Here is a 57,671-nt window from a genome sequence, read left to right as displayed (position 1 = left end):
TCCCGGTAGGGGGTGTCGAGGACGGCCCGCATTCAGCCGCTGCCCGGGTAGATGGTCATCGTGCCGGCCGGCACCCGCTCGCCGAGCCCGGCCTCCCACTGGCCGCCGCCGTACTGCTCGAACGACAGGTAGCGCCCGCCCGGCCCCTCGTAGTCGACGTACTCGACGCGGCCCTGGACGCCGACGCCGGTCGTCCCCTCGCTGGTGTAGTCGGCGGTGCCGTGCTCGTCGCGGCGGTACTCCACGCCCTCGACGGTGATGGTCCGCTCGCCGGGACGCAGCTCGCCCATGTCGTACTCGGTCCAGTAGACGACCTCGAGGTCCGGGTCCTCCTCCACCGAGATCCACACCTTCTGGCCCTCGATGGTGTCGGCGTCCAGGAGGTGCTCGCTCCAGGTGAAGCCGCCCTCGCGCAGCCGCAGCGAGCCGCGTACGAAGTACCGGGTGCCGAGGTACTCGACCATGTCCCCGGCCTTGAGCGTGCGGGGGTCGCCGGCGACGCTCTGCTCGGGGGCGAACGGGTCGCGGGGCGCCGCTGGCGCGGGCGGCGCCGGCCTGCGCCGCGACAGCACCACGATGAGCACCACCACCAGCGCGACCACGAGGACGATCAGCGCCAGCACGAGCGCCAGCACGGTCCCACTCACGGACATACCTCCATTGATTCGGCGATCCCGGAGGGCGGAGACCAGCGGATCCTACCGACTGTGGCCGCTTACGCCCATATCGCGATCAGACGTAACGAAGGAACATCCGGTTTCATACGGAAAACCCGGACCCGCGATGGCGGGCCCGGGATCCGGAAGTACGGGTATTCACTGGTCGCCGACGGTTTCGCCGCGACCGGCTCGCGCCCGGGTCAGAGGCGGACGGCCGCGGCGGCGACGCGCTCGTCCGTGGCGGTGAACGCGATCCGCACGTGCCGGGCGCCGGCCGTCCCGTAGAACTCGCCGGGGCCGACGAGGATGCCGAGCGAGGCCAGATGCCCCACGGTCTCCCAGCAGGGCTCGTCCCGGGTCGCCCACAGGTACAGCGACGCCTCGGAGTGGTCGATGCGGAAGCCGTGCCGCTCGAACGCGGCGCGCAGCTCGGCGCGGCGCCGCGCGTACCGGGCGCGCTGCTCGTCGGCGTGCCCGTCATCGTCGAACGCCGCGACCATCGCCGCCTGCACCGGCGCCGGGACGATCATGCCCGCGTGCTTGCGGACCTCCAGCAGCCGCTTGACGACCGCCGGGTCGCCGGTGACGAACCCGGCGCGGTAGCCCGCCATGTTGGAGCGCTTGGACAGCGAGTTCACCGCGAGCAGCCCCTCGTGGGAGCCGCCGCACACGTCCGGGTGCAGGATCGACACCGGCGGGTTGGCCTCGTCCCAGCCGAACTCCAGGTAGCACTCGTCGCTGACCACGATCGCGCCGCGCGCCCGTGCCCATTCGACGACCTTGCGCAGGTGCTCGGCGGGCAGCACCTTGCCGGTCGGGTTGGACGGCGAGTTCACCCACACGATCTTCGGCCGGACCGGGCCGAGCGTCAGCAGGCCGTCGGTCGCGACCGACTCCGCGCCCGCCAGCCGCGCGCCCACGTCGTAGGTCGGGTACGCCAGCTCGGGGAAGACGACCTTGTCGCCGGGGCCGGCGCCGAGCAGCGTCGGCAGCCAGGCCACGAGCTCCTTCGTGCCGATGACGGGCAGCACCGCGGCCGGGTCGGCGCCGGTCACGCCCGCGCGGCGGCGCAGCCAGCCCGCCACCGACTCGCGCAGCTCGGGCGTGCCGTAGGTGGCGGGGTAGCCGGGCGCGTCGGACGCTTCGGCGAGCGCCTTGCGGACGGCGTCGGGCGTCGGGTCCACGGGCGTGCCGACCGACAGGTCGACGATGCCGTCCGGATGCGCGGCGGCCCGCTTCTTGTACGGCTCCAGCCGGTCCCACGGAAAGTCCGGCAGCGTGAACAAGGCCCAGCCCTCCTCGGCGGGACGCGCGGGCGCCCCGAATCGGCAGGGCCGTGGCCTCCCGCGGAGTGCGCGGGAGGCCACGGCCCGGATGCGTTGAACCGCGATGACCGTCCGGCCGGGACGCTCCCGAAAGGTCGCGACCCGCCGGACCGGCCGGTTGAGCCCGTTCTCAGTCTTCCTGGCTCTGCGGGGGCAGCGCCGCGACGATCGGGTGGTCCTTGTCGATCTTGCCCACCTTGGAGGCGCCGCCGGGCGAGCCGAGGTCGTCGAAGAACTCCACGTTCACCTTGTAGAAGTCCTTCCACTGGTCGGGGACGTCGTCCTCGTAGTAGATGGCCTCAACCGGGCAAACCGGCTCGCACGCACCGCAGTCGACGCACTCGTCCGGGTGGATGTAGAGCTGACGCTTCCCTTCGTAGATGCAGTCGACCGGGCACTCCTCGATGCATGCCTTGTCGAGCAGGTCCACGCAGGGCTGCGCAATGACGTAGGTCACGTCAGTGACTCCTCTCGGGTTTCCGGCCCCGCCGCACGTCACGGCTCACCGCAAGCTCGCTGTGAATAGTATGGCCACCACCGCGCAGTCGATTCGACATGGGGGTGCTCACATGTCTGGCCGCTTTGCCGCGCGCCTGGTGGTGTCCATCAGTAGCGCGGACGTGGGTCAGCGGGTCTCGCTGCGCCGTCGTCTGCCAACGGGAGAGTACAGCGACGTGGTGGGCGTACTCGAATCCTGGTCCAACAAGACCCTTCAGGTGCGCCGCCGCAACGGCGAACTCGTCGAGGTGCCCGAGGACATCGTGGTCGCGGGCAAGGTCGTCCCGCCGATGCCGCCGCCGAAGCGCCGCGGAGTCTGACGGCGTCCGGGCGGCGCGGACGGCCCCGCGGTCAGTGGCCTTCGGCCTGCTGCGGGCGGGACTTCGACGGCGACGGCGCGGGCCCGGCGGGCGAGCCGCTCGGCGGCGGGCTCGCGGTGACGGGCGCCGGCGAGGCGGGCTTGGGCGCCATCCGCTCGGAGTAGGTCTGGCCGGGCTTCAGCTGCCGGCCCTCGAACAGCTCCGACACCGTGACGAAGGTGAACCCGCGCTTCTTCAGCCCCTCGATGACCGCCGGGATCGCCTTCACGCTCGGCTTGTGGATGTCGTGGAACAGGATGACGCCGCCGGGCTTCGGCTCCTTGATCCCCACGCGGGTGTCGCGGGCGGTGTTCAGGTAGCGCCAGTCCTCGGTGTCGACGCTCCACAGGATCAGCGGCATCCCGATGGTCTGCCCGACGCGCCTGTTCGTCGCGCCGTACGGCGGCCGCATGATCGTCGGCTTCACCCCGCCGGACGCCCTGGTGATCGCGTCCTGGGTGCGCTGGATCTGCGACTTGACGGCCGCGGCCGACAACCCGGTGAGCTGCGGATGGTCCCAGCTGTGGTCGCCGACCTCGTGCCCCTCCATCACCTCGCGGCGGACCATGGCCGGGAAGCTGCGGGCGTTCTGCCCGAGGACGAAGAAGGTGGCGCGCACGCCGTCCTTCTTCAGGACGTCGAGCAGCCCGTTCGTGTACGGGCCGGGACCGTCGTCGAAGGTCAGCGCGACGCACTTGAGCCGGTCGCAGTCGATCCTGCGCTGCGCGGGCGGGCGCTGCGGCGGGGCCGGGGCGGTCCGCGCCCTCGCGCCGGCCTTCGCGCCGGCCTTGGTGCCGGCCGCGAGCCGGTGGCCGGCCGTCCGCGCCTGCTTCTTCTCCGTGTGGCCGCATCCCGAGACGAGCAGGAGAGCGGCCGCGATAAGGGCGAAATTCCTGGTCCGCACCACGCACCCCCGTAACGTGTTGCCTCGGGCCGCTTCTTACCCTGCGCCTCACTCGCAACACACGTCACCAAGGTCCGAATTGCCAAGATCGTCCTTGGGGCGCGCCGGGGGGACGCTCCCCCATCATGCAGCCGCCCCCGGGGCCCGCCGCCACCCGAGGTGAGGGAAGTGTCGCCCCCCGGATGCCCCGCCGGCGCGGGCTCGCGCGGCCGTCCGTGAACTCCCGGCGGCGCTGCGGGTGATGACGGGTGACCGTGCGGCATCCCGCACGGGCGAACCGCAGAGGACGGAGCCGTATGACGGTCAGCCCACGCGCGCCGGCACCGCCGGGCGCCACCACCGAACCGCCGGAGGACGACGCACGCCTCATCGAGCGCTCCCGGCACCGCCCCGAGGACTTCGCGGCCCTCTACGACCGGCACGCGCCGTCCATCCACCGGTACGTCGCGCGCCGGCTCGGCGAGCAGGCCGCCGACGACGTGGTCGCCGAGACGTTCCTGGCCGCGTTCCGGCAGCGCGACCGCTACGACCTGGCGCGCCGCGACGCGCGGCCATGGCTCTACGGGATCGCGGCGAACCTCGTCGGCAAGCACCGCAGGTCCGAGACGCGGATGCTGCGGGCGCTGGCCCGCACCGGCGCCGACCCGGTGACCGATGCCATGGACCGGGTGGACGCGCGGGTGAGCGCGGCGGCGGCGTCCCGGCCGCTCGCCGGTGCGCTGGCGGGGCTGTCACGGGGCGACCGGGACGTCCTGCTGCTGGTCGCGTGGGCGGACCTGTCCTACGAGCAGGTCGCCGAGGCGCTGTCGATCCCGGTCGGGACGGTGCGGTCCCGGTTGCACCGGGCGCGCCGCAAGGTCCGGGAGGCGCTCGGCGGCACCGATCCGACGGACGTCCAGGAAGGGGCAGGGGAATGAACGAGCTCAAGGAAGTCGGGGCGTTCCGCGCGCAGGTGCCCGAGCCGGGCCGCGAGCGGCTGGCGCCGGGGAGGGAGCGGCTGGTGCGGGCGGCCGCGGGCCGGTCCCGGTCCCGGTTCCGGTTCCGGGTTCCGGCGTGGCGGGCCGGTCTGGCCGTCGGAGTCGCGGTGGCCGGGGCGGCCGCCGTCACGGTGGTCGTGGTGGATCGCAACGACCCGGCGCCAGCGCCGATCGCCGCGCGTCCGGTGAGCGCGACGGGGGTGCTGGAACGCGCCGCGAAGACCGTCGCGGGGCGGCCCGACCACCGCCCGGCGCCGAACGAGTGGGTCTACACCAGGACCTACCAGGCAGGGCAGCAGGACGCCCCCTCCTTCATGCAGCACATGGAGGGCTGGGTGCGTTTCGACGGCCGCAAGACCGCCAGGTACGACGGGATCCCGGGCAAGAAGCCCCGTCTTGAGGTCACGGATGTGAAGCGGGACGGCGACAGCGAGGAGCGTTCGCCCGCGCAGTGGTACGACTACCTGCGCGCTCTGCCGGACGACGCGTCCGCGCTGCTGGCAGGTATCGACCGGCGCGCGAAGTCCTACAACGCCGAGAGCCACGGGCGGCTCTTCAACTCCGAGGACGGCCGCGACCAGTGGGTGTTCGGCCGGCTCGTGGACTTCCTCGGCCAGGGGCCGTCCACGCCGCAGTCACGGCGCGCGACCATCTTCCGGGCGCTGGCCCGGATCCCGGGCGTGCAGGTGAAGGAGGGCACGAAGGACGCGCTCGGACGTCCCGGCACCACGGTCTCCCGCACGGGCCCCGACGGGCTGCGCGAGGAGTTCGTGCTGGCCAGGGGCACCTACGACTACCTCGGCCTGCGGTTCGTCGTGGTCAAGGACCAGCGGCTGCCGAAGGCCCGCGCGCGGCGCGGCGGCCCCGCGGTCATCCCCGCCGGAACCGTCACCAACGAGCAGGCCCTGGAGAAGACCGCGCTCGTCGACCGTCCGGGGCAGCGGCCCTGACGCCGGTGCGCCGCCCTCGCTGCCGAGGGCGGCGCACCGGAGGGCGGGTCAGCGGGTGGGCCAGTCGGGGACGTTCGGGGGGAGGTCCTTGCTGACGCGCATCGGGAACGCGGCGGGACGCTTCTCCAGGAACGAGCTGACGCCCTCGATGGCGTCGGCGCCGCCGCCGAGGTCGGCCATCAGGTGCGAGTCGGCGACGTGCGCGTCCCACGGGGACGCGGCCGACAGGCCCGACCACATCAGGCGGCGGATCGTCGCGACCGACACCGCCGAGGTGTTGTCGGCGATCTCGCGGGCGAGCGCGTACGCGGCGGGGAGCAGCTCGTCCTGGGCGTACACGCGGGAGACGAGGCGGCCGGCGAGGGCCTCCTGCGCGTCGAACACGCGGCCGGTCGCGGCCCACTCCATCGCCTGCGCGATGCCGACCAGGCGCGGCAGGAACCAGCTCGACGCCGCCTCGGTGACGATGCCGCGGCGCGCGAACACGAATCCGAACTTGGCCTTCTCGCTGGCCAGGCGGACGTCCATCGGCAGCGTCATCGTGACGCCGACGCCGACCGCCGCGCCGTTGAACGCCCCGATGACGGGCTTGAGGCAGCGGGCGATGCGCAGGGCGACCGTGCCGCCGCCGTCGCGCGGGGTGCCGTCCTCCAGGACGTCGTCCTCGCCGGCGAACATGTCCTTCGACTTCTCCTTGTCGAAGGTGTCGCCGCCCCCGCTGAGGTCGGCGCCCGCGCAGAACGCGCGGCCCGCGCCGGTGACCACGACGGCCCGGACGTCGTCGTCGGCGTCGATGCGGTCGAAGACGTCGAGCATCTCGTTGCGCATCGTGAACGTGTAGGCGTTCATCTTGTCCGGGCGGTTCAGGGTGACCGTGGCGATCCCGTCCTGAACCTCGTACTCGATCTCGGCGTAGGCCACGTGCGGTCCCCTTCTCGCGCCCGACTTGAGGTGGAATTCGATTCTAGGAAGTCGGGCGGGGCGGCTCAGCTCCGGGCCGCCGGGAACATCCGCAGCACCACGTCGCGGCGCCACTCGTCCAGGCCGCCCTCGTGGTCGGCGGGCGGCAGCAGCATGATCCCGCCGTGCTGGTCGGGCCACAGGCGGACCGGCACGTCCGGGGGCAGCGTCAGCTCCATCGGGTAGTCGCGGGACGCGGCGAACACGCGCGCCGCCTCGCCGAGGACGCGCGCCCAGCCCTGGCCGAGGTAGGGCGGCAGGCCCTCCGCGCTCAGCTCCGGCAGGCCGTGCTCGACCAGGCCGGCGGTGCGCAGGGCCAGGCCGTCCGGCCGCTCGGTGCCGACGATCCGCACGACATCGGGCTTCTTCATGGCCCGGACGATACGGGACCCGCCCCCGTGACGCGGGTCACCCGGCGGCCCCGGCGGGGGGAACCCCGCACCCGGCCCGGCCATGTCCGATAAATTACGACAGTGAATTGGGCCGTGACGTACGACTCCGCCTTCGGGTACGTCTCCGCGCACGGCGCGCCCCTGGTCGACCTGCTCGACCCGCAGCCCGGCGAACGGATCATCGACCTCGGCTGCGGCACCGGGGCGTTCAGCGCGGAGATCGCCGCCCGGGGCGCCGAGGTGCTGGGCATCGACGGCAACCCGGACATGGTCGCGCAGGCGAGCGCGCTGAACCCGGGCATCTCCTTCATGCTCGGCGACGCGCACACCTTCACCATCTCCGAGACCTGCGACGCCGTCGCCTCCAACGCCGCGCTGCACTGGATGACCCGCGACCCGGACGCGGTCATCGCGCAGGTGCACGCGGCGCTGCGGCCCGGCGGCCGCTTCGTCGGCGAGCTCGGCGGCGAGGGCAACTGCGCCGAGCTGGTCGCGGCGATGCAGACCGCCTGGCGCGTCTTCGGCCTCGGCGAGCCGGAGCTGCCCTGGTACTTCCCGAGCCCGGCCGAGTACGCGACGAAGCTGGAGGAGGCCGGGTTCACGCTGCGGCTGCTGGAGCACGCCGAGCGGCCCAGCCAGATGACCGAGGGGCCGAACGGCGCCGCCGACTGGGTCCGCGCCTACGCCGCGCGCGCCCTCGCCGACGTCCCGCCGGAGCTGGTCGAGCCGCTGCTCGCCCGGGTGAACGACCTCGCCGCGCCGGCGCTGCGCCGCGAGTCCGGCTGGGTGGCCGACTACGTGCGGCTGCGGTTCGCCGCCGTCCGCAAGCCGGACGCGCCGCCCATGCCCGAGGCCCCGCCGGCGGCGTCCGACGTCCCGCCCCACGGCGCCTCCGCCGGCGCTCCCATGCCGGACCCGGCCGCACCGGCGGCTCCGGGCGCACCGGCGGCTCCGGCCGGGACCGCCATGCCGGGCGGGACCGTTCCAGGCGGCGTCTGAGATCCGGAGGCCGCGACACGCGCCGGGGGTCGGCGCTGGGGTGGTTCGCGCGGGTTGCTTAGGGTTGGAGGCATGCGGCTCTACGACCAGCGGACCGGGCAGGCCAAGGAGCTCCCGCCGGGGCGGGTCCTGCGGGTCCAGCTCCTGGAGGGGGCCGGGCACCGCGCGCTGGTGGTCGCCGACCTCGTGCGGCGGACGGGCGAGCGGGCCGGCCGCGAGGTCACGGTGGCCTGCTCACCGGACCTGGCGGTCGACGACCGCGACCTGACCGACTACAACGTCCAGCCGTTCGAGGTCCTGGACTGGGACGCGCCGCCGCCGCGCGCCGACCTCTACATCGCGTCCTCGACGGACGTCGACGTCGACGGGCACTGGCTGCTCGTCCCGCCGGAGAGCGGCGGCTGGCGCACGGCCATGGCGGACGCCGGGATGGACGCGCTCGCGGCGCGGCTGGCCCTGCTGGAGGTCTCCTACCGGGACCCGCTGGAGCTGACGGCGGCCCGGTACATGACGGCGGCCGGACGCCTGGACGCGTGGCGGAGCCTGGTCGCGGGATGGGCGCGGAGCCCGGGACGGCCGATGAACCGCGAGTACGCGCGGAAGGCGGAGCGCGCCCTGCTCGACGACCTCGACAGCCCGTCCGCGCTGGCCGTGCTGGACGAGATCGCCGCCGACCCCGACGTCCCGCCGGGCGCGAAGCTGGAGACCTTCATCCACCTCGACCTGACGCTGGCGCTGGGCCTGGTCGCCGCCATCGGCACCGCCTGACCTTCCGCTCCCAGCGGCCTCAGTCGAGGACCTCCATGAGCGTGCCGTCGGCGAGCAGGTAGGCGAACGAGCGCTCGAACACGTACGCCGTGCCGCCGCCGGGCTGCTCGAACCACGGGACCGCTGTGCCGGTGAGGGCCTGCACAGGGCGCAATAGCCGATACACGTGGTACTCGCGTTCCTGCCAGTCGGCGGGCAGCGAACGCTGCGGGAACGGTGTGCGCGCGGCGTAGGCGTGGTTCCCGCCGTGTCCTCCGTAGCGATCCACTTCGGTTCCTGCGGGAAGCTCGGTGATCTGGCGGTCGCGCAGGAGCGACAGTGGCGGCTCCCCCTTCAGCGGCTGGATCTTCGGGATCTGGACGGTCTGCTGCGGCACGACCATCAGCAGGCTGCCGAGGAGATAGGCGGCGGCGGCGTTCTCTCCGTTGTCGAAGCTGACCTGCCTGGTCCGTTCACCGTTGTCGAGGTGGAAGACCGTCCAGCCCGTCCTCTCCTGGAGAAGGCACCATGTTCCTTCCTCCTCGCCGCGGAGCCGGTAGCGGGCGCGGTCGACCTGGAGGGCGTCCAGGCGGTTCTGCAGGAGCGCGAGCCACTGCTCCGGCTCCGGTTCCGTCCTGATACCACGCGGCACGGTGCGTCCCATGGCCGCGGCGCTCGCGGCGTCCATCGCGTCGTCGTCCACCACGGGGATCCGGAACCCGTGCGCGCGCATGTGCGCGACCAGGTCGGGCTCCGGCGGGATGCCGTGCTCGCGCAGGTAGTAGCCGACCGCGCCCGACCACACCCACGCGCCGTCGGTGTGGAAGGTCAGCGGGACGCACTCGCCGCGCGACGGGTCGAGCAGGTCGGGGGCGCTGGAACGGGCCGCCATCACGGTCGGCGCGTTCTCCAGGTACCGGGTCACGGGCTCGACCTCGTCCGGCGGGACGGGCGGGCGCGACACCACGGGCGGGCCGCCGTCCGCACCCGCGCGGTCGAACACCCGCGCCTTCCGCACCGGGCTCTCGAACCGGGTGGGCGGGGGCGGCGAGACCGGCACCGGACCGAGGCGGCGCGCCATCCACTCGGGGACGTCGCGGCGCGGCAGCCGTTCCAGCTCCCGCCGGACGTCCTCCGCCGACGGCTCGGCCTCCCAGCGGGGCTCCTCGTCGCGGACGAAGCCCGCCCGGCACCGCACGGCACCGTCCCCGTACACGATCTCGACGTCGATCCGCGACCAGGTGGAGCCCTGGGACGCGTGCGTCCCGGCGCGCAGCCGGTCGAGCAGCCCGGCGGCTGCGCGGGGCGGAGTCCAGGCCGCGGTGGTGCCGTCCGCCCTCCGCACCGCCATCGGCGGGAACTCCACGTGCCCGCCGACCGCCTGGTAGTGCCCGGAGATCCGCTCCCAGAACGGCGGGGCGTGGTCGGCGACCAGCACCGTGAACGGCCCGCTCAGCAGCTCCGCCTGCTCCACCGGGTCCAGCGGCGCCGGCGCGGGCCACTCGGCGGGCTCGGACGGCTCGCGGCCCTCCAACCGGTCCCGCAGCCAGCCCGGCACGTTCGCGCCGTCGCGCGGCATCACGATCTGGTCGCGCCGCCACGCCTCCAGCGGCGCCGGCGGGTCCCACCCCGGGTCGAACTCGTCGTTGTAGAGGAACAGCTCCGCGGCGGGCTCGACGATCGCCAGCATCGAGAACCAGGTGCCCTGCTCCGGCAGGTAGTGCGCGCGGCGCAGCTCGGTCAGCATGGCGGACAGCTCATCCGGCACGACCTCGGCGGGCACCACCGCGTTCTCGCCGGTCAGCATCGTCAGCGTCACGTCGTTCGCCGCGACGGTCGCCGCGCAGCGCAGGTCGATGCGGCGCCAGCGCGGCGGCGCGGTCTGCCTCGCGAACCGCACGATCCGCTGCTCGATCTCCGCGATCCGCTCGCTCTGCCCCGTCACGCGCGTCCCCTCATGTGATCCCGATGGAACCTGAGCGGCAGGTTAACCGCACGGATCGGCCCATTGCGGCGGGACCCGGCGTTCGCGGACGCTCGGGGACATGGCCGTCGACGGGCCCGGAGCCCACCGGGACGTGGGCTAACGTCCTATGTCGTGTCCACCGATGCCCCCGAATCACCGGTTCCCGCGACGACGTCCGGGCGTCCGGCCCGCACGCGGCGGCGCCGCGTTCGCACGCTGATGGCGGTGCTCGCCGCGGTCGCCGTGCTGCTGTGCGCGACGGTCGGCGGCATCGGCTGGTACTTCGCCGGCGTCGCCTCCGAGGTCGACCACACCGCCGAGTACCCGCTCACCATCGTGGACGTCTCCGACGGCACCGTCACGCTCCCCCGCGAGCCCGAGACGCAGCGCATCGGCACCTGGGCGCTGGTCTGGGAGCACGGCGGCCGGGCCCTGCTCGGCCCCGTCGTCAGCGGCGACGAGGACCACGTCGTCCGCAAGGTCGTCTCCGTCTCCCACGGGAGGCTCGAGAAGGGCGCCGCAGCCGCCATCGACCACTGGGTGTACTCCGGCGACCCGAAATCGGCGCTGGGGCTCGACTTCAAGGACGTCACGTATCCGTCCAGGCTCGGCCCCATGCCCGCGTGGCTGCTGCCCGGGTCGTCCCCCAAGAGCACCTGGGTCATCGGCGTCCACGGACGCAACGCCGACAAGGCCGAGACGTTCCGCGCCATGCGCACCGTCCACGGCCTTGGGCTGCCCATGCTGTCGATCGCGTACCGCAATGACGTCGGCGCCCCCAAGTCCCCCGACCACCAGAACCACCTGGGCGACACCGAATGGAACGAGGTCGCCTCGGCCGTCTCGTACGCGCGCGCGAACGGCGCCACCGGAGTCGTCCTGTACGGGTGGTCGATGGGCGGCGCGATGGTGATGACAGCGCTGCGGCACGACCCGTCGTTCGTCCGCGGCGTCGTCCTGGACTCCCCCGTCATGGACTGGAACGCCACGCTCGACAAGCAAGGCGACGCCCGCCATCTGCCGCCGTTCGTCACGAGCCTCGCCAAGACCGTCCTGGAACGGCGGATCGGCATCGACCTGAAGGACTTCGACCAGCGCCGCTACGCCCCCAAGCTGCGGACGCCGACCCTGCTGTTCACCACCGCCGACGACGAGATCGTCGCCAACGGCCCCGCCTTCACCTTCGCGCGGACGGCACCGCCCGGCATGGTCACCCACATCGCCACCCAGGGCGACCACACCGAGGCGTGGAACGTCGACCCGTCCGCCTACGAGGCCGCGCTCCGGACCTTCCTCTCTAGAGTCCGCTGATCTCGAGCAGCGTCTTCCCCGTGGTCGCGCGGGACTGGATGGCGGCATGCGCGTCGGCGGCGTTCTGCAACGGGAACCGCTGGCCGATCACCGGACGCAGCCGTCCGGCGGCCGCCTCCCGCAGCGCGCTCAGCGTCGCGTCCCTCATCTCCTGCGGTGCCGGTTTCGACTGGAGAAGCGTGACATGACGCGCTTGTGCCGCCTCCTCGGGGATCCCCGCCCACTCCCCGCTCGCCAGGCCGAAGCTGACCATCCGGCCGCCCTCGCGGACCAGCGTGAACGCCTCCCGCCCCACATCACCGCCGACCCCGTCGAACACCACGTCCACCGGCCCGGTCTTCTCGCTCCAGCCCGGCTCCCGGTAGTCGACCGCCTCGTCCGCGCCCAGCCGCAGCGCGACGTCCGTCTTGTGCGATCCCCCAGCCGCCGCGACCACCGTCGCCCCCGCCGCCTTCGCGAGCTGGACGAGCAGCGTCCCGACCCCGCCCGCAGCCGCCTCCACCAGCACCCGCTCCCCCTGCCGCGGACGCGTCGCCCACATCATCAACGTCGCCGTCCGCCCGTCGGCCAGCAGCGCCACCGCCTCGTCCAGCGGCAGGCCGTCCGGCACCTCGAACAGGCCCCCGGCGTCGACCGCGGCCAGCTCCGCGTACCCGCCGGAACCGCCCGTGCCGCTCACGACCCGCCGCCCGACCAGCCCCGGATCGACCCCCGGCCCCGCCGCCGCCACCGTCCCGCCGACACCGTTGCCCGGGATCATCGGAAGCCGCGGCGCGAACGGCTGCGGCCCCCTCCCCGCCCGCACCTGCGTCTCCACGAAGGTGACATTCGCGTACTCCACCCGGACGAGCACCTGCCCGTCCCCCGGCACCGGATCAGGCGCCTCCCCCGGCACCAGCACCTCCGGACCACCGAACTCGCTCAGCCACACCGCACGCACAGCGCCCCTCCGTTCCCGAACCGTCCCACCAGCCTGCAACCTCAACCGGGATCGAGGTCAACCGTCCGCAACGAATCCCTTTTCTCGCCACACCCATCTCTGTAAGCTTTCGCGCGTATTCCGCCCCGTTGTCGGCCAGCGCTCAGGGATGGCGATGCGCGCCCGGTTGGTACGTTCCTCCCCGCCACGGCTCCGCCGCGCAGCGATCGCCCTCGCCGCCCTTCCCCTCCTGGCGGGCTGCGGCAGCTCCCACCCGTCGTCCGGCGCCCTCAAGCCCGAAGGCTCCTTCGACACCGGTGGCGCCGTCCCCGCGACCTCCGCGCCCGCCCCGTCCGCCGTGCCGACCGCGCAGCTCTACAAGACGGTCCTCCAGCGCTACCGCGACTACCAGGCCGCCTACAAACAGGCGTACGCCACCAACGACCCCGGCGGCCTCCCCGCCGTCGCCATGGACCCCCTCCTCGCCCAACTCACCAAGGACATCGAGTCCACCAAGGCCAAGGGCGAGATCTGGCGGTTCACGAACACGTTCAACCCGCACGTGTACGCCACGTCGAAGGACGGGTCCAAGGTCTACGTCATCGACTGCGTGAACACCCTCGCCGGGTACCGCTACTCCGCCAGGACGGGCAAACGGATCGGCGGCGGCCCAGGCGGCGCGTACATCTACCGGACGACCGTCCAGTACGACTCGGGTACCTGGAAGGTCGCCGCGACCACCCGGGACCGCTCATGCTGACCTCCCGCAGCAAAGGACACAGGATGTCCGTCCACACCCCCGCCGGCCGCCGCGCCCTCTACGGCGCCATCGCGGCCACCACCCTGCTGACCCCGCTCCTCGCCGCCCCACCTGCTCAGGCCGGCGGCTGCGACGATCCCGGCCAGCTCAGCTGCAACATCACGGTCCACGAGCCTGGTTCTCCAGGAGGAGGAGGCGGCGGAACGGGCGGCGGTTCCGGCGGCGGTGACAGCGGCCCCGTCATCGCGCCCGATCCGGTGGGGCTGAATCCGAACGAAGGCGCGGGATTCGTCCAGGTGCCCGGGAACCAGCCCCCGCCGCAGGCCGCGGTGCCGGCCACCGCCGATCTCGTGGCCTCGGCGATGGACACCGCGGCCTTCCCCGTCCCCACCGTCCACACTGCTCCCAAGGGCAAGACGTACGTACGGTTGAACACGTCCCTCTGGGTGGACGGCTTCCACGTGGTGAAGACCGACCCGATCACCAAGGGAAACCAGACGGTGCAGGCGACCGCCACACCGGCGTCGGTCACCTGGAATCTCGGAGAGACCACGAAGACCTGCGACAACGCCGGGAGCGAGAACGGCAAGGCCTGCACCTACATCTACAAGCGGTCGTCCGCCGCCGCACCCGGCGGGTCTTACAAGATCACGGCGACCATCGTCTGGCATGTCGCCTGGACGTGCGTGGGCGCCGACTGCGACGGGCCGGGCGGCGACCTGGCTCCGCACCCGGCGACCTCGCCGCCCACGCCGCTCGTCGTCGGCGAGATCCAGACCACCACGGGCCAGTGACGAGCGTTTCACGCGGCTGGGAGGTGCCCGGCTACGTCCAGATCGAGGAACTGGGCTCGGGAGCACAGGGGACGGTCGTCCTCGCGCGCCACCAGTCGGGCGGCCCCGCAGTGGCGATCAAGTACCTCGCTCCGGACCTGCTGCGGAACACCACCGCGCGGGACGCCTTCCGGGGCGAGGCGGAACTCCTGCGGCGGGTCGTCGATCCTCATGTGGCGAGGCTCTTCTATTACGTCGAGTCGCCGCAGGGAGCCGCGATCATCCTGGAAGCCGTCCCAGGGCGGTCGCTGCGGCGCGTGCTGGACGATCACGAGGAGCCGCTCGCGCCGGAAGCCGCGCTGACGATGTTGAAAGGCTCGCTGCTCGGACTGGCGGCCGCACATGCGGTCGGCATCGTCCACCGCGACTACAAACCGGCGAACGTGCTCGTCCAGGACGACGGGCAGAGCAAGCTGATCGACTTCGGCATCGCCGTCCTGACCGGGCAGGGCGACCATGCGGGGACGCCCGCCTACATGGCGCCCGAGCAGTGGGAGGGCCAGCCCGCCACACCGGCGACCGACCTCTACGCGGCCACCTGCGTGTTCGTGGAGTGCGTCACCGGCAGGAAGCCCTTTCAGGCAACAACGGTCGAGGAGTACCGGACGCAGCACGCGACCGCCCCCGTGCCGCTCGACCAGGTGCCGGAACCGCTGCAGCCACTCGTCCAACGCGGCCTGGCGAAGAGCCCGGCCGAGCGGACATGGAACGCACATGAGTTCGTAGGTGAGCTGGAAGAGATCGCCGTTCGCGAGTACGGACCGGACTGGGAGCAGCGCGGGATCATCGCGCTCGGCGCGGTGGCGGCGACGGTGGGGGCGGCCGTCCCCCTCGCTGCGCTCGGCGGCTCGCTGCTCGCCCACGGCGCGTCGTCCACAGGTATGGGCGCTATGGCCTCAGGTGCCACCGGTCATGCGGCCGGGCTCGTGCACGGCGCAGCGTCGGCGGACTTCGCGGCCAAAGCGGGGGCCTCCACGTCCAAAGGCGTGCTGAGCAAGTTAGGCGGCACCAAGGGAGCGGCGGCCATCGCGGGCGTAGGGGTCGGCGGGGCCATCGCGGCCTGGGTGCTCTGGCCCTCGGGCCCAGGGGTCGGAGGTGCGAGCCACGGCGGGATCCACGCCTACTGGACGCACCCCGGGGTTCTGACGGGGCAGCCGTACATGCCGGCATCCGACACCCCGTACATGGACCTGACCCTCACGGTGAGGCCGGCGCGGATGAAACCGGGCACCACGCTCCGGCTGGTCGAGCAGTTCCGCGCGCGTACGCCGTCCGGCGGCAAATACCTCCCCGGCGGCCGGCGCCAATGCTTCGGAGAGAAGACCAAGCGGACGGACGTCACAGGAAATTACAGCTTCGGATGGAACAGTGACGATCCGGTCAAGGACTACGTCCTGTACTTCTACAAGGTTCCGCCGGCCAAAAGGCATGAGCTTCCCACTGGAACCGGCGCCATCCCGGTGCGGGCCAAGAGCATCATGACCGGAAGGGCGGAGCCGTACGTACCGTCCGAGTGCGCGTTTCTGAGCAGGTGGACGCAGACCTTCACGCTTCGGGTGCCGGGGAGCGATGTCCTGGCACCCGGAAAGTACCTGGTGACACCGATCGGCCCGATGCGGATCACGGGCAAGAGAGCCGGGGTCTCGCAGGAGGCGATGGGCACGGTCAACGAGGGGGCCGCGCCGGTGGTGCGGGTGTTGGGTGGGTGAGGGGACGGGGGCGTGTGGGGGCCGCTGGTAGGATCGCGGCCGATGCGCGGGTGGATGCTGTGACGCACTCAGGGTTCTCGCCAGGCGGACGGGCGACTCGCACACTTCCCCCGCTCCCCCGCGCGGTCGTTCAGACGACAACCGCATAGGAAGCCGCTCGCCCCGGTGCACGCGCGCCGGTGCCGGCCGCCGTCGCCCATCGTCCGCCGCACGTCCACAGTTAGGTTCCCGGTGTTGCTCTCCCCTCAGATCAGCCGCCTGAAGTTCGGGTCGGTGCGTGCCGCGGTGGCGGGCAACCGGTCGTTCTCGGCCTTGCTGGTCGCCGGGGTGGTGCTGCGGGTCTTGGTGGTGCTGGGGTTCCCGCCGACGCTGTGGTTCAACGACAGTTACGACTTCCTGCGGATCGCGGACGGACCGTTCCCGCACCCGCTGCGGCCGTCCGGTTACGGGTTGTTCCTGTGGGCGTTGAAGCCGTTCCACAGCCTGGCGCTGGTGACGGCGTTGCAGCACGCGGCGATCGTGGGGATCGCGGTCGTCGGCTATGTGGCGCTGGTCCGGAACTTCGAGGTGCGGCGGTGGGTGGCGGCGCTGGCGGTGGCGCCGCTGTTGCTGGACGCCTACCAGGCGGAGCTGGAGCATCTGGTCCTGTCGGACACGGTGTTCACCGTGCTGATCCTTGCGGCGATGCTGCTGCTGGCGCGGCCGGGCGCGGCGGGGTGGCGGCGGGCCGCGCTGGTGGGGGCGCTGCTGGGCGTGGCGGCGGTCACCCGGACGGTGGGGGTGCCGCTGTTCCTGATCGCGCTGGTCTACCTGCTGCTGCGGCGGACGCGGTGGACGGCGTTCGCGGCGCTGGCGGCGGCGTTCGTGCTGCCGCTCGGCGGCTACGCGGTGTGGTTCCACTCCGACTACGGCCGGTTCGGGATGACCGGGGTGGACGGGATCTTCCTGTGGGGGCGGACGTCGACGTTCGCGGACTGCGACCGGCACACGCCGCCGCCGGAGCTGGCGCATCTGTGCCCGTACGGGTCGCCGGACGCCCGGCCAGCGGCGTCGCACCAGATCTGGGTGGAGAACTCGCCGACCGGGTGGGTGGACGGGAAGCCGTTCGACGAGAAGACCAACGAGCAGGCGCAGGAATTCGCACTGTGGGCGATCCGTACGCAGCCGCTCGGCTATGTGAAGGCCGTTTCCTACGATTTCTTCGTCCGGACGTTCGCGTGGAAGCGGCACCATTATCCGACGCCCGGGACGGAGGCGCGGTACCACTTCCCGGTGCGCGCGCAGGAGCAGAAGCCGCTGCCGCTGATCGGCGGCGGTGACCGGGTCTCGGTCGTCCGGGAGTACGAGCACGGTTCCGGGAAGACGCATATCGTCGATCCGTTCGCGGGCTGGTTGCGCGCGTATCAGGAGCACGTCTACGTGCGGGGGTCGATGCTCGGCGCGGTGCTGCTGGCCGGGCTCGCGGGGCTGCTGCGGCGGCGTCGGGCGCGCAAGGAGACCGCGCTGCTGTGGGCGACGGCGGTGACGCTGCTGGCGATCCCGCCGGTCACGGTGGACTTCGACTACCGGTACATGCTGCCCGCGATGCCGTTCGCGTGCTTCGCGGCGGCGCTGGCGTGGGGACGGCGGCGCGCGGTGGAGGCGGAGCCGGACGGTGCGAAGGCGTCGCCCGCCGAGCCGGAGGAGGCGGAGGTCCAGCCGGCCGGGGCGTGACCGGGCCCGGCCAGCGGCGAAGATCGGCGGGGGGTATTGCGCCCGCGCCGGGCTATACGTGAGACTCCTTCACATTCTGGCTGAGGGAGGGCCCCATGGCGCGCATCCGGCTCGACGTGCTGCTCGGCGTCCTGGTCCTGGCCGACGTGCTGCGCGTCTTCCTGCCGTCGCTGATCACCCTGGTCGGCAGCGCGGGGTCGACGCCGGCCGAGGTGATGGGCGCGTACGCGGTGTCGTGGTTCGTGGCCGCGTTCCTCACCGTCCCGCTGACCCGGCTGGTCCCGGCGCGGCGGGTGGCGCTCGCCGCCGGCGGGGCGCTGATCGTCGCGCGGATCGTGCTGCAGGCCACCGACGGCGGCGACCCGCAGCTCTACTCCGCGAGCATCGGGCTCCTCGCCGGGCTCGTCTGGCTGGTCGCCACCGCGATGACCGGCGGCGAAGCGGCGCCCGTGAAGACCGGTTTCGTGGCGGGTCTGGCCGCGGCGACGGCGCTCCATGCGGTGATCGAGGGCATCGACCTCGTGTGGCGGACCGGAGTCGCGCCGTGGGTTCCGCTGCTGGTCTACCTCGCCCTGTTCGCCGTCACCCTGGCCCGCACGCCGCAGGCGGAGGGGGAGAACGCCGCGCCCCGGGTGTGGCTGGCCGCCGGGCCGTCCGTCCTGCTCTGGGGCATCTACACCGGCAACCCGGCGCACGCGCAGGCGAGCGCGGGCTGGTCCGGCGGGGTCGCGGCGGCGCTGATCGCCGCGGTGGCGGTGCTGTCGGTGGCGGTGGCGGCGCGTCCCCGGTTCTGGACGCGGCACCCGCTCGTCCCGGCGGCCGGGCTCGTCCTGTCGGCGCTCGGGTTCGCGGCCGGGCGCGCGACGGTCGATGGCGTGCACGGCGTCTCGCCCGGCTGGACGGTCGGCGCGCAGGTCATCGGGCAGTTCGCGCTGGCGGGCTGCCTCGGCTGGGCGGCGCGCACCCCCGGCCCGGACCGTCCCGGACGGCGCGGGACGGCGATGGCGGGCGGCTGGCTGCTGTTCGTCGTGCTGATGTTCGCCTACTACTCCGCCTACGACCTGGGGACGCCGAACCGCTGGGTGCCGGTCGTCACCGCGCTCGGGGTGGCCGCGCTGACCGTCCGGGCGCCTCGCGTAACGGAACCGGGCGGGATCGGCATGCAGGCGGCGGGCGCGGCGGTGGTCGCCGTCGTGGCGGTCGCGGCCGTCCCGTTGTGGCGGGACACCGGGCCGGAGTGGCGGCCGGTGGACGACGGCGGGCTGCGGCTCGCCGCGTACAACGTGCGCATGGGCTACGGCGTGAACGGCACGATGTCCGTGACCGAGCAGGCGGACGCGATCCGCGCGCAGCGCCCGCACGTCGTGGTGCTCAGCGAGGTCGACCGGGCGTGGATGCTGAACGGCGGCCGGGACATGCTGCGGCTGATCTCCGAGCGGCTGGGGCTCCGCGCGTACTGGGCGCCCGCAGGGGACGAGGTGTGGGGCGACGCGGTGCTCACCGACCTGCCGGTCACGTCCGTCCGGAACACGCCGCTGGTGAAGGGCGGCCCGATCGGCGCGCAGGCGCTCCAGGTGGGGGTGCGTTGGAAGGGCCGCGACCTCACGGTGATCTCCACGCACACGCAGCCGCCGGACGGCTGGAAGGACCTCGGCCAGGCCGAGCAGCTCGCCCGCATCGCCCGCGGCGCGGCGCGCGACGGCCGGCAGGTCGTGCTGGCCGGCGACCTGAACCTGGAGCCGGGCAGCGCGCCGTGGCGGGTGCTGCTGGGCGCCGGGCTGACCGACGCGCTCGCGGCCGCCCGCCCGTTCCCGACGGTCCCGGCCGGGCCCCGGTCCGACCAGCAGATCGACCACGTGCTCGTCACTCCGGGGCTGACCGGGCGGGACCAGGCCAGCGAGGCGGTCACCTTCTCCGACCATCGTCCGATCGCGGTCACTCTGGACGTGAAATGAGTACATGAGCGGATATCGCGGGGTCACCCGTGCCCGCGATCATGAGCGCATGCGCCGAATGCCGATCATCCTCGCCGCCGCCGCGCTGGCCCTGGCCGGGTGCGGCGAGACACCGTTCCCGGCGTCCGGCACGACCGCCGAGGACAGGGCCGCCGAGGAGGCGCGGAAGGCCGCGGACAAGGCGGGCGACAGGCTCTACACCTCCCGCGTCCGCCCGGCGCAGGACGTCGCGCACCGCGCCGCCGACCTCGACGGCGTCGAGGTCATGCGGGTGACCGGCAGCTCGACCGCCGGGCCGGGCATGCGGCTCGTGCTCCGCACGTCCGGGACCGGCTCCGAGCCCTGGTCGGCCGACCCGCCGGTCACCGTGACGCGCTGCTTCGCCCTGTCCTTCTCCACGACGACCGAATGGCACCACTACGGGACGCGCGAGGTGGCCTGCCCGCTGGGCGCGCCGCTGACGTTCAAACCGTGGCCGAAGACGCCCGAGATCCCGGACGCGCGGTTGCGGAAGGCGCTTCCGCGCGTCCCGGCCGGCGGCACGGCCGACGAGGCGAAGGTCCGGGCGGCGGTCGCGTCCCTGCGCCTCGATCCGAAGATCGCCGTCGAGATCCGCAAGGAGGGCGACGTGGTGGGTGTTGCGCTGACCGCCAGGCCCGACCCGTCCGTGGACGACGCGCTGGAGTGCACGCTCGCCCGCGTCGCGCCCGGCGGCACCAGCGTGTGGAGCCCGTCCCGGATCCAGCGGATGCCGGGCGAGGGCGGCTGCGGCGCCGGCAACGCGATCGACCCGGCGCCTCCGCCGCACTAGAGGTCGAGGTCGCCGGGGTGCTCGGCGAGGTGCTCCCAGAAGTCCACGTACGCCTGCTCGTGCATGATGCCGAGTTTCAGGACGCGGGCGCGTGAGGTCAGCCGCGCCTCGTCGGACGGGTCGAGCGCGGCACGGCGCTCGCGGTAGGACTCCAGCCAGCGGCGATGCAGCGCGGCCTGCTCGCGGGCCAGCGCGACGACGTCGCCGGGATCGCCGAGGTCGGCGAAGAACAGTTTCAGCTGCGCCGGGTCGCGGGTCTCGATCTGCGGGCCGCCGGGGTCGGCGAGCCAGCGGCGGAGGGCGGCGTGCCCGGCGTCGGTGAGGTGGAACACGCGGCGGCGGCGCCCGCCCTCCTCGGCCTCCTCGCGGAGCAGGCCGTCCTCGGCGAGCCGGGCGGGGATCCGGTAGAGCTGCGCGTGCGGGATCGGCCAGAAATGCTCGACGCTCTCCTCGACGCGCGCCTTGAGCTCGTAGGGCGTCATCGGCCCGTGCCGGGCGATCAGCCCGAGCACCACGCACGCCTGTACGCCGGGTTCCTCCACGCACCCTCCCTCATGCTCGGCCTTGACACCGTCTCAGTGAGACCATATCTTCCATACCATTGAGACGGTATCACTGAGACGATGGGAGCGTGCATGAACGTCCATCCCGAGCTCGCCGGCGTCCTCGCCTCGATGGCGCCCAGGCCGGACGACCCGACCGCCGACATCGAGGCGACGCGCACCGCGTTCAAGGCGCTGATGGCGCCGCTGATGCGTCCCGACGACGGCACCGTGCTCATCGAGGAGACGACCGCCCCCGGCCCGGACGGCAACGAGATCCCGGTGCAGATCCTGCGTCCCGCCGGCGCCGCGCCCGGTCCACTGCCCGCCGTCCTGTACATCCACGGCGGCGGGTTCAGCTACGGCGAACTGGACGGGCCCAGCCCGATGGCGCGGGACGTCTGCACCGAGACCGGCTCGCTCGTCGTGAACGTCCACTACCGGCTGGTGCCCGAGCACCCGTTCCCCGCCGGTTTCGAGGACTGCTACACCGTGCTGTGCTGGCTCGCCGCGAACGCCGCCGAGCTGGGCGCCGACGCGGCGCGGATCGCGGTGGCGGGCGCGTCGGCGGGCGGCTGCCTTTCCGCCGCGCTGTGCCTCGCCGCGCGCGACCGGGGCGGCCCCGCCATCGCGTTCCAGACCCTGCTGATCCCGTGCCTGGACGACCGGCTTGACACCCCGTCCGCCCACCGGATCACCGACCCGCGCCTGACCAACCGAGCCAAGGTCCGCGCGATGTGGGACGCCTACCTCCCGTCCGGTGGCGACGTCTCCCCCTACGCGGCCCCGGCCCGGGCGGACGACCTGTCCGGCCTGCCGGCCGCCTACATCCTGACCTGCGGTCTCGACCCGCTGCGCGACGAGGGCCTGGACTACGCGCGGCGCCTCATGGAGGCCGGCGTCCCGGTCGAGTCGAAGGACGTGCCGGGCGCATGGCACCTGTTCGAGGCGTCCGCGCCGGGCACCACCCTGGCCCGGCGCACCACCCGGCACTGGCTCGCGGCGCTGCGCACCGCGCTCGCCCCGGTGCTCACCTCATGAGCCGAGACGGGCGGCGGCGACCTTCTTCGGGACGACCATCCGCCACGCGTCCATGACCAGCTCGTGCATCTCGGGCTCGTCCAGCGCCCCCGTCCACGCTTCGACCCAGTTGAACCGCAGGTCCGACTCCCCGGGCAGCCGGAACTTGTCCGGCTCCGACGCGACCAGCGCCGCCCGCTCCTCCTTCGGGAACGCGAACCCCATCACCGTCTCGTCCCGCGAGAACGCCACGTAGACGATCGACCCGACGCGGAACTTCACCCGGTCCCTGATGAGGTGCTCCGACGTCCGGGGCAGCGTCACCGCCAACGCCCGCACCTGCTCGACAGTGATCACCGTGTCCTCCTATGGCCAGCGCTCCGCCCCGGAAAGTATGGCCGTCTCCCGGCCCGCACTTGATGATCTTGTTAGATTGGCGGGACGCCGAGGGCCGAGGGGGACGCGGACGTGAACGAGCTGGTGCGCTGGCGGACCGAGCACGGCAGCATCGTCGTCGAGACCGACTCCGCCGAACCGGGCATGCGCTCGGTGGCGCGCGGCGACGGGCTGATCCACGAGGCCGGCGCCAAGTTCGAGGACGCGTTCCAGCACGTCCGGGACGCCGCCGAGGCCGCGCTCGCCGCGCTGCGCGGCGGCGACCTCAACCCCGACGCGGTCGAGCTGGAGTTCGGGGTGAAACTGAACGCCGCCGCGGGCGCCGTCATCGCCAAGACGTCCGTGGAGGGGCACCTGAAGGTCAAGCTGACCTGGGGTGAGCAGAAGGCCGGCGCCGGGGAGGAGTAGGTGGACGACTGGCAGTGGCGCGCGTGGGTCGGGACGCCCGCCCGCGGCAAGCTCGGCGCCGCGTTCCTCGTCACCCCGACCCGGCTGCTGACCTGCGCGCACACCGTCCTGGGCCAGGACGAGGCACGGGTCGGATTCCCCGGCCTGCGCGAGGACCTGCCCGCCAAGGTCGTCGCGCGCGGCGGGTGGCGGCGGACCGGCGACGACGGCGACGTGGCGGTGCTGGAGCTGGCCGAGCCCGTCCCGTACGAACCGGCGCGGCTCGCCGATCCCGAGGACGTCCCCGAGTTGGTGGGCGGCGGACGCCCGCTCGGCGTGTACGGGTTCCCCGCCCGCAGCGACGACAACGAGCGGTACGCCACCGTCACCACCGACCCGCACTGGCTGGTGAAGCGGGAATGGTGGCAGCTGCGGACGGCGCCCGGCTATGCGCTGGAGGAGGGCTACAGCGGCTCCGCCGTGTACGACGCGGCCACCGGAACCGTCGTCGGTATGGTCACCGACGCCGAACTCGGCGACCGCGACCGCGCCGACCTCGGCTGGATGCTGCCGCTCTCCCGGATCCGCACGCACTGGGAGGAACTGGACGACGTCCTGCCGCTGCGCTGGCTCACCCCCGACACCCGCCGCGACCTGCGCCGCCTCCTCGATGGGATCCCGTACACCGGCCCGCTCGCCGCCGACCTCGACCGCGCCGTCGGCCGCCCGCCCCTCGAGGCCTTCCGCTCCGCGTGGGCGTCGGTCCGGTACGTCGCCGAAGGCTGGCCGCTCGACCCCGACCGCCTCGCCCGCCACCTCGCCGCGCTCGGCCGCCACCTGCCCGAACACCGCCGCCGCGAGCTCGCCGCCTGGACCGCGCGGCACCTGCGCCCCGCCCCCGGCGCGGCGGAGGGGGAACCCGCGTCCATCATCGTCCGGCTGGAACGGCTCACCTTCGACCGCTCCTACGACCTCACCGTGCACACCTGGATCGACGGCGCCGAGGGGCCCTCACAGCCCACCGTCCGCGTCCCCGAGAGCGAGGTCCGCGGCGCCGTGCAGGACGCCGTCGCCCGCACCCGCCAGGCCGTGATCGGACGCCGCTGGATGATCGAGTTCGCGGTGCCGGAGAGCTGGCTCGGCAAGCCGTTCGAGCAGTGGTACGTCGACGCCCGCAACAGGATCCCGATGCGGATGTACCCGGTGGTCGTCCGGGACGTCGACCGGCTGCGGCCCGACTCCATCCGCCGCGACCAGGCGCACCAGCGGTGGCGGGTGCTCACCGGGCGCGGCCGCAGCGAACCCCGCCGCGTCGGCTGCGACGCGCCCCGCAAGGGCAGCGCCTTCCACGACTGGCTGGAGGCCAACACCGACTACTGCGTCCTCGTCTACGGCGCCCGCCCGCTGCGGAGCTGGCTCACCGCCGCCCTCAACAACGGCGTCCCCGTCATGCTGTGGCCCCGCACCTCCTGCACCGACGCCGCGCACCACGACTGCCGCGGCCACCGCGCCGCCGCCGCGCTCGCCGCCGCCGTCCGCGGCGCGCCGCCCGCCGACCTGCCCCGCATCGCTCTCGACCTGCGCAAGGAGGCCCTGCAGGCGCCGAAGGACGAGCCGCACTGCGGCCGCGACCTCACCCTGCTGTGGGACGACCCGTCCCGCCTCCCCGACCCGCCGCTCGCCATGGAGGTATAGGTGCCCGACTGGCTGCTCTACACCGGGAACCGTCGCCCCCACGACGGCATCGACCGGCTCCCGCCGCCCCCGCCGTGGCGCGACTTCGACGGCGGCCCCGTCCTGCCCCCGCCCGGCGGCGAATCGGGCAACCGGCACCAGGCCACCACCTACCTGCCGTCGGACGACGCCGTCCAGCAGGTCAACGCCGCCCTGTACCTGCGTCGCCCGCTGCTCGTCACCGGACCGCCCGGCACCGGCAAGTCCACCCTCGCCTACGCCGCCGCCCACGAACTGCGGCTCGGTCCCGTCCTGCACTGGCCCATCACCTCCCGGACCGCCCTCCGCGACGGCCTCTACCAGTACGACCCCCTCACCCGCCTCTACGCCGCCCGCGACGGCGCCGACCCCGTCTCCGACGAGGACATCGGCCGCTACATCCGGCTCGGCCCCCTCGGCACCGCCCTGCTCCCCTACGCCCGGCCCCGCGTCCTGCTCGTCGACGAGATCGACAAGAGCGACATCGACCTGCCCAACGACCTGCTCACCGTGTTCGAGAAGGGCGAGTACGAGATCCCCGAGCTGACCCGGCGCGCCGACCCGTCCGCCGAGGTCATGACCGCCGACGGCCCCGGTGCCCGCGTCACCGTCACCGCCGGGACCGTCCGCTGCCGCGCGTTCCCGCTGGTCGTGATGACCAGCAACGGCGAGCGCGAGTTCCCGCCCGCGTTCCTGCGCCGGTGCGTCACCGTCGAGCTGCGCCAGCCCGCCGGGGAGGCCGAGCTGACCGCGATCGTCCGCGAGCACCTCGGCGACCTCGCCGACCAGAGCGACGACCTCGTCCGCCGCTTCTTCGAACGGTCGACGTCCGGCACCCTCGCCACCGACCAGCTCCTCAACGCCGTCTACCTGTGCCGCCACGCCGGCGCCGCCGACCGCCACACCCTCGCCGACCGCATCATGCGCCGGCTGGCGGGCCCGATCGATGACGATTGACCGGCTGCGCGAGACGCTCGGCGCCGTCTCCGGGGACCCGCCGGACGCGCTGGAACTGAGCGAGATGCTGTGGCTCGCCTGCCACGTCGCGTCGTCCTCGTCCGGGTCGGCGGCCGCCGCTCCGGCTTCGCCGGTCTCGGACGAGGTCGTCCCGCCCGCGGTTCCCCAGCCGGTGGAACCGCCGCCCGCGCGTGCGCCCGAACCGCGCACCGCGTTGCATCCGCATCCCGCCCCTGCCGCGGGCCCCGCGCCGGACGCGGGTTCCGCCTCCGAAGTGCTCGTCCCCACCGCGCCGATGCTGCCCGACCCGCTCGGCGTGCAGCGCGCCCTCCGCCCGCTCAAGCGGCGCGTCCCGTCCCGGCACCGCCGCGAACTCGACGAGGAGGCCACCGCGGCCCGCATCGCCGACACCCGCCTGTGGACGCCCGTCCTCGTCCCCGCCCCCGAACGCTGGCTCACCCTCACCCTCGTCGTCGACACCGGCCCCACCATGCGGCTCTGGCGGCCCCTCGCCCGCGAACTCGCCGAGGTCCTCGTCCGGCAGGGCGCGTTCCACAACGTCACCGTCGCCCACCTGGACACCGCCGGACGCATCACCGCCGGCGGCGGCGCACCGCCCCGCGCCCCCGGCACCCTCCAGGACGCCTCCGGACGCCACGCCGTCCTCGTCCTGAGCGACTGCTCCGGCCCCCACTGGTGGGACGGGCGCGCCGCCCGCGCCGTCCGCCGCTGGGCGCTGAACGGCCCCACGGCCATCCTCCAGCCCCTCGCCGAACGCCTCTGGCGCCGCACCGCCGCCCCCACCGCACCCGGCCTCGCCGTCCTGCCCCGCCCCGGCGGGCCCGACACCGGCCTGCGCTTTGCCCCGTTCGACGGCGGCCTGGCGTCCGGCGTGCCCGTGCCCGTCCTGGAGGTGTCGCCCCGGTGGTTCGGTGCGTGGGCGCGGCTCGTGTCCGGCTCCGGGCCGCAGCCCACCGCGGTCACGTTCCTTCCGTCCCGGCCCTCGCCGTCGGCGCCCGTCCGGCGGGAACGCGAACTGCCCGTCGCCGAACGCGTCCGCCGCTTCCTCGCCACCGCCTCCCCCGACGCCGCCGAACTCGCCGCGCACGTCGCCGTCTCCGTCCCGTCGCTGCCGGTGATGCGGCTCATCCAGCACGGCGTCCTCGGCGGCTCCGACCCCGGCCGGCTCGCCGAGGTCCTGCTCAGCGGGCTGCTCCGCCCGCTGGACGACGTCCGCTACGAGTTCGTCCCCGGCGCCCGCGAGGCCCTCCTCGACACCCTCCCGCGCCCCGAGGCCCAGCACACCCGCCGCGTGCTGGAGGCCGTCTCCGCCGAGATCGAACGCCGCGCCGGCGGCACCGCCGAGACCTTCCGCGCCCTGCTGCCCGCCGACGGCGGCCCCGTCACCCTCACCGCCGACACCGACCACTTTGCCCTGGTCCGCACCGGCCTCCCCACACCCGTCCGGGCACCCGCCCCCGCCGCCCCGAACCTCCTCGACCTCCTCGACACCCCCGTCGACGACCTGATCGGCGAGGGCTGGAACGGCCCTCCACGCCCTACGCCCATCGGCGTGGACACCAACGGCGAAACGGTCCGGCTCGACGTCCTGCGCGGCGCCCCCGATTGGCCACACGGTCTGATCGTCGGCCCGCGCGCCGATCGCGACCGCGTCCTCCGAACGATCGTGTTCAGCCTGGCGCTCGTCAGTTCCCCGCACATGGTCACCTTCGCGTTCGCCGACTTCTCCCAGGACATGTCGTTCGTCGGCCTCGGTGGGCTCCCCCACGTCGCGTCCGCGGTCCACGGCACCGCAGCGCGGCTGCTGGACCTGTTCCTCACCGCCCTCGAGGACGAGCGGATTCGCCGCGAGGCCGCCATGGCCGAAGAGCCCGCCGGGGAAGCCTTCGCCGCCCTCGTCGTGTTCATCGACAGTGCGGAGGCCTTGCTAGACGAGCGGCCCGAACTGCGCGAATCCCTGGTCCGCTTGTGTGAGGAAGGTCCGGCCCAAGGAATCCGGTTCGTCTTCTGCTCGTCTGCGGATGCCGATCCCCTCATCACCCCGCGATGGCGGATCACGGTCCCCGGCCCAGACGGGGATGGCACCGCGAGCCTCCTGACCAGCACGGATAGCACACCGACGATCTTCCGTCACGCTATCGTCACCGCCGCCGAGGGGATGAGGCTCACGGAGCGCATGCAGGACCGCGGCATCCGCGCGACCAGACTCCCCTGGCCCGACGAGCCGAACCCGGACCCGCAGGCGCCGACCGACACCCTCGTCTCCTCCGAAGACGACGCGATGGCCGATGTGCTGGCCTTGAACGGAGCCGGATCTCCCGAATCGTTCCTCAACACATGGGGAATGCCCCGGTCCACTTCGCGGCAGCCTGCCATCGGATACGACGTCTACGATGGCAGCGAAGTCACACTGACCGCACTCGACCTATCGATGGACATATCCCATGGACTGGTCTTGGGCGATATGTCAGAACGCCGACACATCCTGCGCACCCTTGCCCTCGCGCTCGCCGCACGGTACTCGCCTCGCGACGTGAACTTCATCTTCTCAGGACTCGCAGAGCACCCACTGGGCGAGCCACTCGACCTGCCGCACGTTCAGTTCTCCGTTGGAGGTCTGCTCGCCAGAACAGAACAGGCGTACGAGTTCATCGACCTCCTGTCGAGGGAACTGGACCGCCGATCGCGACACGGAGAGGCCGGGCGCCTGCCACGTCTCGTCGTGATGGCGGACGTGACGCCGATCGCGGCCGGCAGGCCGGAACTGAGCGAGATGATCCTCAGCCTCATGCTGGAGGTCGCCCAGCTAAGCAGGACTCACGGCATACAAATGATCATCGCGTCAAGGCTGGAGAACACTGCCGCCTGGGCGAGCTTCCTCCCGCTGCTCACCTGGCGCATTGCCGCGAACCGACTTCCATCCGACGAGTCCCGGCTGGTCCTCGGCCGGGCGAACCTCCCGTTACCCGGGGCGGGCCAAGCGGCCTACATCGCCGCGGGCAGCGACGCCCCGCGCCCGTTCATGCCGGCACCGCTTCCCCGAGAGACCGCGGTCGACGACTTCATCGACGACGCGACCCACGCAGCGCAGTCCATCCCGTACGACCTGCCATTGGAGAAAAAGGTTCTCCGATTGCGCAACTGCGTGCGCGAGTTCGAGGAACTGGCCGACCCCTCTCTGCGAACGACCATGCTGAGCTTGGCCGCCATGGAGGAAGCCGCACTGCCGGTCGACCTGGATCCCCGCCACACTGTGTTCGAAGGAACCTATCATCCGAGGATGACAGAGGCGGCACGGCTGTACGGGCGAATGCTCGCCAAAATCGGAATGCTGCGGCATGGCAATGTGTCACAGGCATTCTGGCGAGACCTGCACACGAGCTGGCCATCGATATCCCGAGAGGCCGCCGGCGGGATATTGCTCATCCAGGACGCCGATGAATTCTCGGACGCGACCGCCAGAGCCGTGGTCACCAATCTGGTCTTGCGGCTCTCGTCCACGGAGCAAAGCGAGCCCGTGGTGGCCGTCCTCTGCGGCACGAGCCCCCGGCTGCGGTCGCTGCTCGCCATGGAACCCGGCCTGGGCGAGCTCTTTCAACGGTTCGTCCCCTTCCCCGAACCGACCGAAGAGCCCGCGCCCGGGCGACCCGGGTCGATCGCGCGGGACGAACTCGCTACGGTCGCGGACGACCGCGTCCGGATCGGTGTCCACGTCAGGACGGACGAACCGGTGATGCTGGACTTCCGGCGGCGACCGCATCTCGCCGTCTACGGGAGGGCCGGAACCGGCAAGACGACCGTGCTCCGCATCGTCGTCGATGCTCTCCTGCGGAGGTCGGGGACGCCGCTCTTCGTGATAGATCCGTTCGGCGGGCTCCGCGAGCCGGCGTTGTTCGGGCTTGACGCGCACCTGTCCCAGCCGAAGACGTACGCGGCGACGTCCTCCCAGATCAGGTACCTGATCCGCGGGCTGGCCGCGACGCTCGGCGAGTCGACACGAGACGTGTTCCTCGTGATCGATGACCAGCACGTCGTGGAACCTGCCTTGTTCGCGCCGCTCCACCCCCATATCGGACGGGCGGGACGGCTGCACCTCGTCATCGCCCGCGCGGGCGTGCGCACCGGGGACGAGCCGGATCCGCTGCTCGCGCTGGGGCAGCCCGGGTTCGCGAGCCTGCGGATGGGGGTGACCGGACCCGACGGGCAGGCGGTCCCTGGGAGCGGGGTCCTGGGGCAGGGCGCGGACCACGTGATCGTCCAGGTCGACCGGCCGGACTGAGGGATATTGGATCGGGCTGTCCATAACGTGTTAGGGTCGGGGCATGGCGAGGCCGCGGAAGTTCGAGGAGGAGCGGGCGGTGGAGGCCGCCATGCGGGCCTTCTGGGAGTCGGGGTACGAGGCGACGTCGACGCAGGAGCTGTGCGCGGCGACCGGGCTCGGGCGCAGCAGCATCTACAACACCTTCACCAGCAAGCACGACCTGTTCACGCGGGCGCTGGCCCGGTACATGGAGATCAAGACGGCGAACGTCGTCGGGGCGCTGGAGGACGTGGAGCGGCCGGTCCGGGAGCGGCTGCGGACGGTCCTCGGGTGGGCCGTGCGGAACGAGGGCGACGACGATCCGGCCGGGTGCCTGGTGGTGAACACGACGATCGAGCTGGCGCCGCGCGATCCGGACGTCGCCGGACGGCTCGCGAAGGACCAGGAGAAGCGGCTGGCGGCGCTGCGGGCGGCGATCGAGGCCGGGCAGCGGTCCGGCGAGATCGACGCGGGCCGGGACGCGGAGGCGCTGGCGCACTTCGTCATCGCGGCCATCAGCGGCCTGCGGGTCGCGGCGCGCGGCGGCGCGGACGAGCGGACGCTGGAGGCGATCGCCGAGACGGCCCTGGCGGCGATCTGAGGCGGGCGGCCGCACGGCCGCCCTTTTTCACGGGCAAGTTTTGAACTGTTCGATCCAATATGGAGGTGACCGATGCCGCTGGCCGTCTATGTCCTGGGACTGGCGATCTTCGCCCAGGGCACTTCGGAGATGATGCTGGCCGGGCTGCTGCCGCAGATGTCGGCGGACCTCGGCGTGTCCGTGCCGGACGCGGGCCTGCTGATCTCGGCGTTCGCGGTCGGGATGCTGGTGGGCGCGCCGGTGCTGGCCGTCCTCACGCTGCGCTGGCCCCACCGCCGGTCGCTGCTGGCGTTCCTGGCGCTGTTCGCGCTCATGCACGCGGCGGGCGCGCTGACGCCCGGGTACGGGGTGCTGTTCGCGACGCGGGTGGCCGCGGCGTTCGTGTACGCGGGGTTCTGGGCGGTCGCCGCGGCGGCGGCGATCGGGCTGGTGCCGGCGAACGCGCGGGGCCGCGCGATGGGGATCGTGGCGGGCGGGCTCACCCTCGCCACCGTCCTCGGGCTGCCCGCCGGGACCGTCCTCGGGCAGCACCTCGGCTGGCGGGCGGTGTTCTGGGCGGTCGCGCTGATGTCGCTCGCGGCGATGGCCGGGGTCGCGGCGACGGTCAAGGGCGGGCGCCCGGACGAGGCCGCGCCGCGCCTGCGGGCGGAACTGCGGGCGATGGCCAGGCGGCGGCTGTGGCTGTCCTACGCGACGACGTCGCTGGCCATGGCCGCGCTGATGGTCATCTTCAGCTATCTCGGCGCGATGCTGGAGGACGCGACGGGCATCCCGGAGCGGTGGGTCCCGGCCGTGCTCGCGCTGTACGGGGCGGGCTCGCTGATCGGGATCGCGTTCGGCGGCCGGATCGCCGACACCCGGCCCATGGCGACGCTCTACGGCGGGATCGCCGGACTCGTGGTGGTCTCTGTCGCGCTGGCGCTGACGCTCGGCTCGCCCGTGCCGGCCGCGGTGCTGGTGTTCCTGCTGGGCCTGTTCGGGTTCGGGATCAATCCGGCGCTCAACTCGCGGGTGTTCGCGCTGTCGGACGCGTCCCGGACGCTGGTCGCGGCGACGAGCACCTCGGCGTTCAACGTGGGCATCACCGTCGGGCCGTGGCTGGGCGGGCTGGCGCTGGGCGCGGGCGCCGGGTACTCCGCCACCGCGTGGATCGGCGCCGGGCTGGGCGTCGCCGCCCTCGCCGTGGTGGCGGTCGGGCACGAACGGCGGCCCGTCCCGCGCGAGAGCGAGGCGCGGGTCACCGCCGAAGCGGCCGTCGACGCGTGAACGAGCGGGCCGGCGCGGGACGTCCGCGCCGGCCCGCCAGGCGGAACTACCAGCGGCACTGCGGGGCGTGGAGGCCCCAGAGCGCGCGCTTGCGCGGGTACTCGGCCAGCGTCCAGACGAGGTGCTGGGCGCGGTCGCAGCTCAGGTCCTCGGGACCGTAGGAGATGGTCCGCTTGGACAGGTGCCGCCAGCCGTGTCCGCGCTGGTCGGCCTGCAGCATCGTGCCGCGCTTGGACCCGTGGCTCTGCGTGAACCACCAGTGTCCGTGCGACCGGACGCCGCCCTGCATGCGGTCGCCGGGCAGGCTCGCGACCCAGTCCGGGTAGGCGACGCCGTCGTGCCCCGCGACGATCCCGGTGCCGTTGCGCAGCGGCCACGTCGCGACGCGTCCGCGCGGCTCCTTCTCCTTGCAGTACTCGCCGGCGATCAGCGACGGGTTCCGCGTGGTGCGGTCGACGGACATCCACGACACGCGGGGCGCGCCGTGGGCGGCGCACTTGGCGCCGGCCCAGCCGTGGGAGTACTGCCAGCTGCCCGTCTGCGGCATGACGTACCGGTAGCCGTGCCCGTAGTACTTGCCGCCGTCCAGGCCGACCCGCTCGGCGTGCTGCGTCGATCCGTTCCGGCTGCGGCCGAGGTCGTAGATCTGCCGCATGTCGAAGACGCGCAGCCCCGCGCGGGTGTCGGCGACGTAGAGCTTGTCGCCGAACCAGGCGATGCCGCCGGCGTGCAGGGCGATGTCGCTGTAGGAGACCTTCCCGCTCCTGATGACCGGGTAGACGAGCAGGACGTGCCGGTAGGTGCGCCGGTCGGGGTTCACGAACGTGAGCCGGACGGCGCCGTGGTTGTGCCAGGAGACGAGGATCGGGCGGCCCGCGCCCCACCGTCCGTCGACCGCCGCGTCCGAGACCGTCGTGACGCCCTGCGGATACCACTTTCCGGTCGCCGAGTCCTGCTCGTCGAAGCAGTGGACGCGCGAGCCGGCGGGCACCTTGGCCGCGCCGCCGCAGCCGCTCGCGAGGTGCCGCTGCCCCGAGCCGTTGATGAGCGCCTGGACGCCGCTCGTGGCGAGCCTCTCGCCGAGGGCGCGCAGCGGACGGTCGAGGTTCGCGCCGCGCCGCAGACCGAAGTCCGCCTTGCGGGGCGCGCCGGCCCGGTCGGCCGACGCCCCCGCGGCGGACGCCGCCGCGGGTACCGGTTGGACGGCGGCGGGGACGGCCGCCACCAGCGCGGCCAGCGGGACGCCGGCCGCGAGGGCGGTGACGGCCGCCCGCCGCCCGCTCACACTCCGTTTCATGATCATCACGCCCGACGATCTTTCCGGCGCCGTCTCGCGGAAAACCCCGGGAGCCGTCGACGGAAGGGCAAATGACCATTACATCGGCCGCGTGAACCCGCTCGCCCGCCCGGACGTCCGGGCGTCCGGGCGGGCGAGGGCCGTTCTGCGGCGAAATGGGGATTACGGGAGGCGGCAGGTGCCGTAGTCGGACTTCGCGGGGTCGCTCTCGGAGGTGCCCGTCAGCGTGAGCTTGGCCTTGTGCTCGGCGCCCGGGCCGGCCTTCGCCCACACCACGACGTCCGTGCCCTGGCCGTTCTTCGCGGTGGCCAGCTCGTTCGGCAACCAGGTCGTCCAGCCCTCGCCGTTCACCGCCGCCTTGAGGCGGAAGACGTCGGAGCCGTAGACGCCGGTGCCGCCCTTGCCGTGGTTGCCCACGCGCATCGTGCACTTCGCCCAGCCACCGCCGGCCGGCTCGGCGTTACCCGAATCGACCTTGACGCCGCGGCGCTGCGACCCGGCGCCGTCCAGCGAGCGGATCGCGACCGTGTACGACAGGACGCCGTTCTTGTCGCGCTTGAGGTCGAGCACGTAGAAGTGCAGCCGGTTCGCCTTGTCGACGTACTCGAACTCGCTGCCGGAGTTCGTCCCGGCGTGGAACAGCGCGTCCGACAGCTGGCGGTAGTCGCCGATCGTCATCTTCTGCGGCGTGCCGTCCGGCAGGACGAAGTCGGTCTTGTCGATGTCCTGCGGGTTGGCGTCCTCGACCCAGATGAAAGGCGCCCGGTCCTGGTCCTTGGTCTTCGCCAGCAGGACACCGGAGTCGGGCGTGAAGGAGTCCATGCCCATCCGGTCGACGACCTCGAGGGTGTAGTTGTCGAACTTGCCGCCGTCGCACAGCGGGTCGGTGCCGGTGTCGCAGGCCGGTTCCTTGTCGCCGCCCGTGCCCAACTGGAGGTTGACGCCCGCGAGCCCGCCCTCGCTCGGTTCGGCCGACCGCGCGGTGATCCGTGCGACGACCGTGCCGTCCTGCGCCAGGGTGTCCCGGTTCAGTTGCAGCACCTTGCTCGCGTCGACGATGCCGAGCTTGAGCTTGTTGCGCAGCATGTGCTCCGAGCCCATGGACGCGCCGCTGACCGCCGGGATCGTCCACCGGCTGTGCGGGCCGCCCGGCCCGTTGAAGCTGCCGCGACTCAGCATGTCCCACGGCCCGCTGTACGCGCGGCGCGGCGGCACCCCGTACGGGTTGTTGTAGTTGTCGCCGATGCCGAGGATGTGGCTGAACTCGTGCGCGAACACGGCCATCCCGGAGCTCTCCGCCTGCGTGGAGCTGCCGGTGACCGCGTTCGGCCAGATCGTCGCGCCGGCCTGCCAGGACGTCCAGTCCACGTACCGGGTCTTCACCCAGTTCGGCAGGGCCGGGTCGCCCGGCCCCCACTCGGCCGGGACGTCCTCCTTCGTCTGGAACTTCATCTGCCCGAACTCCTGCCAGGTGGAGCTCTCGTCCTGCCCGGCGCTGAGGAAGAAGACGAAGTCGAACTTCTTGGCGGTCTCCTCGCCGACGTCGGCGATCCACGCGGCGCGCGCGTCCTTGCGCAGGTCGCGGTTGCAGGTGTCGCCGGCGGGGCAGCCGGTGCCGCCCTGCATGCCGTCGACGCCGTACTCGTGGTCCTTGGCGGGCATCTGGTAGGCGCCGAACGCGGTGAGGTCCACGCCGTAGCGCCCGCCGGAGTCCTCCATCCAGTACTCGTGCAGGGTGTGGCCGTGGTTGAGGTCCTCGGGCTTGTTGAGGAAGTTCTGGTAGAACTTCGCGACCTGGTCGCGCGGGACGTCGCCGACCATGTTCGGGTTGCCGAAGATGGTGGAGTTCTTCGGCTGCGTGACCACGAACGGCTGGTTCGGGTAGTCGACGAGGACGACGGCGCCCTTGAAGTTCTTGATCGACCCCTCGTGGGCCGGGTCCGCCCACGAGGTGCCGGGGACCGAGGCGTAGTCGTCCCACGTCATGGTGTCGGGGAGCTCGTAGTTCTGCGGGTCGATGGGGCGCGGGCCGCCGGCCGCGTAACCGCGGGCGCCCGGCTGGGCCTGCTGCCAGGGCTGCGTCCGCGGCCAGTGCCGCATCTGCCAGGGGTTGGCGGTGGGCTTCGGGATCGGAGGTTTCGCCTGCGCGGCGGCCGGGACGGCCGCGAGGCCCGCGAGCAGCACCGCCGCCGTCACGGGCACCAGGAGCGTCTTCTTCGCGCGCATGTCTCCCCTGTCTCAGGTGGTTGCTGAGAACGTAAGGAGCGGCGTTCCGGCGCGCTACGGCCTACTTAGCCGATCCTGCGGGGTTCGTCCTGTCATGTCGCGCCGTGGCCGGTTCCGCGCGGGGCACTTCCAGGCTCGTCCACCAGCGACGGTGCTTACAGCAGCGAGCGCGCCGCGACGACGATGCCGTCCTCGTCGGAGTAGAGCCAGTCGCCCGGACGGAACTCCGCGCCGCCGAACGTCACCGGCACGTCCACCTCGCCGGCGCCGTCCTTGGCGCTCTTGCGCGGGTTGGAGCCGAGCGCCTTGACGCCGAGGTCGAGGTCGCGCAGCGCCGGCACGTCCCGGACGGCCCCGTTGATCACCACGCCGGCCCACCGGTTCGCCACCGCGGCCGCCGCGATCATGTCGCCCATCAGCGCCGACGCCAGCGAGCCGGCGCCGTCCACGACCAGCACCCGGCCCTCGCCGGGGCTGTTCAGCAGCTTCTTCACCAGGCCGTTGTCGCGGTGGCAGCGCACCGTCGAGACCGGGCCGGCGAACGCCGCGCGCGCCCCGTACTGCCGGAACTGCGTCTCGCAGCTGCGCAGCTCGTCCCCGAAGTCGTCGATGAGGTCAGCGGTCGCGAAGTCCATGCCCGGCAGCCTACTGGGCGGTAACCCCGTCGGCGGACGGGGCGTCGGTCGGCCGGCCGATCAGCCGGGACAGCACGATCGCGGTCTTGGTCGCGGTGATGTTGTCCTCGCGGCGCAGCCGCTCGAGGGCCTGCTCCAGGTGCTGGATGTCGCGCGCCCGCACGTGCACCAGCGCGCTCGCGTCGCCGCTGATCGTGTACGCGGCGACCACCTCGGGATGGCCGCGGACGCTGGAGTAGATCTCCTCCGGGGACGTCGCGCCGGTGCAGAAGATCTCGATGAACGCCTCGGTCGTCCAGCCGAGCGCGGCCGGGTCGACCACGGCCGCGAACCCGGTGATGACGCCGTCGGCGCGGAGCCGGTCGACCCGCCGCTTCACCGCCGGCGCCGACAGGCCGACCTTGTCGCCGATCTGCGCGTAGGAGGCGCGGCCGTCCTCGAGGAGCCGCGCAACGATTCGGCGGTCCAGCTCGTCAAGACGCAACAAATAACACCCCCGAAGTCGGTTTTCGTCATTGGTCGCTGATCTCCCCCGAACATACGCTGGATATGGACCGGCGGCCACCCGCCGCGTCCGGTCCCCTCCCCCTCGGCACCGGGCCCCCGCCCGGTGTCCCAGCGATGCCCCGGCCCGACCGGCCGGGCCCGACCGCGAGAAGGAGCGTCGTGACGCCGACCGAACAGCTGCGGGCGATGTCCGAGGAGCACAGCGCGCACAACTACCACCCGCTGCCGATCGTCGTGGCCGACGCCGAGGGCGCCTGGCTGACCGACGTCGAGGGCCGCCGCTACCTGGACATGCTGGCCGCCTACTCCGCGGTCAACTTCGGGCACCGCAACCCGCGCCTCACCGCGGCCGCCCGCCGCCAGCTCGACCGGGTCACCCTCGTCAGCCGCGCCTTCGACCACGACCAGTTCGGTCCGTTCGCCACCGAGCTGGCCGAGCTGTGCGGCAAGGACATGGTGCTGCCGATGAACAGCGGCGCCGAGGCCGTCGAGACCGCGCTGAAGACGGCCCGCAAGTGGGGCTACGAGGTGAAGGGCGTCCCCGCCGGGGAGGCGAACATCATCACCTTCGAGGGCAACTTCCACGGCCGCACCACCACGATCGTCAGCTTCTCCACCGACCCCGACGCCAAGGACTCCTACGGCCCCTACACGCCCGGCTTCCAGACCGTCCCGTACGGGGACGTCGACGCGCTGAAGGCCGCGATGGACAGCTCGACCGTCGGCGTGCTGATCGAGCCGATCCAGGGCGAGGCCGGGGTCAACGTCCCGCCGAGCGGGTTCCTGCGCGCGGTCCGCGAGCTGTGCTCCGCGAACGGCACGCTGATGATCGCCGACGAGATCCAGTCGGGGCTCGGCCGCACCGGCACGACCTTCGCCGTCGAGCACGAGGACGTCGTCCCCGATGTCTACATCCTGGGCAAGGCGCTCGGCGGCGGCATCATGCCGGTGTCGGCCGTCGTCGCCGACCGCGACGTGCTCGGGGTCTTCCGGCCCGGCCAGCACGGCTCGACGTTCGGCGGCAACCCGCTCGCCTGCGCGATCGGCCGCGAGGTGATCGCGATGCTGCGGACCGGCGAGTACCAGGAGCGCTCCCGCACGCTCGGCGCGCACATGCACGAGCGCCTCGGCCGGCTCCCCGGCGACCTGGTTCGCGAGGTGCGCGGGCGCGGCCTGTGGGCGGGCGTCGAGCTGCACGGCAAGGCGCGGCCGGTCAGCGAGCGGCTGATGGAGCTCGGCGTGCTCGCCAAGGAGACGCACGACACCACGCTGCGCCTCGCCCCGCCCCTGGTCATCGAGCGGGACGACCTGGACTGGGCCCTCGACCAGCTGGAGACCGCCCTCAAGGGCTGAGCCCCGCCCGGTAAAGAGTTCCCCGCGCCCCGCCTGTCACCGGCGGCCGGGCCGCCTGCGGGGGCATCGTGTGCGCATGCAGGCGAAGCGGTCCGCGCAGGACGCCCCCGAACACCGCAAGCCGGCCGGACGCAGGCGGCGGCGCGTGCTCGTCGGCTGCGGCGGGCTCGCGGTGACCGCGCTGCTGCTGCTCGGCGGCGGCGCGTACCTGCTGCAGAACGCCTACGACGACGGCGTGAAGCGGATCGCGGGGGCGATGCCCGAGCGCAGCGGCCGGCCCGCCTCGACCGGGCGCGGCGAGAACTGGCTGCTGATCGGGTCGGACCGGCGCGCGGACCTGCCGTCGATGGGCGCCCGGTCCGACACGGTCATGCTGGTGCACCTGTCCGGGCGGGACGGCCGGGTGTCGGTGATCGCGATCCCGCGCGACAGCTGGGTGCCGATCCCCGGGCACGGCAGCGGGAAGATCAACGCGGCGTTCTCCTACGGCGGCCCGAAGCTGCTGATCCGGACGGTCGAGCGGCTGAGCGGCGTGCGCGTCGACCACTACGCGGCACTGGACTTCGGCGGGTTCGTGAAGATGACCGACGCGCTCGGCGGCGTCGACGTCACCGTCGCCAAGCGCACCTACGACCCGATGCACAACCGGACGTGGCCCGCCGGGCACCAGCACCTGGACGGAGTGCAGGCGCTCGACTTCGTCCGGCAGCGCTGGAACCTGCCCGGCGGCGACCTCGACCGGATCAAGCGGCAGCAGGCGTTCCTGCACGCGCTGGCCGACAAGGCGCTCGACACCCGCAACCCGCTCAAGATCGACCGGTTCATCCGGGCGGCGGCGCACTCGGTGACCGTGGACGACTCGGTGACGTCGGGCACGCTGCGCGGGCTGGCGGCGCGGCTGCTGAAGACGCCGCTGCTGGAGTACCTGACCGTGCCGGTCGACCGGTTCGCCTCGCGGGGCGGGCAGAGCGTGGTGCTGCTGGACAGGGCGGCGGACGACGAGCTGTTCGCCGACGTCCGCGGCGACCGGGTCGGCGACTTCGTGGCCCGCAACGGCGCGGCGAACACGGTGGGCACCGTCCGCTGAGGTCCGGCCCGTCCCCGGTGTGACCTGTACGGATAAGTCGGGCATCAAAAGAATATGACGACCGAGGTCTGGATGGATTAGTCTAAGCGGACTAATCGGCTTCGACCAAGAAGGTCGCTCCATGTCCCGACCCCTCACACCGCTCGCGCTGACCGTGCTGCGCATGCTGTGCGACGGGCCCATGCACCCGTACGAGATGCAGCAGCGCATCCGCGACCACGCCTACGACCAGGCCGTCAAGATCACGCATGGTTCGCTGTACCACTCGGTGGAGCGGCTGGCGTCCGCCGGGCTGATCGAGCCGCTGGAGACCAGCCGCGAGGGCCGCCGGCCCGAGCGCACCGTCTACGCGGTCACCAGCGCCGGGCGCGACGCCGCGCACATCCGGCTCGCCGAGCTGCTGGCCAAGCCCGTCGAGGAGTTCCCGCTGTTCGGCACCGGGCTGGCGTTCGTCAACCTGCTGCCCGAGGCCGAGGTCGCCCGGCAGCTGCGGACCCGGGCCATCGCGCTGGAGGCGCTGCTCGTCGGGAACCAGGCGGCCAACGTCTCGCTCCGCAAGCGGGGGCTGGAGCGCTACAAGCTGCTCGACCAGGAATGGTCGATCGCCCGGTTCCGCGGCGAGCTGGAGTTCGTCCAGAGCCTGGCCGACGACCTGGAGTCCGGGCGGCTCACCTGGTCCGGCGAGGCGGGCGTGACCTCCTGCCACTCGCCCGACCAGCACGAACACTGCACCGACTATCACACCCGCATCGACAAGGGGGCACCATGAGCAAATGGCGCGGGAACCCGTGGGCGATCCTGCTAACGCTCTCCCTGGGTTTCTTCATGACGCTGCTCGACCTGACGATCGTGAACATCGCGATCCCGAGCATGATCGACAAGCTGGACGCCTCGCTGGACGAGGTGCTGTGGGTGGTCAACGCCTACATCCTGGTGCTGGCCGTGCTGCTCATCACCGCCGGCCGGCTCGGCGACCTGTGGGGCAAGAAGAACCTGTTCATCGCCGGCGTCGCGCTGTTCACCCTGTCCAGCCTGGCGTGCGGGATCTCCCAGGACCCGGCCCAGCTGATCGCGGCCCGCGCCGTGCAGGGTCTCGGCGCCGCGCTGCTGATGCCGCAGACCATGTCGATGATCATCAGCGTGTTCCCGGCGGAGCGGCGCGGCACCGCGCTCGGCGTCTGGGGCGCCGTCGCGGGCGTGTCCACCATCGCCGGCCCGACCATCGGCGGCCTGCTGGTGACCACCCTCGACTGGCGGTGGATCTTCTTCGTGAACCTGCCGATCGGCGTCCTCGTGCTGGCGATGGCCGTGCCGATCCTGCCCGCCCACATCCCCACCGTGAAGCACCGCTTCGACATCGCCGGAGTCGCGCTCGCCTCCGCCGGGCTGTTCTGCCTGACGTTCGCGCTGACCGAGGGCCAGAAGTACGAGTGGAACGAGGGCATCTGGGGCCTCATCGCGGCCGGCCTCGGGCTCTTCGTGATCTTCTACCTCTACCAGCGGACGCAGCAGGACCGCGAGCCGCTGGTGCCGTTCTCGCTGTTCCGCGACCGCAACTTCACGATCCTCAACTTCGTCGGCGCCGCCGTGTCGATTGGCATGATCGGCATGTTCCTGCCGATGACGATCTACATGCAGTCCGTGCTGGGCTTCAGCGCCCTCAAGGCCGGCCTCGTGATGGCGCCGTCCTCGGTCGTGTCGATGTTCCTCGCGCCGGTCGCCGGCAAGCTGTCGGACCGCATCGGCGGCAAGTTCATCCTGATGGGCGGCCTCACCCTCTACGCGATCGGCATGCTGTGGCTGGTGCTGGTCGCCGAGGTCGGGACGGGCTGGACCGCGTTCATCCCCGCGCTCGTCGTCGCCGGGTTCGGCATCGGCGGGGTGTTCGCGCCGATGGCCACCGAGGCGACCCGGCACGTGCCGCCCCGGCTGGCCGGCGCCGCGTCCGGGGTGAACAACACCGTCCGGCAGATCGGCTCGGTGCTGGGCAGCGCCGCCGTCGGCGCCGTCCTGCAGAACCAGCTCGCCTCCTCCCTCAAGGACGAGGCCGCGACCCGCGCGGCGGCGCTCCCGCCGGACGTGCGGCCCGGCTTCGTCAAGGGCTTCGCCGGCGCCGCCAAGGGCGGCCTGGAGGTCGGCGCGGGCCAGACCGGCACCCAGCAGAAGCTGCCGCCGAACGTCCCGCAGAGCGTGGTGCACCAGGTCCAGCAGGTCGCCGGGCAGGTCTTCACGCACGGCTTCGTGCACGCCATGAAGCCGACGATGATCCTGCCGATCGTCGTCATCCTGGCCAGCGCCGCCGCCTGCCTCGGCGTCAAGGGCTACCGCTCCACCCCCGCCCCCGGCCAGACCGACCCCGCCCCCGCCACAGCGAACACCTGACCCCGGCCACCGGCCACGGGCGGACGAGGCGTTTCACGCGGAGCGCCAGCGGAGCGTGAAACGCCTCGTCCGTCGTGACGGGGGCTCCAGGGGGTCGCCCCCTGGGCTAACACAGCCCGTGGTAGTCGCCCTCGTAGTAGATGAGGGGGCGGGCGTCGGGGGACGGGACGTCGAGGCTGAGGACCTCGCCGACGACGATGCTGTGGTCGCCGGCATCGTGCACGGCGTGGGTGCGGCATTCGAGTGCGGCGACGGCGTTCTTGAAGATCGCGGCGCCGGTGACGGGACCGCGGACGTGGTCCCAGCCCTGCAGCTGGCCGTCCAGCATGCGGCCGCGGGTGGCGAACCACTGCGAGGCGTCCCGCATCTCCTCGGCGAGCACCGACACCGCCCACTCGCCGGCGTCGAGCGCGAGGTCGTGGAACCGCGCGATCTTCTCGGGGCAGAACATCACCAGCAGCGGGTCCAGCGAGACCGAGGCGAACGCGTTCACCGTCATCGCGTGGTCGGTGCCGTCCACCACGCTCGTCACGATCGCGACGCCCGTCGCGAACCTGCCCACCACCCGCCGGAAGAGGCCGGGATCCACCCCGGGGTCCGCTTGGTCGCCGTTCACAAGGCGCACACCCTACCGAGCTCCCTACCCGCGGGTACGCGCCGCCCTCCCGGTGAGCCACTGCCCGGGCGGGCCGGGCGACGGGACCCGCGCCACCGCGATCCCCGCGGCCACCATGCCGCCGACGATGTACACATACCCCGCCAGCGTTCCCGGAACGACCAGGTCGCCCTCCGACCGCTGCATGGACATCACTATCACCACGACGCCCCACACCACCGCCGGCACCGCGGCGCCGATCTTGCCGCCCATCCCCCAGCCGGCCAGCCGGACGACGGCGTACACCAGCAGCACCAGCGCGACGGAGGTGACCGGCACGTCCCCGGCCGTCCACTGCTGGGCGTACGAGCCGACCAGGCCGAGGACGCCGCCGAGCAGGCCGAGCGCCGCGTACGCCGCGCCCGTCACCAGGGACTCCAGCGGCCCCTCCGCGGGCCCGGCCGTGCCGGCCGCGGACGCGCCGCCCGCCGCGCCGGCGGCGGGGCCGTCCTTGGCCAGGCTCACCCTGGCCTCGTCGTCCTCGTCCACGCCCTCAGCGTAGCGAGCGAATCAGGCGCCGGCGTCGCGCAGCCCGGCGAACAGGTCGGTCTCGCGGCGGCCGGGGCCGACCGGGCCGAGCTCGCCCGCCTGCAGGATGAAGTACTCGGTGCCGAACGCCTGCTGGCCGAGGTTGTTCGACAGCGCGAAGAACGGCCCGGCCTCCTCGGGCGCCACCGTGATCTGGGTGCGGTGCGCGCGCAGCGCGGCCAGTTTCGCGGGCAGGTGCGCGCGGGCGTCCACGACCGTGGTGACCTGCCCGTCCGGCACTCCGGAGCCCAGCTCGTCCAGCCCGGCGACCCGCGCGAACGGCAGCTTGGCCTCGCGCATCACCGCGATCGCCCGCGCCAGGACGGTGCGCGGGGTGGCGTAGGCGTAGAACTTCGCGGCCCGCCACGGCTCGCCGCCGCGGGTGAACGCCGGGTCGGCGGCGAGCTCGAACGCCCGCCAGGCGACGCGGTGCGCCTGGATGTGGTCGGGGTGCCCGTAGTTGCCGCGCTCGTCGTAGGTGACGATCACGTGCGGCCGGACCTCCCGGATGATCGTCGCGAGCTCGCCGGCCGCCTCGTCGACGTCGGCCCGCCAGAAGCAGCGCGGATCGTCGTTGGTGGCGGTGCCCATCATGCCCGAGTCGCGCCACCGGCCGGGGCCGCCGAGGTAGCGGTGGTCGCGCACGCCGAGCGCCGCGGCCGCGGCCGCCATCTCCCCGATCCGGTACTCGCCGAGGCGGTCCTCCTTGTCGGAGGCCAGGTGGCGCAGCTCTTCGGGGATGACTTCGCCCTCCTCGCCCAGCGTGCAGGTGACGAGACAGACGTGGGCGCCCTCGGCGGCGTACTTGGCCATGGTCGCCCCGGTCCCGATGGACTCGTCGTCCGGATGGGCGTGGACGAACAGGATCCGCGGCTCCTTCATGGTCACGAGCCTACTCAGGCTCCCCGGGCACGGCGATGACCGCCCTGCCCGGGGAGCCCGGCGGGCGGGCCGTCAGTCGTTCCCTCCGCCGCCGCCACCGGCACCGGTGCCGCCGCCACCACCGCCGTCACCGCCGCCGCCATCACCGCCGCCCGCGGTGTTCGTCGGGTTCGTCGTCGGCGAGTGCGAGGGCGGCGTCTCGCTGGTGGGCGCCTCGCTGGTCGGGGTCTCCCTGGTCGGGGCCTCGCTCGTCGGGACGCGCGTCGGCACCTTCGTGGGCAGGTGCGTGCGGGGGCGCGTCGGCTCGGTCGCCGTGGGCTCCTCGTCGGTCGGGCTGTCGGAGGTCGTCGCGGAGTCGGTGACCGTCGGGGACGTCCCCGGGTTCGGGGACTCGTTGTTGCCCCGGTTCGCCATGTACAGGCCGACGACCAGCGCGAGGACGGCGATCGCCGCGACCGCCGCGACGATCGGCCACTTGGACCGGCGCTCCGGCCCGAAGTCGTCGTAGCCGGTGTGCCGGCCGCCCTGGTACGGCGGCTGCTGGGCGGGCGGCAGCGTGCCGGTGTAGGCCGCGGGCGAGACCCGCTGCGTCCGCCCGCCGGGAGGCCCGCCCTGCGCGGCGCCGAACGCCGCGGCCGCGCCCGCGCCGGCGGCCAGCGTGGAGCCCTCGGCGAGCATCGTGGTCGCCTGGTTGGGGTCGTCCATCCGGGTCTGGCCGGCGCCGCCCGGGCCGCTGCCGATCAGCGCCATCATCAGCTGCTGCGCGGTCGGCCGCCGCTCGGGCTCCTTGACCAGGCACGCCGCGACCAGCCGGTGCAGGTCGGCGGGCACGCCCTCCAGGTACGGCGGCTCGTTCATCACCCGGTTGATCACCGCGACCACGGTGTCGTCGCCGAACGGCGGGTGCCCGGTCGCCGCGAACACCATGGTCGTCGCCCACGCCCACACGTCCACGGCCTCGGTGAGGGTCGCGCCCGCCACCTGCTCGGGGGCCATGTAGGACGGGGTGCCGATCGCCTTGGTGGCGTTGGTCTGGCCGGTGTCCAGCGCCCGCGCGATGCCGAAGTCGATCACCCGGGGGCCGTCCGGCGCCATGATGACGTTGTGCGGCTTGAAGTCGCGGTGCACGATCCCGGCCTGGTGGATCGCCACCAGCGCGGTCGCGGTGCCGATCGCCAGCCGGTCCAGCGCCGCGCCGGTGATCGGTCCGGTCTCGGTGACCTGCTTGTACAGCGACGGGCCCGGCACGTACTCGCTGGCGATGTAGGGCTGGTCGCCCGCGACGTCGGCCTCCAGCACCTGCGCGGTGCAGAAGCGGGCCACCTGCTTGGCGGCCTGCGCCTCGCGGACGAACCGGTTGCGCGCGCCGGCGTCGCCGGCCAGATCGGTGCGCAGCAGCTTGATGGCGGCCCTGTTACCCGAGGCGTCGACGCCCGCGTAGACGACCCCCTGGCCGCCTTCGCCGAGCCTCTCGACGATCTCGTACGAGCCCAGCCGCCGGGGATCGCCCGGCTGCAGCTCCGGCATGGACCACTCCTTCAACGCCCGCGAGGAACAAATGTGCTTGGGGAAGTCCTGAGCTTACGCGAGCGGGGGCACGGCCACCGGCCGTTCCCCGGCCGCGACGACCGCCCGGAATCATAGGGGCAGGCACCGGCGCCGCGCCGCCGTTCGGACAGGCTCGCGGGCTGGCAGACTCGGATGCCATGAGCATCAGCTATCCGCGGCAGAGCGCCCGCACCCGCCGTTTCACCCTCGGCGTCCCGCGCGCCTTCCAGATCGCGCCGGACGGGACGCGCGTGATCTTCCTGCGCACCAGGGCGGGCGACGATCCGGTGACCTGCCTGTGGACGCTCGACACCGGCACCGGCGAGGAGCGCCTCGTCGCCGACCCGGCCGCGCTGGACGTGCCCGGCGAGGAGAACCTGCCCGCCGCGGAGCGGGCCCGCCGCGAGCGCGCCCGCGAGCAGGCCGGCGGCATCGTCGGCTACGCCACCGACCGGGAGATGCGGCAGGCCGTGTTCACCCTCGGCGGCCGGCTCCACGTCGCCGACCTCGGCACCGGGCAGGTCAGGGAGCTGCCCGCGCAGGCGCCGGTGTTCGACCCGCGCCCCGACCCGGCGGGCCGCCGCGTCGCCTACGTGTCCGGCCGGACGCTGCGGGTGATCGAGATGGACGGCTCGGACGACCGGGCGCTCGTCCAGCCGGAGTCCGAGCAGGTCTCCTACGGCCTGGCCGAGTTCGTCGCGGCCGAGGAGATGGGCCGGATGCGCGGCCACTGGTGGTCGCCGGACGGCGGGACGCTGCTGGTCGCGCGGGTGGACGAGACGCCCGTGCAGCGCTGGCACATCGCCGACCCCGCCAACCCCGACCGGACCCCCGCCGAGATCGCCTATCCGGCGGCCGGGACGCCGAACGCGCTGGTGTCGCTGGTGCTGCTGAAGGTGGACGGCGGCCGGCTCGGCGTCGCGTGGGACCGCGGCACGTTCCCCTACGTCGTCACCGCGTCCTGGGACCGGCACGGCCTGCTGATCGTCGTGCAGCCGCGCGACCAGCGGTCCCAGCGGGTGCTGCGGGTCGACCCGTCCAACGGGGAGACGTCGCTGGTGCACAACGAGCACGACCCGGTGTGGACCGACATCGTGCCGGGCCTGCCCGCGCACACCGGGACGGGCGAGCTGGTGTGGGTCACCGAGGACCGCGAGACCGACACGCGCCGCATCACGATCGGCGGGAAGCCGGTCACACCGGGCGGCCTGCAGATCCGCTCGATCCTCGGGGTGGAGGGCGAGTCGATCCTGTTCACGGCCTCGGAGGAGCCCACCGAGGTCCACCTCTACTCCTACGACGCAGCGCATTCTCTGGGGGCGGACCCCCAGACCCCCGGGGCTGCCGCCCGAAGTGCGGGATCAGGCGACATCGTCCGGCTGACCGAGGGGCAGGGCGTGTTCGGCGGGGTCCGCGCGGCCGGTGTGACCGTGGTCACGGGGTCGCGGCTGGACCGGCCAGGCACCGAGGTCGAGGTGCGCGAGCCGTCCGGCATCCACCCGGTCGCGTCGCTCGCCGAGACGCCGGTGATCACACCGCGGGTGGAGCTGCTGCGCGCCGGGGACCGGGAGATCCGCACCGCGGTGGTGCTGCCGACCGGGTGGAAGCCCGGCGACGGGCGCCTGCCCGTCCTGATGGACCCCTACGGCGGCCCGCACGCGCAGCGGGTGCTGGCCGTCCAGCGGGCGTACTGCGAGGCGCAGTGGCTCGCCGACCAGGGCTTCGCCGTGGTGATCGCGGACGGCCGGGGCACGCCGGGCCGCGGCCCGGTCTGGGACCGCGCGGTCCGCGGCGACTTCGTCGAGCCGGTGCTGGAGGACCAGATCACCGCGCTGATCGAGGCGGCGCGGGTGCATCCGGCGGCGCTCGACCTGGACCGGGTCGGCATCCGCGGCTGGTCGTTCGGCGGCTGGCTGGCGGCGCTGGCGGTGCTGCGCCGCCCGGACGTGTTCCACGCGGGCATCGCGGGCGCGCCGGTCACCGACTGGCGGCTGTACGACACCCACTACACCGAGCGCTACCTCGGCCACCCCGAGGAGGAGCCGGAGTCCTACGCCGCCAACTCGCTGATCGAGATGGCCGGCGAGCTGAAGCGCCCGCTGATGATCATCCACGGGCTCGCCGACGACAACGTGGTCGCCGCGCACACGCTGCGGCTGTCGTCGGCGCTGCTGGCCGCCGGCCGCCCGCACACCGTCCTCCCCCTGTCGGGCGTCACCCACATGACCCCGCAAGAGGTGGTCGCCGAGAACCTCCTCCTCATCCAGGTCGAGTACCTCAAGACCGCCCTGGCTCGCTGAGTGGCCGCCCGACCGCCAAGGGCAATGCAAATCAACGCCGCCAGGACGTCCAGAGGGCGGCGTAGGAGCCGTCCTTGGCGAGGAGTTCGTCGTGGGTGCCGAGTTCGGTGATCCGGCCGTCCTCGACGACGGCGACGCGGTCGGCGTCGTGCGCGGTGTGCAGGCGGTGCGCGATCGCCACGACGGTCCGGCCGTCCAGGACGGCGGCGAGCGTGCGTTCCAGGCGGCGGGCGGCGCGCGGGTCGAGCAGCGACGTCGCCTCGTCCAGGACGAGCGTGTGCGGGTCGGCGAGGACGAGCCGGGCCAGCGCGAGCTGCTGGGCCTGCGCGGGCGACAGCGTCGCGCCGCCCTCGCCGACCTCGGTGTCGAGGTCGGGGCCGTCCCAGTCGACGGTCGCCAGGACGTCGCGGATCCGCGCGTCGGACGCGTCCGGGCGGGCCATCGCGAGGTTCTCGCGCAGCGTGCCGCGGAACACGTGGTGCTCCTGGGTGACGAGCGCGACGTGGCCGCGCAGGTCGTCCAGGGGCAGCTCGACCAGCGGGACGGGCGCGGCGGACCCGACCGTGACGGCGCCGGAGCGCGGGCCGTCGATCCCGGCGAGCAGGCGGCCCAGCGTGGACTTGCCGGCGCCGCTCGGCCCGACCATCGCCAGCCGCTCCCCCGGCCGCAGATCGAGGTCCACGCCGTGCAGGACGTCGTGCCCCGGACGGTAGGAGTAGCGGACGTCCCGGGCCGTGAGCCGCTCGCCGTCCGGGCGCCGTCCGCCCGCCTCCCGGTCGGGCGGGACGTTCCCGACGCCGAGCAGCCGGGCCAGTGACGCGCCGCCGAGTTGCAGCTCGTCCAGCCGCGACAGCAGCATGTCGACCGGTTCGATCAGCTGCTGGACGTAGAGGGTCGCGGCGGTGACCTGCGCGAGCGAGGCCATCCCGTGCGCGTAGAACAGGCCGCCGAAGAACAGCGTGGTCGCGACGGGCAGCACGAACCCGAACTCGGCGACCGGGAACAGCACGGTCCGCAGCCGCAGCGTGTACCGCTCGGCGGCGTAGCTGCGGGCGATGTCGGCGTCGCCGCGGGCGTGCCGGCGGTCGGCGAGCCCGAACGCCTCGACCGTCCGCGCGCCGTGCACGGTCTCGGCCAGACCGTCGGCGATCAGCGCCCAGGACGCGTTCTCGCGCAGGTAGCCGTCCCGGCAGCGCGGCAGGTACCAGCGCATCACGCCCCACAGGATCGGGACGGACACCAGGCACGGCAGCGCGACCAGCGGCCCGTTGATCAGCAGCGCGCCGAAGGTGGACGCGCCGACGACGAGCGCGACGAGGGTCTCCGGCACCGCCTCGCGCAGCGAGGTGCCGAGCGTGTCGACGTCCCGGGACGCCCGGGTGACCAGGTCGCCGGTGCCGGCCCGCTCGACCGCCGACAGCGGCAGCCCGAGCAGCCGGTCGACGAACTCCTCCCGCAGCTCGGCCAGGACGCGCTGGCCGAGCCGCGCGGAGGTGAAGTAGGCGTACCGGGTCAGCACGCCCTGCACGACCACGAACGCGGCGATGGCGAGCGCGGCCGTGTCGATGTGCGCGGTGCCGTCCCGGACGCCCTCGACGAGGTCGCCGAGCAGCCGGGGCGCGACGAGGCCGGACGCGGCGGCGAGGCCGTGCAGCGCCAGCGTCCCGGCGAGGGCGCGCGGATGCCGCAGCGCGATGCGCCGCGCGTACGCCCGCACCTGCGCGGGCTCGGCGACCGGCAGGATCTCACTGCTCACGTGTCCTCGGACCCTTCCGTGGTCGTTGCTTCCGTAGGCCGGGATTTCAGGGGCGCGGGACCGGCTCGCCTCGCGTGACGGTGGCGGCGTAGCGGGAGTCGGCGCGCAGGAGGTCGTGGTGGGTGCCCTCCGCGACGACGCGGCCGTCGTGGACGAACGCGACGTGCGCCGCGCGGTCCAGCATCAGCGGGCTGGTCGTGCACACGACGGTGGTGCGGCCCGCGCGGGCCTCGGCGAGCCGCTCGGCGATGCGCGCCTCGGTGTGCGCGTCGACGGCGCTGGTCGGCTCGACGAGGACCAGCACCTCGGGGTCGGCGGCGAGCGCGCGGGCCAGCCGCAGCCGCTGCCGCTGCCCGCCGGAGAACTCCCGTCCCGCCTCGGCGACGTGCCGGTCCAGGCCGGCCTCGGCGGCGATGTCCTCGGCGGACGCCGCGCGCAGCGCCGCATCGAGCACGGCGGCAGGCGTGCCGGGCGGTGCGAGGGCCTCGGCGAGGGTGCCGGCGAACAGCCGGTCCTCGTTGACCGCGACCAGGACGCGGCGGCGCAGCCCGGCGACCTCGCGCAGCGGGACGCCGGCGAAGTCGACGTCGCCGGGCGCGTACCGGCCGAGCCGGTCGGCGATGGCCTGCGCGTCGCGCGGCTGCGCGGCGGCGATGGCGGTGACCCGCCCCGGCCGCACCACCAGGCCGGACGCGATGTCGACGAGCTCGGCGGGCCCGGCCGGGCGGGCGGTGCCGCCGTCCGGCGCCGGCTTCAGGTCCAGCAGCCGGACGACCCGCCGCGCCGCCACCAGCCCCTTGGTGATCTTGCCGGCGGCCTCGCCGATCGTCCGCAGCGGGACGATCAGGAACACCGCGTAGCCGTAGCAGGACACCAGGTCGCCGACGCCGATCTCGCCGCGCTCCACGTAGTGCGCGCCCGCCCACGTCACGGCGGCGATCAGCAGGCCGGGCAGCAGCACCTCGGCACCGGAGATCCGGGACTCGGCGCGGGCCGCGGCGACGCCCGCGTCGCGGACCCGGCCGGAGACGCCGCGGTACCGGCGGGAGAACAGCCGCTCCCCGCCGATGCCGCGCAGGACCCGCAGCCCCTCCACCAGGTCGGTGGCGCGGCCGTTCAGCTCGCCGACCAGCTCGCGGTGGACCTCCTCGCGCTCGCGGAACGGGCGCAGCAGGGGCGCGGCGAGCAGCAGCACGAGCGGGACGCCGACCAGCACGATCAGGCCGAGCTTCGGCGCCGTCACCAGCAGCACGGCCGCCACCACGGCGATCGCGACGACGGCGCCGGAGCCGCGGCAGACGATGTCGACGACGTCGCCGAGGTGCGCGACGTCGGACAGGCCGATGCTGACGACCTCGCCCGCGCCGAGCCGCTTCGGCAGCGTCGCGCCGAGCCGGGTGGCGTGCCGGGTGACGATCTGGACGGTCCGGTACGCCGACGACAACCACAGGAACACCGCGCGCCGGTGCCGGAGGATCCCGGTCGCGGCCTGCACGCCGCCGAGGACGAGCAGCGCGCCCGTCCAGAGGGCGAGCGCCCCGTCGTCGCGGCCCGCGACGCCCTCGCCGATGGCGCGGCCGATCGCGGCGGGCATCAGCGCCTGGCTGACCATCCAGCCGACGCCGAGCAGGGCGCCGACCAGCACGCCGCGCCACTCGACGCGCAGCAGCCACAGCAGGTACCGGGCGGGGGATCGGTGGTCGGGGCTGCCTGGATCTTTCTCCGGCAACGGTTTCACCGGACGAAGATATGCGGGTGCCCCCGCCGGGATCGAACGGTTTTTCCGGCCCGCACCGGACGGCCGCGCGGCCCGGGCCGGCGCGCCGGAGGGGATTTCCGGACAGTCCCTGACCCGCCCCGCGGACGATCACAGGGGTGCGCGGGAAGGTGAGGACACGCTAAGGTCGGAGGGCACGGAGCGATGCTCCTCCGCTCCTCCAGCCGGGACTCCGGCGGCTACGCAGATGCCGCTCCCCCGGTGCGGCCCGGCCCTGGCGTCCTGCCATCGCAGGAATAACCGGAACGGTCCGGCCGTTGCCAGTGCCGTCGCCAGCCCCGACTTATCCGGAAGCTCAGTGAGCACTATCAGTCACCAGACGCGCCCCTTCACGCCAGGGGCCGCGCCCGCCGGTCAGGACAGGGTCGACCTGCTCCTCATCGACGACGACCCCTCCGACGTGCTGATGGTCGAGAAGATGCTCGCCGACAGCGGCCTGGACGCGCTGATCACCGTCGCGGCGGACCTGCCGACCGCGCGGCGCCGGCTGACCCGCCGCACCCAGTGCATCATCGTGGACCTGTCCGCGCCGGGGATCGACCGGCTGGAGGGGCTGCGGCAGGTGCTGGACATGTCCGGGACGGCCGCGGTGGTGGTGCTGACCGGGCTCGACGACGCGGGCCTCGGCGTCCGCGCGGTCGCCGCCGGCGCCGAGGACTACCTGGTCAAGCAGGAGGTCGACGGCCCGCTGCTGGCCCGCGCGGTGCGCTATGCCATAGAGCGCAAGCGCTCGGAGGAGACCGAGCGGCGGCTGGTCGAGGCGCGCATCCTCGGCCGCGAGAACGCGCGGCTGGAGCGCGGGCTGCTGCCCGTCCCGCTGATCGACGACCCGTCGCTGCGGCACCACACCCGCTACCGGCCCGGCCGGCGCCGGGCGCTGCTGGGCGGCGACTTCTACGACACCGTGCAGACCGAGGGCGGCGCCGTTCACCTGATGATCGGCGACGTGTGCGGGCACGGCCCGGACGAGGCCGCCCTCGGCGTCCAGCTGCGGATGGCGTGGCGGACGCTGGTGCTGGCCGGGCACACCGGCGAGCAGCTGCTCGGCACCCTCGACACCGTCCTCGGGCACGAGCGGCGCAGCGAGGAGATCTTCACCACCCTCTGCATGATCACGATCGCGCCGTCCCGGCGGACCGCGCGGATGCACCTGGCCGGGCACCCCGCGCCGCTGCTGTTCCGCGACGAGCCGGACGGCGGCGGCTTCGAGGTCGCGGCGCTGCCGGAGTACGCGCACGGGCCGGCGCTCGGCCTGGTGCCGGGCGCGGAGTGGCCGACGACGGAGATCGACCTCGGCGAGGCGTGGGGGCTGATGCTCTACACCGACGGCCTGATCGAGGGGCGGGTCGGGGACGGGTCGAGCCGGCTCGGCACCGACGGCCTGGTCGGGCTGGCGCGCGCGGCCCGCGGCAGGGGCGCCACCGGGCGGTCGCTGATCGACGCGCTGGTGACCGAGGTGGAGCGCCTCAACGGCGACGCCCTGACCGACGACCTGGCCGTGCTGCTGCTGTCCCGGCAGGCCACAGCGTCGTGATCTTCGCCACGGCCGCGTCCTGACCGCACATCTGCGGCGGCCGGTCAATGTCGCCTGCGTCACTGCGCGGACGAGTTCCCGGACCTGCTGTGAACTCACTCACGATCAAGGACCGCCCAGGTCACGGCGATGCCCGTCCCTGCTCGATTCATAGCCTGCGGCTATCAGAATGAGTGCGCTGATGACTTGGTGCTCTTGTCCAAATTGGACATAGCGTTCGCGACGTGGCTATAGCGATACCTGCGATCTACCGATCGACCGTCGGCAAGAAGGCCGTCATGGCCGTGACCGGCGCCGTCCTGGTGCTGTTCCTCATCGCGCACATGATCGGGAACCTGAAGATCTTCCTGGGCGAGGGGGACTTCGACCACTACGCGCACTGGCTGCGCACGATGGGCGAGCCGGCCCTGCCGCACCGCGTGCTGCTGACGCTCCTGGAGATCGTGCTGACGGTCTCGGTCGTCCTGCACATCTGGTCGGCGGTGTCGCTCGGCAAGCGCGCCGCGCACGCCCGGCCCGTCAAGTACCGGTCGAAGAAGAAGTCGCACGCGCAGGGCTACGCCACCTACACGATGCGGTACGGCGGCATCGTCGTCGCGCTGTTCATCATCTGGCACCTGCTGGACCTCACCTTCTTCGCGGTGAACCCGCTGGGCTCGGACGCCACCCCCTACGACCGGGTCATCGCCGACTTCGACGGCTCCCGCTGGTACATCACCATCTGGTACGTCCTCGCGGTCCTGCTGGTCGGCCTGCACCTCAACCACGGCATCTGGAGCGCGTTCCAGACCCTCGGCCTGCGCAGCCCGCGCAGCAACGGCGCGCTGCGCGCCCTCGCGGGGACGGTCGCCGCCGTGGTGACCCTCGGCTTCATCGCCGTCCCGATCTCCGTCACCTTCGGATGGGTGAGCTGACATGAGCGACAGCTTCTACAAGTCCGGCGAGCCGATCGTCGACACCAAGGCGCCCAAGGGCCCGATCGAGGACCGCTGGACGACCCGCAAGTTCGAGGCCAAGCAGGTCAACCCGGCCAACAAGCGCAAGAAGAAGATCATCATCATCGGCACCGGCCTGGCGGGCGGCTCGGCCGGGGCCACGCTCGGCGAGGCCGGCTACCACGTCCAGCAGTTCTGCTTCCAGGACAGCCCGCGCCGCGCCCACTCGATCGCCGCGCAGGGCGGCATCAACGCCGCGAAGAACTACCGCAACGACGGCGACAGCGTCTACCGGCTGTTCTACGAGACGGTCAAGGGCGGCGACTTCCGCTCCCGCGAGTCGAACGTGTACCGGCTCGCCGACATCTCCCGGCAGATCATCGACCAGTGCGTCGCGCAGGGCGTCCCGTTCGCCCGCGAGTACGGCGGCCTGCTCGACAACCGCTCGTTCGGCGGCACGCAGGTGTCCCGCACGTTCTACGCCCGCGGCCAGACGGGCCAGCAGCTGCTGCTCGGCGCCTACCAGGCGCTGATGCGGCAGGTCGACGCCGGGAACGTGGAGCTGTACCCGCGGCACGAGATGCTCGACCTGATCATGGAGGACGGGCGGGCCCGCGGCGTCGTCGTCCGCAACCTGATCACCGGCGAGATCAAGCACTACACCGCCGACGCGGTGGTGCTGGCGTCCGGCGGCTACGGCAACGTGTACTTCCTGTCCACCAACGCGATGGGCTCGAACGTCACCGCGTCCTGGCGCGCGCACCGGCACGGCGCCCTGTTCGCCAACCCCTGCTACACCCAGATCCACCCGACCTGCATCCCGGTCAGCGGCGACCACCAGTCCAAGCTGACGCTGATGTCGGAGTCGCTGCGCAACGACGGCCGCGTCTGGGTGCCGAAGAAGGCCGGCGACACCCGCAGGCCGTCCGACATCCCCGAGGACGAGCGCGACTACTACCTCGAGCGCATCTACCCGTCCTTCGGCAACCTGGTCCCCCGCGACATCGCGTCCCGCGCGGCCAAGAACGTCTGCGACGAGGGACGCGGCGTCGGCCCCGGCGGCCTCGGCGTCTACCTCGACTTCGCCGACGCGATCCAGCGGCTCGGCCGCGACAAGGTCGAGGCCAAGTACGGCAACCTCTTCGAGATGTACGAGCGCATCACCGGCGAGAACCCGTACGAGACGCCGATGCGCATCTACCCCGCCGTGCACTACACGATGGGCGGGCTGTGGGTCGACTACGACCTGGAGTCGACGATCCCCGGCCTGTTCGTGATCGGCGAGGCGAACTTCTCCGACCACGGCGCCAACCGGCTCGGCGCGTCCGCGCTGATGCAGGGCCTCGCCGACGGCTACTTCGTACTGCCGAACACCATCAACGACTACATCGCCCGCAACGCCCTCCCGCCCGTCGACGAGAAGAACATCGCCGCGGCCGAGGAGCGGGTGACCTCGCGCATCGAGAAGTTCCTGTCGATCGACGGGGACCGCTCCGTCGACTCCTTCCACCGCGAGCTCGGCCACATCATGTGGGAGTACTGCGGCATGGAGCGCACCGAGGAGGGCCTGCGCAAGGCGCTGGAGCTCATCCCGGCGCTGCGCGAGGAGTTCTGGCAGCGCGTCAAGGTCACCGGCAAGGGCGAGGAGCTCAACCAGCAGCTGGAGAAGGCCGGCCGCGTCGCCGACTTCTTCGAGCTCGCCGAGCTGATGGTGATCGACGCCCTGCACCGCACCGAGTCCTGCGGCGGCCACTTCCGGGCCGAGAGCCAGGACGAGGACGGCGAGGCCAAGCGCGACGACGACAACTTCGGTTACGTCGCCGCCTGGGAATGGGCCGGCGAGGGCGAGCAGCCCGTCCTCCACAAGGAGGACCTGAACTTCGAATACGTCCACCCGACGCAGAGGTCGTACAAGTAATCATGAAGCTCACACTGCGCGTCTGGCGCCAGAGCGGCCCCCAGGACAAGGGGAAGATGGTCGAGTACAAGCTCGACGACGTCTCCCCGGACGCCTCGTTCCTGGAGATGCTGGACGTCCTCAACGAGAAGCTCATCGCCGGGGGCGAGGAGCCGGTGGCGTTCGACCACGACTGCCGCGAGGGCATCTGCGGCATGTGCTCGCTGGTGATCAACGGGACCCCGCACGGCCCCGAGGAGCGCACCACCACCTGCCAGCTGCACATGCGCAAGTTCCGCGACGGCGAGGTCATCGACGTCGAGCCGTGGCGCGCCAAGGCGTTCCCGGTCGTCAAGGACCTCGTGGTGGACCGCTCCGCGTTCGACCGGATCATCCAGTCCGGCGGGTACATCACCGCGCCGACCGGCACCGCCCCGGAGGCGCACTCCACGCCCGTCCCGAAGCCGGACGCCGACCGGGCGTTCGAGGCCGCCGAGTGCATCGGCTGCGGCGCCTGCGTCGCGGCCTGCCCGAACGGCTCGGCGTCGCTGTTCCTCGGCGCGAAGGTCACCCACCTCGGCCTCATGCCGCAGGGCCAGCCGGAGCGCTGGGACCGCGTCGTGTCGATGCTGGAGACCCACGACGAGGAGGGCTTCGGCGGCTGCACCAACACCGGCGAGTGCGTCGCGGTCTGCCCGAAGGGCATCAAGCTCGACGTGATCGGAAGCCTGAACCGCGACTACCTGAAGGCGACCGCCGGCGGCAAGAAGCGCTGACGCGTCGACTGAGCGCCAGCGAAGGAGCGCGTCAGCGGGCCCTTGCCGGGGGGTCTGGGGGGTCGTCCCCCCAGATAGAACACTGACGGGAACCTGTAGGCCACGGCCCCGCCCGGAGCACCGGGCGGGGCCGCTCTAGTGTGTGCGCATGACGATTACCTTGGTCCCCTACCACCAGGACGAACTCCTCCCCGGCACGACGTTCCCGCTCCCCGAGGCCGAGGTGGTCACGGTCACCCGCGAGTTCCCCGACGGCGACGTCTGGACGCGGGTCGCCGCGCTCTACGAGCCCGTCGCCGCCGAGGTCGCCGCGCAGGTCGCGAATGGAACGGTCCCATCGGTGGTCTCCGGCGACTGCCTGGTCTCCGAGGCCGTCCTCGCCGGCGTGCAGCGCGCCGGGGTGGACGCCTCGATCGTGTGGTTCGACGCGCACGGCGACGTCCAGACGCCGGAGACCACCACGTCCGGGTACATCGGCGGGATGCCGCTGCGGCAGATTCTCGGCGACCACCCCGAACTGCTGTCGTCGCGGCTGGGCCTGCGCCCGCTGCCCGAGGACCGGGCCGTCCTGGTGGACGCCCGCGACCTCGACCCGGCCGAGGCCGACTTCCTCGCCTCGTCCCAGGTGCGCCGCTGCCCGGTGGACGAGATCGACCTGCCGAACGGCCCGCTCGTCCTGCACGTCGACGTGGACGTGGTCGACAAGGCCGACCTGCCGGGACTGAAGTTCCCCGTGGGCGACGGCCCGTCCTTCGACGCCGTCGTCGAGGCCGTGCGGCGCGTGAAGGCCACCGGCCGCGTCGCCGCCCTCGACATCGCCTGCCCCTGGCACCCGCCGCAGGCCGGCGACGACCCCGTCCGCGCCCGCCTCCTCGCCGCCCTCCTGGCGGACTGACCCACCGGAAACCCTGGGCCGGGCGGTACCGCGTGCCCTACCATGCTCGATATGCACGTGCATAAGACAGTGCATCAGCATGAGCACATGCACGGTACTCCAGGAGTGTCGTTCGCGCTGCACCGGTCGATCGTCTGCGTGGACGTCGAGAAGTTCGGCGTCCGCGCGAACCCCGACCAGCTCACCGTCCGCGACGCCATGTTCCACGCCCTGGACACGGCGTTCGCCGAGTCACGGGTGCCCTTGGAGCACGTCGCCTACGAGGACCGGGGCGACGGGGCCCTGATCCTCGTCGACCCCGACGTGCCGAAGGAGCACCTCGCCGGGGCCTTCCCGGCGAGGCTGCCGGCCCGCCTCGACCGGCACAACGCCGCCGCCGCGGCCGGGGCCCGCTTCCGGCTCCGGATGGCGGTGCACGCCGGGGAGGTGCACTACGACCGGCACGGCGTGGCGGGCAGCGCGATCAACCTGCCGTTCCGGCTGCTGGAGGCCGGCGCCCTCAAGGAGGCCCTGCGCGACTCCGCGGGCGCCCTCGCGGTGATCGCGTCGGAGTGGTTCTACACGGAGGTCATCGCGCAGAACCGGACGTGCGAGGCCGCCGCCTACCGGCGCGTCCGCGTCTCGGTCAAGGAGACGCGGACGCCCGCCTGGACACGGGTGCTGCCCGCCGGCCCCGTCGCCGCGGGGACGGCCGCCGTGCCCGCCGGCCCGCTCGCCTCCGGCACGGCGCCGCGCCGGACCGGCTCCCGCG

Annotated in this window: 51 protein-coding genes (1 of these 51 running past the window's edge); 30 read left to right on the top strand and 21 right to left on the bottom strand. The window is 73.0% G+C overall.

Annotation, left to right across the window (positions count from 1 at the left end; translation table 11 throughout):
- The 4 genes from QP089_RS25590 to fdxA form a co-directional block, all read right to left on the bottom strand.
- Positions 1-32, bottom strand: partial view of a DUF2617 family protein gene (locus tag QP089_RS25590; protein ID WP_285914612.1) — the beginning only. It extends 505 nt beyond the left edge of the window; 32 of the gene's 537 nt are visible here — the first part of the coding sequence; its start codon is at positions 30-32; the stop codon falls past the left edge of the window.
- Positions 33-647 (bottom strand): DUF4178 domain-containing protein, encoded by a 615-nt coding sequence (locus QP089_RS25585; RefSeq protein WP_285914610.1) that lies wholly within the window; start codon positions 645-647, stop codon positions 33-35.
- Positions 648-859: 212 nt separating this feature from the next.
- On the bottom strand, positions 860-1,945 hold the full coding sequence (dapC, locus tag QP089_RS25580; protein ID WP_285914609.1) for a succinyldiaminopimelate transaminase: 1,086 nt from the start codon (positions 1,943-1,945) through the stop codon (positions 860-862).
- Positions 1,946-2,114: 169 nt separating this feature from the next.
- Positions 2,115-2,441, bottom strand: a complete 327-nt coding sequence (gene fdxA / locus QP089_RS25575) for a ferredoxin (protein ID WP_151545573.1) — start codon at positions 2,439-2,441, stop codon at positions 2,115-2,117.
- Positions 2,442-2,511: 70 nt separating this feature from the next.
- On the opposite strand from fdxA, the gene QP089_RS49055 reads away from it, so the two are divergent.
- Positions 2,512-2,802 (top strand): putative acetyltransferase, encoded by a 291-nt coding sequence (locus QP089_RS49055; protein WP_446474085.1) that lies wholly within the window; start codon positions 2,512-2,514, stop codon positions 2,800-2,802.
- Positions 2,803-2,833: 31 nt separating this feature from the next.
- Here QP089_RS49055 and QP089_RS25565 read toward each other — a convergent pair whose 3' ends face one another.
- A complete protein-coding gene (locus tag QP089_RS25565; RefSeq protein ID WP_285914606.1) occupies positions 2,834-3,745 on the bottom strand; it encodes a polysaccharide deacetylase family protein in 912 nt (303 codons plus the stop codon).
- A 296-nt stretch (positions 3,746-4,041) separates the two neighbouring features.
- Here QP089_RS25565 and QP089_RS25560 point away from each other — a divergent pair, with 296 nt between their 5' ends.
- Entirely contained in the window at positions 4,042-4,662 is a 621-nt protein-coding gene (locus QP089_RS25560) for an RNA polymerase sigma factor (RefSeq protein WP_285914605.1), read from the top strand.
- Positions 4,659-5,672 (top strand): CU044_5270 family protein, encoded by a 1,014-nt coding sequence (locus QP089_RS25555; RefSeq protein ID WP_285914604.1) that lies wholly within the window; start codon positions 4,659-4,661, stop codon positions 5,670-5,672. The genes QP089_RS25560 and QP089_RS25555 overlap by 4 nt, the downstream gene beginning before the upstream one ends.
- Positions 5,673-5,720: 48 nt before the next feature.
- On the opposite strand, the gene QP089_RS25550 is transcribed toward QP089_RS25555, so the two are convergent.
- Both QP089_RS25550 and QP089_RS25545 read right to left on the bottom strand, forming a co-directional pair.
- On the bottom strand, positions 5,721-6,593 hold the full coding sequence (locus tag QP089_RS25550) for a crotonase/enoyl-CoA hydratase family protein (RefSeq protein WP_285914602.1): 873 nt from the start codon (positions 6,591-6,593) through the stop codon (positions 5,721-5,723).
- Between the two features lie 65 nt (positions 6,594-6,658).
- On the bottom strand, positions 6,659-7,003 hold the full coding sequence (locus tag QP089_RS25545) for a hypothetical protein (protein ID WP_285914600.1): 345 nt from the start codon (positions 7,001-7,003) through the stop codon (positions 6,659-6,661).
- Between the two features lie 114 nt (positions 7,004-7,117).
- On the opposite strand from QP089_RS25545, the gene QP089_RS25540 reads away from it, so the two are divergent.
- Complete coding sequence (locus tag QP089_RS25540) at positions 7,118-8,023, top strand: class I SAM-dependent methyltransferase (RefSeq protein WP_285914599.1); 906 nt, start codon at positions 7,118-7,120, stop codon at positions 8,021-8,023.
- 72 nt (positions 8,024-8,095) lie between these two features.
- Positions 8,096-8,791: a hypothetical protein gene (locus tag QP089_RS25535; protein WP_285914597.1), complete on the top strand. Its 696-nt coding sequence runs from the start codon at positions 8,096-8,098 to the stop codon at positions 8,789-8,791.
- A 19-nt stretch (positions 8,792-8,810) separates the two neighbouring features.
- Here QP089_RS25535 and QP089_RS25530 read toward each other — a convergent pair whose 3' ends face one another.
- Positions 8,811-10,715: a TNT domain-containing protein gene (locus QP089_RS25530; RefSeq protein ID WP_285914595.1), complete on the bottom strand. Its 1,905-nt coding sequence runs from the start codon at positions 10,713-10,715 to the stop codon at positions 8,811-8,813.
- A 153-nt stretch (positions 10,716-10,868) separates the two neighbouring features.
- Between QP089_RS25530 and QP089_RS25525 the strand changes: the two genes are divergently transcribed.
- Entirely contained in the window at positions 10,869-12,047 is a 1,179-nt protein-coding gene (locus QP089_RS25525) for an alpha/beta hydrolase family protein (protein WP_285914594.1), read from the top strand.
- Here QP089_RS25525 and QP089_RS25520 read toward each other — a convergent pair.
- Positions 12,034-12,987, bottom strand: a complete 954-nt coding sequence (locus tag QP089_RS25520) for a zinc-binding dehydrogenase (RefSeq protein WP_285914593.1) — start codon at positions 12,985-12,987, stop codon at positions 12,034-12,036. The genes QP089_RS25525 and QP089_RS25520 overlap by 14 nt on opposite strands.
- Before the next feature lie 154 nt (positions 12,988-13,141).
- On the opposite strand from QP089_RS25520, the gene QP089_RS25515 reads away from it, so the two are divergent.
- The 6 genes from QP089_RS25515 to QP089_RS25490 all read left to right on the top strand — a co-directional run bounded on the left by QP089_RS25515 (position 13,142) and on the right by QP089_RS25490 (position 20,747).
- The gene (locus QP089_RS25515) at positions 13,142-13,726 is read left to right on the top strand and encodes a hypothetical protein (protein WP_285914591.1); all 585 of its coding nucleotides are present in this window, start codon (positions 13,142-13,144) and stop codon (positions 13,724-13,726) included.
- Positions 13,727-13,749: 23 nt separating this feature from the next.
- Positions 13,750-14,520 (top strand): hypothetical protein, encoded by a 771-nt coding sequence (locus tag QP089_RS25510; protein WP_285914590.1) that lies wholly within the window; start codon positions 13,750-13,752, stop codon positions 14,518-14,520.
- Positions 14,517-16,268 (top strand): serine/threonine-protein kinase, encoded by a 1,752-nt coding sequence (locus QP089_RS25505; protein WP_285914589.1) that lies wholly within the window; start codon positions 14,517-14,519, stop codon positions 16,266-16,268. Before QP089_RS25510 ends, QP089_RS25505 begins: the two co-directional genes overlap by 4 nt.
- 234 nt (positions 16,269-16,502) lie before the next feature.
- Complete coding sequence (locus tag QP089_RS25500; RefSeq protein WP_285914588.1) at positions 16,503-17,981, top strand: hypothetical protein; 1,479 nt, start codon at positions 16,503-16,505, stop codon at positions 17,979-17,981.
- A gap of 95 nt (positions 17,982-18,076) precedes the next feature.
- Positions 18,077-19,936 (top strand): endonuclease/exonuclease/phosphatase family protein, encoded by a 1,860-nt coding sequence (locus QP089_RS25495; protein WP_285914587.1) that lies wholly within the window; start codon positions 18,077-18,079, stop codon positions 19,934-19,936.
- Positions 19,937-19,985: 49 nt separating this feature from the next.
- Positions 19,986-20,747: a hypothetical protein gene (locus QP089_RS25490; protein WP_285914585.1), complete on the top strand. Its 762-nt coding sequence runs from the start codon at positions 19,986-19,988 to the stop codon at positions 20,745-20,747.
- On the opposite strand, the gene QP089_RS25485 is transcribed toward QP089_RS25490, so the two are convergent.
- A complete protein-coding gene (locus QP089_RS25485; protein ID WP_285914583.1) occupies positions 20,744-21,289 on the bottom strand; it encodes a PadR family transcriptional regulator in 546 nt (181 codons plus the stop codon). The two genes, QP089_RS25490 and QP089_RS25485, sit on opposite strands and share 4 nt — an antisense overlap.
- Before the next feature lie 93 nt (positions 21,290-21,382).
- Between QP089_RS25485 and QP089_RS25480 the strand changes: the two genes are divergently transcribed.
- Positions 21,383-22,330, top strand: coding sequence for an alpha/beta hydrolase (locus QP089_RS25480; protein ID WP_285914581.1), 948 nt, complete (start codon positions 21,383-21,385; stop codon positions 22,328-22,330).
- On the opposite strand, the gene QP089_RS25475 is transcribed toward QP089_RS25480, so the two are convergent.
- Positions 22,325-22,666, bottom strand: a complete 342-nt coding sequence (locus QP089_RS25475) for an MmcQ/YjbR family DNA-binding protein (RefSeq protein ID WP_285914580.1) — start codon at positions 22,664-22,666, stop codon at positions 22,325-22,327. The genes QP089_RS25480 and QP089_RS25475 overlap by 6 nt on opposite strands.
- A 111-nt stretch (positions 22,667-22,777) precedes the next feature.
- Here QP089_RS25475 and QP089_RS25470 point away from each other — a divergent pair, with 111 nt between their 5' ends.
- The 6 genes from QP089_RS25470 to QP089_RS25445 all read left to right on the top strand — a co-directional run bounded on the left by QP089_RS25470 (position 22,778) and on the right by QP089_RS25445 (position 31,950).
- Complete coding sequence (locus tag QP089_RS25470) at positions 22,778-23,113, top strand: CU044_2847 family protein (RefSeq protein WP_285914578.1); 336 nt, start codon at positions 22,778-22,780, stop codon at positions 23,111-23,113.
- Complete coding sequence (locus QP089_RS25465) at positions 23,114-24,787, top strand: VMAP-C domain-containing protein (RefSeq protein WP_285914576.1); 1,674 nt, start codon at positions 23,114-23,116, stop codon at positions 24,785-24,787.
- The gene (locus QP089_RS25460; protein ID WP_285914574.1) at positions 24,788-25,762 is read left to right on the top strand and encodes an AAA family ATPase; all 975 of its coding nucleotides are present in this window, start codon (positions 24,788-24,790) and stop codon (positions 25,760-25,762) included.
- Positions 25,752-30,062, top strand: a complete 4,311-nt coding sequence (locus QP089_RS25455) for an SAV_2336 N-terminal domain-related protein (protein ID WP_285914572.1) — start codon at positions 25,752-25,754, stop codon at positions 30,060-30,062. The genes QP089_RS25460 and QP089_RS25455 overlap by 11 nt, the downstream gene beginning before the upstream one ends.
- A 43-nt stretch (positions 30,063-30,105) precedes the next feature.
- Positions 30,106-30,684, top strand: a complete 579-nt coding sequence (locus tag QP089_RS25450; protein WP_285914570.1) for a TetR/AcrR family transcriptional regulator — start codon at positions 30,106-30,108, stop codon at positions 30,682-30,684.
- 72 nt (positions 30,685-30,756) lie between these two features.
- The gene (locus QP089_RS25445) at positions 30,757-31,950 is read left to right on the top strand and encodes a Cmx/CmrA family chloramphenicol efflux MFS transporter (RefSeq protein WP_285914568.1); all 1,194 of its coding nucleotides are present in this window, start codon (positions 30,757-30,759) and stop codon (positions 31,948-31,950) included.
- 46 nt (positions 31,951-31,996) lie between these two features.
- Here QP089_RS25445 and QP089_RS25440 read toward each other — a convergent pair whose 3' ends face one another.
- The 4 genes from QP089_RS25440 to QP089_RS25425 all read right to left on the bottom strand — a co-directional run bounded on the left by QP089_RS25440 (position 31,997) and on the right by QP089_RS25425 (position 36,592).
- Entirely contained in the window at positions 31,997-33,253 is a 1,257-nt protein-coding gene (locus QP089_RS25440; RefSeq protein WP_285914566.1) for an LVIVD repeat-containing protein, read from the bottom strand.
- 156 nt (positions 33,254-33,409) lie between these two features.
- Positions 33,410-35,473 (bottom strand): M6 family metalloprotease domain-containing protein, encoded by a 2,064-nt coding sequence (locus QP089_RS25435; RefSeq protein WP_285914564.1) that lies wholly within the window; start codon positions 35,471-35,473, stop codon positions 33,410-33,412.
- Positions 35,474-35,628: 155 nt separating this feature from the next.
- On the bottom strand, positions 35,629-36,108 hold the full coding sequence (gene rraA / locus QP089_RS25430) for a ribonuclease E activity regulator RraA (protein ID WP_285914562.1): 480 nt from the start codon (positions 36,106-36,108) through the stop codon (positions 35,629-35,631).
- 10 nt (positions 36,109-36,118) lie between these two features.
- The gene (locus QP089_RS25425; protein WP_285914559.1) at positions 36,119-36,592 is read right to left on the bottom strand and encodes an Lrp/AsnC family transcriptional regulator; all 474 of its coding nucleotides are present in this window, start codon (positions 36,590-36,592) and stop codon (positions 36,119-36,121) included.
- 209 nt (positions 36,593-36,801) lie between these two features.
- Between QP089_RS25425 and rocD the strand changes: the two genes are divergently transcribed.
- The 4 genes from rocD to QP089_RS25405 all read left to right on the top strand — a co-directional run bounded on the left by rocD (position 36,802) and on the right by QP089_RS25405 (position 41,437).
- Entirely contained in the window at positions 36,802-37,968 is a 1,167-nt protein-coding gene (gene rocD, locus QP089_RS25420) for an ornithine--oxo-acid transaminase (protein WP_446474087.1), read from the top strand.
- A 76-nt stretch (positions 37,969-38,044) separates the two neighbouring features.
- On the top strand, positions 38,045-39,055 hold the full coding sequence (locus tag QP089_RS25415; protein ID WP_285914555.1) for an LCP family protein: 1,011 nt from the start codon (positions 38,045-38,047) through the stop codon (positions 39,053-39,055).
- A 121-nt stretch (positions 39,056-39,176) separates the two neighbouring features.
- Positions 39,177-39,824: a PadR family transcriptional regulator gene (locus QP089_RS25410; protein ID WP_285914553.1), complete on the top strand. Its 648-nt coding sequence runs from the start codon at positions 39,177-39,179 to the stop codon at positions 39,822-39,824.
- Positions 39,821-41,437 (top strand): DHA2 family efflux MFS transporter permease subunit, encoded by a 1,617-nt coding sequence (locus QP089_RS25405; protein ID WP_285914550.1) that lies wholly within the window; start codon positions 39,821-39,823, stop codon positions 41,435-41,437. The genes QP089_RS25410 and QP089_RS25405 overlap by 4 nt, the downstream gene beginning before the upstream one ends.
- A gap of 106 nt (positions 41,438-41,543) precedes the next feature.
- Here QP089_RS25405 and QP089_RS25400 read toward each other — a convergent pair whose 3' ends face one another.
- The 4 genes from QP089_RS25400 to QP089_RS25385 form a co-directional block, all read right to left on the bottom strand.
- The gene (locus QP089_RS25400; RefSeq protein WP_285914549.1) at positions 41,544-42,053 is read right to left on the bottom strand and encodes a flavin reductase family protein; all 510 of its coding nucleotides are present in this window, start codon (positions 42,051-42,053) and stop codon (positions 41,544-41,546) included.
- Between the two features lie 24 nt (positions 42,054-42,077).
- Positions 42,078-42,581 (bottom strand): DUF6113 family protein, encoded by a 504-nt coding sequence (locus QP089_RS25395; protein WP_285914548.1) that lies wholly within the window; start codon positions 42,579-42,581, stop codon positions 42,078-42,080.
- Between the two features lie 21 nt (positions 42,582-42,602).
- Complete coding sequence (gene mshB / locus QP089_RS25390; protein ID WP_285914546.1) at positions 42,603-43,502, bottom strand: N-acetyl-1-D-myo-inositol-2-amino-2-deoxy-alpha-D-glucopyranoside deacetylase; 900 nt, start codon at positions 43,500-43,502, stop codon at positions 42,603-42,605.
- Positions 43,503-43,574: 72 nt separating this feature from the next.
- Entirely contained in the window at positions 43,575-45,029 is a 1,455-nt protein-coding gene (locus QP089_RS25385; protein WP_285914545.1) for a serine/threonine-protein kinase, read from the bottom strand.
- A 179-nt stretch (positions 45,030-45,208) separates the two neighbouring features.
- On the opposite strand from QP089_RS25385, the gene QP089_RS25380 reads away from it, so the two are divergent.
- The gene (locus QP089_RS25380; protein ID WP_285914543.1) at positions 45,209-47,350 is read left to right on the top strand and encodes a S9 family peptidase; all 2,142 of its coding nucleotides are present in this window, start codon (positions 45,209-45,211) and stop codon (positions 47,348-47,350) included.
- A 31-nt stretch (positions 47,351-47,381) separates the two neighbouring features.
- Here the strand turns inward: QP089_RS25380 and QP089_RS25375 are convergent, their stop codons facing one another.
- Together QP089_RS25375 and QP089_RS25370 are read right to left on the bottom strand one after the other, a co-directional pair.
- Complete coding sequence (locus tag QP089_RS25375; RefSeq protein WP_285914542.1) at positions 47,382-49,106, bottom strand: ABC transporter ATP-binding protein; 1,725 nt, start codon at positions 49,104-49,106, stop codon at positions 47,382-47,384.
- Positions 49,107-49,152: 46 nt separating this feature from the next.
- Positions 49,153-50,844 carry an ABC transporter transmembrane domain-containing protein gene (locus tag QP089_RS25370; RefSeq protein ID WP_285914541.1) on the bottom strand — a complete coding sequence of 564 codons (1,692 nt, stop codon included), beginning with the start codon at positions 50,842-50,844 and terminating at the stop codon, positions 49,153-49,155.
- A 337-nt stretch (positions 50,845-51,181) separates the two neighbouring features.
- On the opposite strand from QP089_RS25370, the gene QP089_RS25365 reads away from it, so the two are divergent.
- The 6 genes from QP089_RS25365 to QP089_RS25340 all read left to right on the top strand — a co-directional run.
- Complete coding sequence (locus tag QP089_RS25365; RefSeq protein ID WP_446474084.1) at positions 51,182-52,417, top strand: PP2C family protein-serine/threonine phosphatase; 1,236 nt, start codon at positions 51,182-51,184, stop codon at positions 52,415-52,417.
- 224 nt (positions 52,418-52,641) lie between these two features.
- Entirely contained in the window at positions 52,642-53,331 is a 690-nt protein-coding gene (locus tag QP089_RS25360; protein WP_285914539.1) for a succinate dehydrogenase cytochrome b subunit, read from the top strand.
- Position 53,332: 1 nt separating this feature from the next.
- Positions 53,333-55,270 (top strand): fumarate reductase/succinate dehydrogenase flavoprotein subunit, encoded by a 1,938-nt coding sequence (locus QP089_RS25355; RefSeq protein WP_285914536.1) that lies wholly within the window; start codon positions 53,333-53,335, stop codon positions 55,268-55,270.
- Positions 55,271-55,272: 2 nt separating this feature from the next.
- Positions 55,273-56,025: a succinate dehydrogenase/fumarate reductase iron-sulfur subunit gene (locus QP089_RS25350; protein ID WP_285914535.1), complete on the top strand. Its 753-nt coding sequence runs from the start codon at positions 55,273-55,275 to the stop codon at positions 56,023-56,025.
- Positions 56,026-56,173: 148 nt separating this feature from the next.
- Positions 56,174-56,920 carry an arginase family protein gene (locus QP089_RS25345; protein WP_285914534.1) on the top strand — a complete coding sequence of 249 codons (747 nt, stop codon included), beginning with the start codon at positions 56,174-56,176 and terminating at the stop codon, positions 56,918-56,920.
- 87 nt (positions 56,921-57,007) lie between these two features.
- On the top strand, positions 57,008-57,671 hold a 664-nt coding region (locus QP089_RS25340), incomplete at its 3' end, for a hypothetical protein (RefSeq protein ID WP_285914533.1).

Origin of the sequence: Actinomadura opuntiae (assembly GCF_030283205.1) — a bacterium.
Classification (GTDB): Bacteria; Actinomycetota; Actinomycetes; order Streptosporangiales; family Streptosporangiaceae; genus Spirillospora.
This window is presented reverse-complemented; position numbering and strand designations above follow the sequence as displayed.

Coding starts and splice junctions, on each gene's coding strand:
- QP089_RS25445 (WP_285914568.1), top strand. CDS start 30,757: ATGCCGCTGGCCGTCTATGTCCTGGGACTGGCGATCTTCGCCCAGGGC.
- QP089_RS25350 (WP_285914535.1), top strand. CDS start 55,273: ATGAAGCTCACACTGCGCGTCTGGCGCCAGAGCGGCCCCCAGGACAAG.
- QP089_RS25440 (WP_285914566.1), bottom strand. CDS start 33,253: ATGATCATGAAACGGAGTGTGAGCGGGCGGCGGGCGGCCGTCACCGCC.
- QP089_RS25535 (WP_285914597.1), top strand. CDS start 8,096: ATGCGGCTCTACGACCAGCGGACCGGGCAGGCCAAGGAGCTCCCGCCG.
- QP089_RS25495 (WP_285914587.1), top strand. CDS start 18,077: ATGGCGCGCATCCGGCTCGACGTGCTGCTCGGCGTCCTGGTCCTGGCC.
- QP089_RS25415 (WP_285914555.1), top strand. CDS start 38,045: ATGCAGGCGAAGCGGTCCGCGCAGGACGCCCCCGAACACCGCAAGCCG.
- rocD (WP_446474087.1), top strand. CDS start 36,802: ATGTCCGAGGAGCACAGCGCGCACAACTACCACCCGCTGCCGATCGTC.
- QP089_RS25515 (WP_285914591.1), top strand. CDS start 13,142: ATGCGCGCCCGGTTGGTACGTTCCTCCCCGCCACGGCTCCGCCGCGCA.
- QP089_RS25555 (WP_285914604.1), top strand. CDS start 4,659: ATGAACGAGCTCAAGGAAGTCGGGGCGTTCCGCGCGCAGGTGCCCGAG.
- QP089_RS25435 (WP_285914564.1), bottom strand. CDS start 35,473: ATGCGCGCGAAGAAGACGCTCCTGGTGCCCGTGACGGCGGCGGTGCTG.
- QP089_RS25450 (WP_285914570.1), top strand. CDS start 30,106: ATGGCGAGGCCGCGGAAGTTCGAGGAGGAGCGGGCGGTGGAGGCCGCC.
- QP089_RS25380 (WP_285914543.1), top strand. CDS start 45,209: ATGAGCATCAGCTATCCGCGGCAGAGCGCCCGCACCCGCCGTTTCACC.
- QP089_RS25405 (WP_285914550.1), top strand. CDS start 39,821: ATGAGCAAATGGCGCGGGAACCCGTGGGCGATCCTGCTAACGCTCTCC.
- QP089_RS25545 (WP_285914600.1), bottom strand. CDS start 7,003: ATGAAGAAGCCCGATGTCGTGCGGATCGTCGGCACCGAGCGGCCGGAC.
- rraA (WP_285914562.1), bottom strand. CDS start 36,108: ATGGACTTCGCGACCGCTGACCTCATCGACGACTTCGGGGACGAGCTG.
- QP089_RS25410 (WP_285914553.1), top strand. CDS start 39,177: ATGTCCCGACCCCTCACACCGCTCGCGCTGACCGTGCTGCGCATGCTG.
- mshB (WP_285914546.1), bottom strand. CDS start 43,502: ATGAAGGAGCCGCGGATCCTGTTCGTCCACGCCCATCCGGACGACGAG.
- QP089_RS25385 (WP_285914545.1), bottom strand. CDS start 45,029: ATGCCGGAGCTGCAGCCGGGCGATCCCCGGCGGCTGGGCTCGTACGAG.
- QP089_RS25455 (WP_285914572.1), top strand. CDS start 25,752: ATGACGATTGACCGGCTGCGCGAGACGCTCGGCGCCGTCTCCGGGGAC.
- QP089_RS25510 (WP_285914590.1), top strand. CDS start 13,750: ATGTCCGTCCACACCCCCGCCGGCCGCCGCGCCCTCTACGGCGCCATC.
- QP089_RS25355 (WP_285914536.1), top strand. CDS start 53,333: ATGAGCGACAGCTTCTACAAGTCCGGCGAGCCGATCGTCGACACCAAG.
- QP089_RS25560 (WP_285914605.1), top strand. CDS start 4,042: ATGACGGTCAGCCCACGCGCGCCGGCACCGCCGGGCGCCACCACCGAA.
- QP089_RS25480 (WP_285914581.1), top strand. CDS start 21,383: ATGAACGTCCATCCCGAGCTCGCCGGCGTCCTCGCCTCGATGGCGCCC.
- QP089_RS25490 (WP_285914585.1), top strand. CDS start 19,986: ATGCGCCGAATGCCGATCATCCTCGCCGCCGCCGCGCTGGCCCTGGCC.
- QP089_RS49055 (WP_446474085.1), top strand. CDS start 2,512: ATGGCCACCACCGCGCAGTCGATTCGACATGGGGGTGCTCACATGTCT.
- QP089_RS25345 (WP_285914534.1), top strand. CDS start 56,174: ATGACGATTACCTTGGTCCCCTACCACCAGGACGAACTCCTCCCCGGC.